The 56,125-nt window shown below is 62.5% G+C and carries 56 protein-coding genes and 2 tRNA genes (1 of these 58 only partly in view); 35 read left to right on the forward strand and 23 right to left on the reverse strand.

The genetic code is table 11. The features are described 5' to 3' along the window. The 4 genes from fumC to B0G77_RS11520 form a co-directional block, all read right to left on the reverse strand. Positions 1-291, reverse strand: partial view of a class II fumarate hydratase gene (gene fumC / locus B0G77_RS11505; protein WP_133662243.1) — the start only. 1,110 nt of this gene lie to the left of the window's left edge; only the first 291 of its 1,401 coding nucleotides appear in the window; it begins with the start codon at positions 289-291; its stop codon lies beyond the left edge, outside the window. 83 nt (positions 292-374) lie between these two features. After that, positions 375-2,048: a phospholipase D family protein gene (locus tag B0G77_RS11510; RefSeq protein ID WP_243750973.1), complete on the reverse strand. Its 1,674-nt coding sequence runs from the start codon at positions 2,046-2,048 to the stop codon at positions 375-377. Positions 2,049-2,405: 357 nt separating this feature from the next. Further along, positions 2,406-3,809, reverse strand: a complete 1,404-nt coding sequence (locus B0G77_RS11515; protein ID WP_133662244.1) for an MATE family efflux transporter — start codon at positions 3,807-3,809, stop codon at positions 2,406-2,408. Positions 3,810-3,934: 125 nt separating this feature from the next. Further along, positions 3,935-4,153 (reverse strand): RNA-binding S4 domain-containing protein, encoded by a 219-nt coding sequence (locus tag B0G77_RS11520; protein WP_133662245.1) that lies wholly within the window; start codon positions 4,151-4,153, stop codon positions 3,935-3,937. Between the two features lie 174 nt (positions 4,154-4,327). On the opposite strand from B0G77_RS11520, the gene B0G77_RS11525 reads away from it, so the two are divergent. Next, entirely contained in the window at positions 4,328-6,472 is a 2,145-nt protein-coding gene (locus B0G77_RS11525) for an ATP-dependent helicase (protein ID WP_133662246.1), read from the forward strand. Positions 6,473-6,551: 79 nt separating this feature from the next. On the opposite strand, the gene B0G77_RS11530 is transcribed toward B0G77_RS11525, so the two are convergent. From B0G77_RS11530 to B0G77_RS11550, 5 genes are all read right to left on the reverse strand, one after another. Continuing rightward, a complete protein-coding gene (locus B0G77_RS11530) occupies positions 6,552-7,310 on the reverse strand; it encodes a DUF4088 family protein (protein ID WP_133662247.1) in 759 nt (252 codons plus the stop codon). 336 nt (positions 7,311-7,646) lie between these two features. Next, a complete protein-coding gene (locus tag B0G77_RS11535) occupies positions 7,647-7,970 on the reverse strand; it encodes an AzlD domain-containing protein (protein ID WP_133662248.1) in 324 nt (107 codons plus the stop codon). After that, positions 7,967-8,638: an AzlC family ABC transporter permease gene (locus B0G77_RS11540; RefSeq protein ID WP_133664109.1), complete on the reverse strand. Its 672-nt coding sequence runs from the start codon at positions 8,636-8,638 to the stop codon at positions 7,967-7,969. The genes B0G77_RS11535 and B0G77_RS11540 overlap by 4 nt, the downstream gene beginning before the upstream one ends. A gap of 227 nt (positions 8,639-8,865) precedes the next feature. Continuing rightward, positions 8,866-9,699 carry an AraC family transcriptional regulator gene (locus B0G77_RS11545; RefSeq protein WP_133662249.1) on the reverse strand — a complete coding sequence of 278 codons (834 nt, stop codon included), beginning with the start codon at positions 9,697-9,699 and terminating at the stop codon, positions 8,866-8,868. Between the two features lie 61 nt (positions 9,700-9,760). Then, a complete protein-coding gene (locus B0G77_RS11550; RefSeq protein WP_133664110.1) occupies positions 9,761-10,228 on the reverse strand; it encodes a CreA family protein in 468 nt (155 codons plus the stop codon). A 211-nt stretch (positions 10,229-10,439) separates the two neighbouring features. Here B0G77_RS11550 and B0G77_RS11555 point away from each other — a divergent pair, with 211 nt between their 5' ends. Genes B0G77_RS11555 through B0G77_RS11565 form a run of 3 tightly spaced genes read left to right on the forward strand, consistent with a single transcriptional unit; the run spans position 10,440 to position 13,169 of the window. Beyond that, positions 10,440-11,183 (forward strand): (Fe-S)-binding protein, encoded by a 744-nt coding sequence (locus B0G77_RS11555; RefSeq protein ID WP_133662250.1) that lies wholly within the window; start codon positions 10,440-10,442, stop codon positions 11,181-11,183. After that, entirely contained in the window at positions 11,180-12,571 is a 1,392-nt protein-coding gene (locus B0G77_RS11560; protein WP_133662251.1) for a lactate utilization protein B, read from the forward strand. The genes B0G77_RS11555 and B0G77_RS11560 overlap by 4 nt, the downstream gene beginning before the upstream one ends. Further along, positions 12,558-13,169, forward strand: a complete 612-nt coding sequence (locus B0G77_RS11565; protein WP_133662252.1) for an LUD domain-containing protein — start codon at positions 12,558-12,560, stop codon at positions 13,167-13,169. The genes B0G77_RS11560 and B0G77_RS11565 overlap by 14 nt, the downstream gene beginning before the upstream one ends. Before the next feature lie 132 nt (positions 13,170-13,301). Here the strand turns inward: B0G77_RS11565 and B0G77_RS11570 are convergent. The 3 genes from B0G77_RS11570 to fdxA form a co-directional block, all read right to left on the reverse strand. Next, a tRNA-Asn gene (locus B0G77_RS11570) sits at positions 13,302-13,377 on the reverse strand. Positions 13,378-13,450: 73 nt separating this feature from the next. Then, positions 13,451-13,526, reverse strand: a tRNA-Asn gene (locus tag B0G77_RS11575). A 109-nt stretch (positions 13,527-13,635) separates the two neighbouring features. Next, a complete protein-coding gene (gene fdxA, locus B0G77_RS11580; protein ID WP_133662253.1) occupies positions 13,636-13,959 on the reverse strand; it encodes a ferredoxin FdxA in 324 nt (107 codons plus the stop codon). 314 nt (positions 13,960-14,273) lie between these two features. On the opposite strand from fdxA, the gene pncB reads away from it, so the two are divergent. From pncB to rmuC, 5 genes are all read left to right on the forward strand, one after another. After that, complete coding sequence (pncB, locus tag B0G77_RS11585; RefSeq protein ID WP_133662254.1) at positions 14,274-15,470, forward strand: nicotinate phosphoribosyltransferase; 1,197 nt, start codon at positions 14,274-14,276, stop codon at positions 15,468-15,470. Between the two features lie 112 nt (positions 15,471-15,582). Further along, positions 15,583-16,245, forward strand: a complete 663-nt coding sequence (locus tag B0G77_RS11590; RefSeq protein ID WP_133662255.1) for a lactate utilization protein C — start codon at positions 15,583-15,585, stop codon at positions 16,243-16,245. A 70-nt stretch (positions 16,246-16,315) separates the two neighbouring features. Next, positions 16,316-17,743 carry a sodium:proton antiporter gene (locus B0G77_RS11595; protein ID WP_133662256.1) on the forward strand — a complete coding sequence of 476 codons (1,428 nt, stop codon included), beginning with the start codon at positions 16,316-16,318 and terminating at the stop codon, positions 17,741-17,743. Between the two features lie 64 nt (positions 17,744-17,807). After that, the gene (locus B0G77_RS11600; RefSeq protein ID WP_133662257.1) at positions 17,808-18,797 is read left to right on the forward strand and encodes a D-glycerate dehydrogenase; all 990 of its coding nucleotides are present in this window, start codon (positions 17,808-17,810) and stop codon (positions 18,795-18,797) included. Further along, positions 18,794-20,278, forward strand: coding sequence for a DNA recombination protein RmuC (gene rmuC, locus B0G77_RS11605; RefSeq protein WP_133662258.1), 1,485 nt, complete (start codon positions 18,794-18,796; stop codon positions 20,276-20,278). Before B0G77_RS11600 ends, rmuC begins: the two co-directional genes overlap by 4 nt. Positions 20,279-20,405: 127 nt before the next feature. Here rmuC and B0G77_RS11610 read toward each other — a convergent pair whose 3' ends face one another. The 6 genes from B0G77_RS11610 to B0G77_RS11635 form a co-directional block, all read right to left on the reverse strand. Continuing rightward, positions 20,406-20,897, reverse strand: coding sequence for a GNAT family N-acetyltransferase (locus tag B0G77_RS11610; protein ID WP_133662259.1), 492 nt, complete (start codon positions 20,895-20,897; stop codon positions 20,406-20,408). Continuing rightward, positions 20,897-21,172, reverse strand: coding sequence for a hypothetical protein (locus B0G77_RS11615; RefSeq protein WP_133662260.1), 276 nt, complete (start codon positions 21,170-21,172; stop codon positions 20,897-20,899). Before B0G77_RS11615 ends, B0G77_RS11610 begins: the two co-directional genes overlap by 1 nt. A gap of 43 nt (positions 21,173-21,215) precedes the next feature. Next, complete coding sequence (glp, locus tag B0G77_RS11620) at positions 21,216-22,511, reverse strand: gephyrin-like molybdotransferase Glp (RefSeq protein ID WP_133662261.1); 1,296 nt, start codon at positions 22,509-22,511, stop codon at positions 21,216-21,218. An 81-nt stretch (positions 22,512-22,592) separates the two neighbouring features. Beyond that, positions 22,593-23,207, reverse strand: a complete 615-nt coding sequence (gene mobA / locus B0G77_RS11625; protein ID WP_133662262.1) for a molybdenum cofactor guanylyltransferase MobA — start codon at positions 23,205-23,207, stop codon at positions 22,593-22,595. 13 nt (positions 23,208-23,220) lie between these two features. Further along, positions 23,221-24,330 carry a GTP 3',8-cyclase MoaA gene (gene moaA, locus B0G77_RS11630; protein WP_133662263.1) on the reverse strand — a complete coding sequence of 370 codons (1,110 nt, stop codon included), beginning with the start codon at positions 24,328-24,330 and terminating at the stop codon, positions 23,221-23,223. A gap of 244 nt (positions 24,331-24,574) precedes the next feature. After that, positions 24,575-27,769: an Rne/Rng family ribonuclease gene (locus B0G77_RS11635; protein WP_133662264.1), complete on the reverse strand. Its 3,195-nt coding sequence runs from the start codon at positions 27,767-27,769 to the stop codon at positions 24,575-24,577. A 737-nt stretch (positions 27,770-28,506) separates the two neighbouring features. On the opposite strand from B0G77_RS11635, the gene B0G77_RS11640 reads away from it, so the two are divergent. Genes B0G77_RS11640 through B0G77_RS11655 form a run of 4 tightly spaced genes read left to right on the forward strand, consistent with a single transcriptional unit; the run spans position 28,507 to position 31,611 of the window. After that, positions 28,507-29,547, forward strand: coding sequence for an RluA family pseudouridine synthase (locus B0G77_RS11640; protein ID WP_133664111.1), 1,041 nt, complete (start codon positions 28,507-28,509; stop codon positions 29,545-29,547). Then, positions 29,528-30,187, forward strand: coding sequence for an HAD-IA family hydrolase (locus B0G77_RS11645; protein WP_133662265.1), 660 nt, complete (start codon positions 29,528-29,530; stop codon positions 30,185-30,187). The genes B0G77_RS11640 and B0G77_RS11645 overlap by 20 nt, the downstream gene beginning before the upstream one ends. An 8-nt stretch (positions 30,188-30,195) precedes the next feature. After that, positions 30,196-30,588: a Rieske 2Fe-2S domain-containing protein gene (locus tag B0G77_RS11650; RefSeq protein WP_133662266.1), complete on the forward strand. Its 393-nt coding sequence runs from the start codon at positions 30,196-30,198 to the stop codon at positions 30,586-30,588. An 18-nt stretch (positions 30,589-30,606) separates the two neighbouring features. Next, entirely contained in the window at positions 30,607-31,611 is a 1,005-nt protein-coding gene (locus B0G77_RS11655; RefSeq protein ID WP_133662267.1) for a S49 family peptidase, read from the forward strand. A gap of 107 nt (positions 31,612-31,718) precedes the next feature. Here the strand turns inward: B0G77_RS11655 and B0G77_RS11660 are convergent, their stop codons facing one another. Both B0G77_RS11660 and B0G77_RS11665 read right to left on the reverse strand, forming a co-directional pair. Further along, positions 31,719-32,441 (reverse strand): SAM-dependent methyltransferase, encoded by a 723-nt coding sequence (locus B0G77_RS11660; RefSeq protein WP_133662268.1) that lies wholly within the window; start codon positions 32,439-32,441, stop codon positions 31,719-31,721. Then, complete coding sequence (locus tag B0G77_RS11665) at positions 32,438-33,055, reverse strand: Maf-like protein (protein ID WP_133662269.1); 618 nt, start codon at positions 33,053-33,055, stop codon at positions 32,438-32,440. The genes B0G77_RS11660 and B0G77_RS11665 overlap by 4 nt, the downstream gene beginning before the upstream one ends. 205 nt (positions 33,056-33,260) lie before the next feature. Here B0G77_RS11665 and B0G77_RS11670 point away from each other — a divergent pair, with 205 nt between their 5' ends. From B0G77_RS11670 to nagZ, 22 genes are all read left to right on the forward strand, one after another. Beyond that, on the forward strand, positions 33,261-33,914 hold the full coding sequence (locus B0G77_RS11670; protein ID WP_133662270.1) for a DUF177 domain-containing protein: 654 nt from the start codon (positions 33,261-33,263) through the stop codon (positions 33,912-33,914). A 99-nt stretch (positions 33,915-34,013) separates the two neighbouring features. Further along, the gene (rpmF, locus tag B0G77_RS11675; RefSeq protein WP_076785234.1) at positions 34,014-34,193 is read left to right on the forward strand and encodes a 50S ribosomal protein L32; all 180 of its coding nucleotides are present in this window, start codon (positions 34,014-34,016) and stop codon (positions 34,191-34,193) included. Positions 34,194-34,317: 124 nt separating this feature from the next. Continuing rightward, the gene (plsX, locus tag B0G77_RS11680; protein ID WP_133662271.1) at positions 34,318-35,436 is read left to right on the forward strand and encodes a phosphate acyltransferase PlsX; all 1,119 of its coding nucleotides are present in this window, start codon (positions 34,318-34,320) and stop codon (positions 35,434-35,436) included. Further along, positions 35,436-36,425: a beta-ketoacyl-ACP synthase III gene (locus B0G77_RS11685; protein ID WP_133662272.1), complete on the forward strand. Its 990-nt coding sequence runs from the start codon at positions 35,436-35,438 to the stop codon at positions 36,423-36,425. Before plsX ends, B0G77_RS11685 begins: the two co-directional genes overlap by 1 nt. A 98-nt stretch (positions 36,426-36,523) precedes the next feature. Then, positions 36,524-37,456, forward strand: coding sequence for an ACP S-malonyltransferase (gene fabD / locus B0G77_RS11690; protein ID WP_133662273.1), 933 nt, complete (start codon positions 36,524-36,526; stop codon positions 37,454-37,456). A 60-nt stretch (positions 37,457-37,516) separates the two neighbouring features. Continuing rightward, the gene (fabG, locus tag B0G77_RS11695; RefSeq protein ID WP_133662274.1) at positions 37,517-38,266 is read left to right on the forward strand and encodes a 3-oxoacyl-ACP reductase FabG; all 750 of its coding nucleotides are present in this window, start codon (positions 37,517-37,519) and stop codon (positions 38,264-38,266) included. A 151-nt stretch (positions 38,267-38,417) separates the two neighbouring features. Beyond that, on the forward strand, positions 38,418-38,657 hold the full coding sequence (acpP, locus tag B0G77_RS11700; protein WP_004197638.1) for an acyl carrier protein: 240 nt from the start codon (positions 38,418-38,420) through the stop codon (positions 38,655-38,657). A 228-nt stretch (positions 38,658-38,885) separates the two neighbouring features. Beyond that, positions 38,886-40,124, forward strand: a complete 1,239-nt coding sequence (gene fabF, locus B0G77_RS11705) for a beta-ketoacyl-ACP synthase II (RefSeq protein WP_133662275.1) — start codon at positions 38,886-38,888, stop codon at positions 40,122-40,124. A 142-nt stretch (positions 40,125-40,266) separates the two neighbouring features. Next, positions 40,267-40,614 carry a protein YgfX gene (locus tag B0G77_RS11710; RefSeq protein ID WP_347814157.1) on the forward strand — a complete coding sequence of 116 codons (348 nt, stop codon included), beginning with the start codon at positions 40,267-40,269 and terminating at the stop codon, positions 40,612-40,614. A 94-nt stretch (positions 40,615-40,708) separates the two neighbouring features. Continuing rightward, positions 40,709-41,308, forward strand: a complete 600-nt coding sequence (gene rpoE, locus B0G77_RS11715; protein WP_085480911.1) for an RNA polymerase sigma factor RpoE — start codon at positions 40,709-40,711, stop codon at positions 41,306-41,308. 84 nt (positions 41,309-41,392) lie between these two features. Continuing rightward, positions 41,393-42,025, forward strand: a complete 633-nt coding sequence (locus B0G77_RS11720; protein WP_133664113.1) for a sigma-E factor negative regulatory protein — start codon at positions 41,393-41,395, stop codon at positions 42,023-42,025. 4 nt (positions 42,026-42,029) lie between these two features. Continuing rightward, on the forward strand, positions 42,030-43,073 hold the full coding sequence (locus tag B0G77_RS11725; protein ID WP_133662276.1) for a MucB/RseB C-terminal domain-containing protein: 1,044 nt from the start codon (positions 42,030-42,032) through the stop codon (positions 43,071-43,073). 22 nt (positions 43,074-43,095) lie between these two features. Next, positions 43,096-44,625 (forward strand): DegQ family serine endoprotease, encoded by a 1,530-nt coding sequence (locus B0G77_RS11730; RefSeq protein WP_133662277.1) that lies wholly within the window; start codon positions 43,096-43,098, stop codon positions 44,623-44,625. Next, on the forward strand, positions 44,622-44,894 hold the full coding sequence (locus B0G77_RS11735; RefSeq protein WP_133662278.1) for a glutaredoxin family protein: 273 nt from the start codon (positions 44,622-44,624) through the stop codon (positions 44,892-44,894). The genes B0G77_RS11730 and B0G77_RS11735 overlap by 4 nt, the downstream gene beginning before the upstream one ends. A gap of 172 nt (positions 44,895-45,066) precedes the next feature. Beyond that, a complete protein-coding gene (gene lepA, locus B0G77_RS11740; protein WP_133662279.1) occupies positions 45,067-46,860 on the forward strand; it encodes a translation elongation factor 4 in 1,794 nt (597 codons plus the stop codon). 17 nt (positions 46,861-46,877) lie between these two features. After that, positions 46,878-47,771 carry a signal peptidase I gene (gene lepB, locus B0G77_RS11745; RefSeq protein ID WP_133662280.1) on the forward strand — a complete coding sequence of 298 codons (894 nt, stop codon included), beginning with the start codon at positions 46,878-46,880 and terminating at the stop codon, positions 47,769-47,771. A gap of 166 nt (positions 47,772-47,937) precedes the next feature. Further along, entirely contained in the window at positions 47,938-49,185 is a 1,248-nt protein-coding gene (rnc, locus tag B0G77_RS11750; protein ID WP_133662281.1) for a ribonuclease III, read from the forward strand. A 60-nt stretch (positions 49,186-49,245) separates the two neighbouring features. Next, a complete protein-coding gene (era, locus tag B0G77_RS11755) occupies positions 49,246-50,145 on the forward strand; it encodes a GTPase Era (RefSeq protein WP_133662282.1) in 900 nt (299 codons plus the stop codon). Further along, on the forward strand, positions 50,132-51,019 hold the full coding sequence (gene recO, locus B0G77_RS11760; RefSeq protein WP_133662283.1) for a DNA repair protein RecO: 888 nt from the start codon (positions 50,132-50,134) through the stop codon (positions 51,017-51,019). Before era ends, recO begins: the two co-directional genes overlap by 14 nt. Continuing rightward, positions 51,016-51,780 carry a pyridoxine 5'-phosphate synthase gene (pdxJ, locus tag B0G77_RS11765; RefSeq protein ID WP_133662284.1) on the forward strand — a complete coding sequence of 255 codons (765 nt, stop codon included), beginning with the start codon at positions 51,016-51,018 and terminating at the stop codon, positions 51,778-51,780. Before recO ends, pdxJ begins: the two co-directional genes overlap by 4 nt. A 22-nt stretch (positions 51,781-51,802) precedes the next feature. After that, positions 51,803-52,222: a holo-ACP synthase gene (gene acpS, locus B0G77_RS11770; RefSeq protein WP_133662285.1), complete on the forward strand. Its 420-nt coding sequence runs from the start codon at positions 51,803-51,805 to the stop codon at positions 52,220-52,222. 58 nt (positions 52,223-52,280) lie between these two features. Beyond that, positions 52,281-53,309: a beta-N-acetylhexosaminidase gene (gene nagZ, locus B0G77_RS11775; RefSeq protein WP_133662286.1), complete on the forward strand. Its 1,029-nt coding sequence runs from the start codon at positions 52,281-52,283 to the stop codon at positions 53,307-53,309. A 75-nt stretch (positions 53,310-53,384) separates the two neighbouring features. Here nagZ and B0G77_RS11780 read toward each other — a convergent pair whose 3' ends face one another. From B0G77_RS11780 to efp, 3 genes are all read right to left on the reverse strand, one after another. Next, positions 53,385-54,767: a sigma-54 dependent transcriptional regulator gene (locus B0G77_RS11780; protein WP_133662287.1), complete on the reverse strand. Its 1,383-nt coding sequence runs from the start codon at positions 54,765-54,767 to the stop codon at positions 53,385-53,387. 234 nt (positions 54,768-55,001) lie between these two features. Further along, entirely contained in the window at positions 55,002-55,214 is a 213-nt protein-coding gene (locus B0G77_RS11785) for a CsbD family protein (RefSeq protein ID WP_133662288.1), read from the reverse strand. 268 nt (positions 55,215-55,482) lie between these two features. Then, positions 55,483-56,040 carry an elongation factor P gene (gene efp / locus B0G77_RS11790; protein ID WP_133662289.1) on the reverse strand — a complete coding sequence of 186 codons (558 nt, stop codon included), beginning with the start codon at positions 56,038-56,040 and terminating at the stop codon, positions 55,483-55,485. Positions 56,041-56,125: the final 85 nt, after the last annotated feature.

Consider the following 56,125-nt stretch of genomic DNA (forward strand, 5'->3'; position numbering starts at 1 on the left):
GGTTTGCCAGACCGCGAGCGGAAATTCATCGGGATGCTTGCCGTTCATGATCTCGTCGGCGGCTTCGATGATCGCGCGCGCCTTCGATTCGTCGAGCACGCCGAGGCCGAGGTTCACTTCGGCGGCCGCGCGCTTGATGGTGGCAAGCGCGGTGATCAGCTCCGGCGACTGCTTTTCCGTCGAGATCCTGAAGTTCTGCAGCGAGCGCTGAGTTTGCGCGCCCCACAGATGGGCGTTCGGTACGGCAATTTCGCCGAACGTGTCACGCTCCATTCGTACGTCTTCGGTCATGGCTAAACTCCACTTGGGAAGGTTCTGTCGCACGTCGTGCCGGGTTGGTGTCGGATGGGTGCCGGGTCGGGCCGCGGCGCATGTCAAAGCTGGCTGTCGAGTGGCAACAGCAAGAATAGACCCGTCAGCGCGTTCCGGTAGAAACCCGCCTCCGGATCCAGGTTCCAGGTACGCAACTGGCCGTTTTGATCGGCGGTCCACACGAGTTGCGACGGCGGGGCACCGGTGGCTCGCAGCTCCGCCAGCTGTTCCGGCGTCGCGAGCGTGACGTGATAGCTCACCGTCGGCAACATCGCGCGATCGAAGAGGGTGGCAACCGCATCGGCGAGCGGTGAGCTGTGGATCACGAGCGTCTGTTCGGTGTTCAGGTTGGCCGAGCGTGGGTCGAGATTCATCGAGCCGATCACGAGCGTGCTGCGGTCGATCACATAGGCCTTCGCATGCAGGCTCGCACGCGAGCTCGAACCCACGAAGTTGACCCGCGCACGGCCTTCTTCCGGCTGCGGCCTGAATTCGTACAGATCGACACCGTTGCGCAGTAGCGGCACGCGGTAGGGGCTATAGCCTGCCTGTACCACGACGGCGTCGGTCGCGGCAAGCGAGTTGGTCAGGATCGCCACCCGCACACCGCGGTGCGTGATCTGCGCGATTGCCTTTACGCCGGCGTCGTGTGGCACGAAGTAAGGCGAGACGATCAGGATCTCCTTCTGCGCCGAGTTAGCGAGTTCGATCAGCCGCTGCAGCGGCGGGCTCCTGTAGTCGGGCGACGGCTGCGTGATCTTTTCCGGCGCGTCGACTTCGAATTCAGCGCGCGCCCACGTGAGGCCGAGTTCGTTCTTCGCGATCTGCGTGGCAAGCGGCGTTGCGTTCAACGGCTTCGCATTGTATGGGTCGGCGTTCGTGTGCCAGTGCTGTCGCAGTTCTTCACGCGTCTCGTCCAGTTCCTTCGGTTCGAATGTCTGCTTGTTTAGCGCACGTAGCGGATACGACGCGCTGCTGTTCCAGTACGCGTCGAAGCTTGCCGACACCTCCGCGGTTATCGGACCCGCGGCGAGGACATCGATGTCGCGAAACTGCAATCTCTCGCTCGCACTGAAATATTCGTCGCCCAGATTGCGGCCGCCGACGATCGACAACTGGTTGTCCACGATCATCGCCTTGTTATGCATCCGTCGCGTAAACTGGCCGATCTTCGTAAAGAGGTTCGTCGTCCGCTCGAACATGCTTTCGTGCGCCGAGCCAAACGGGTTGAACACACGGATCTCGATGTTGTCGTGCGTGTTCAGTGCGGCCATGATCTCGTCGATGTCCTTGAAGTTCAGGTCGTCGACCAGCATGCGTACCCGCACGCCGCGATCGGCCGCATAGAGCGCGGCGCCGAGAAGGAGCTTGCCGGTCGTGTCCTCGTTGGCGATGTAGTACTGCAAGTCGAGGGTTTTCGTCGCTGCGCGGGCGAGCGCGACGCGCATCTGCAGCGCGTCGGTGCCGCTGGACAGCACCCGGAAACCCGATTCGCCCGGATGCAAGCGTTCGAGCGGTGCGAGCGCCGTGCCGAGCGCGGTGGGCGCCGAAGCGGGCAGCGCCTGGGTGATGTCGCTATGGTAGTCCGTCGCAGGGGGGCGAGTCGCACAGGCGCTGACGAGTGCGACGACGACACCCACGAGTACAGTCCCGATGCCTGCCCGCCACGTCGTGTGTCCTGCGCGCAGACGGAGCGCCAGGGCCATGCCGTTCTTGCGGTTGTTGTAGGCCGGCACCTTTTTCTCTCCCTTTGAATCAACCGCGGATGGCTGCGTGCCGCAGCGCCGGGGTCGTCATGGATATTGCTTACGCGGTCCATGAAAACATTCTAAGGGGAATCCGGCGTGCGAGCCGGTCCGTGCCCTGGCTCTTTACCAGGTCCGGTGCGGGCGCAGCCGTCATTTCAGACTGCGTGGAAAAGCGACGGCGGTGTGTTGCGACCTGGCACCGCTCGCGCCGAAGTGCGGCATAGGGTGCAAGGTCGGCGACAGGAAGATTACCGGTCTGAGCATTCGCGCAGCCATCGGGGCGATGGCTGCGCGGTTCCGGCAAACCTCAGCTTTCAACTGCCTGTTCAGTCGTTTTTTCAGCGTTTACGGGGTAAATCCCGGGTCGGCCGCCGGCACCTGCCGCAAGCTCAGGCGGTGAAAGCGCAGCGTCATGAGCAGCGCGACGCTGGCGAGACCTGCCGCAAGTCCCCACCAGAGGCCGCGGGCTCCCAGCCCGAAATGGAACGCGAGCGTATAGCCGGTCGGAAAACCGATGCCCCAGTAGCCCAGTGCGGCCACCATCATCGGTACGCGCGTGTCCTTCAGGCCGCGCAGGCAGCCCGACCCGACTGTCTGCATTCCGTCGACGATCTGGAAGATTGCCGCGACACCGAGCAGGGAGGTCGCGAGCTTGACGGTCGCTGCGTTCGCCGGGTTATCCAGATGCAGGTAGAGACCCACGATCGCATGCGGCGCCAGAACCAGCACCATCCCCGACATCGTCATGAACCCGACGCCCAGCGCGAGCGCCACGAAACCGGCGTGGCGCGCGGCGAGGGGCTGCCCGGCCCCGACCCAGAATCCGACCCGCACGTTCGCCGCCTGGCCGATGGCGAGCGGCACCATAAACGCAACCGAAGCCACGTTCAACGCGATCTGATGCGCGGCGAGTTGCGCTTCGCCAAGCAGTCCGACCATCAGGCCGGTCGCGAGAAAGAGCGTCGACTCGACGCCGTAAGTGATCGCCACCGGCCAGCCGATACCGAACAGTTCGCCCATCAGCGGCACATTGGGCCGTGTGGCGGTCACGAAATGCCTGAAGCGCGGCCGCAGATGCAGCAGCGCCATCAGCACGATCGCCGTCATCCAGACGGTGATTGTGGTCGCCGCCGCCGAGCCGAGAAAGCCGAGCCGCGGCAGGCCGTAAGCGCCGTGGATCAGACCGTAGTTCAGGAACGCATTGACGCCGACGCCGCCAATCGACACCCACAGCAAGCGCTTCGCGGCCCCGATGGCGGGCAGGAACGAGCGCATCAGGCCGATGCCGATCAGGCTGCCCGGCGCACCCCAGCGCAGCACCGCGGTGTACTCGCCGACGTTATGGGCGAGCACGGTCGGCTCGCCGAATGCATTCAGGAGCGGCGTGGCGAAGGACAGTAACGCGAAGCCCGGCACCGACAGCAGGATCGAAAGCACGAGGCCGGTCCAGTAGATATGGGGCACGCGGTCTTCGGCCTGTGCACCGCGGGCGTGCGCAACGCTCACGCTGACGGATGTCAGCACGCCCTGCAGCAGCGTCACGACGACGAAAAACAGATTCGCGCCTAGGCCGCCGGCGGCCAGTGCGTCCGGGCCGAGTGAGCCGAGCAGGATGGTGTCGGTGACGCCCATTGCCATCTGCGACAGCTGGGCGATGGCGAGCGGTGCAGCGAGGCGGGCGGTATCGGCTGCGTGGCGGGTGAGCGTGGGAGGCCGGGCGGCGACGCGGGAAAAACCAGACTGGGTCATGAACGAGGGGCGCGGAATGTCGTCCGCATCGCTTTCTGCCAAAACAGAGAGCTTATTGCCTGCGCGTGCCTGTGTCGATCATCAGGCACATTTTTGGTGCGATTTCTTTCGGAATCCCTGCGCCGCTACGCTTCGTGGACCGCGATTCGCGTGTCGCCAAGCAGCACGACCTGACCTGCGCGGATCTTGCAGGTCTTGCGTAGCTCGACCTGGCCGTCGACCGTCACCGCGCCCGAGGCAACGATCAGCTTCGCTGAGCCGCCGCTGTCGGCGAGTCCGGTGATCTTCAGAAGATTGTGCAGTTCGACGTAGTCGCCGGTCAGCATGAAATCGAGGTTAGGCATGGTGCGCACCGGCAAAAGGCATCGTGGGAAGGGTTCGCATCATAAGCCAGAAGAGTCGTACGCGCAGCCCGCGTGCCAGCTTCGTTGCGCATCGGCCGCAAAAAGGGCGCTTGTCGCGGTGGGTTGTATGGATATACAGTATGCCTCGCCGCCCATTTTGCCTTTTCGACCATCGTGCCTCCTGTCGCCGATTCCCCGTCTTTCGATGCCGCCGTCGACGTTCACGCCTACCTGGCAAAGCTCAACGACGCGCAGCGCGCGGCCGTCGAATATGGCGCGGACGATGCGGCACGTATCGCTGGTGCGCTGCTCGTCATCGCCGGAGCCGGTTCGGGCAAGACGAATACGCTTGCACATCGCGTGGCGCATCTCGTGGTGAAAGGCGCCGACCCGCGCCGCATCCTGCTTCTGACTTTTTCTCGCCGCGCCGCGCAGGAAATGACCCGGCGCGTCACGCGCATCGCGGGTGCGGCGCTCGGCGCGCGCGCTGCGATCGCGCAGGGGCTGACGTGGTCGGGCACGTTTCACAGTGTCGGTGCGCGTCTGTTGCGCGAATACGCGGATCTGATCGGGCTGTCGCCCGCCTTCACGATCAACGACCGCGAAGACTCCGCCGACCTGATGAACCTCGTCCGCCACGAACTGGGGCTGTCGGCGAAAGAGCGGCGGTTTCCGGCGAAGAACACCTGCTTCTCGATCTATTCGCGCGTCGTCAACACCGGCCGGTCGCTCACGGATGTGCTGGAGAGCGCGTTTCCGTGGTGCCGCGAATGGGAAGCAGACCTGCGCGCGCTGTTCGCCGCGTACGTCGTGGCCAAGCAGACGCAAAGCGTGCTCGACTACGACGATCTGCTGCTCTACTGGTCGCACATGGCAGCGGAGCCGTCGATTGCCGCGGACCTGTCGGGGCGCTTCGATCACGTGCTCGTCGACGAGTATCAGGACACCAACCGCCTGCAGGCGTCGATCCTGCTCGCGCTGAAGCCCGATGGGCGCGGCCTGACGGTGGTCGGTGACGACGCCCAGTCGATCTATTCGTTTCGCGGCGCGACGGTGCGCAACATCCTCGATTTCCCGGCGCATTTCGATCCGCCCGCGAAGCAGATCACGCTCGAACGCAATTACCGTTCGACACAGCCGATTCTCGCCGCTTCGAACGCGGTCATCGATCTTGCGGCCGAGCGCTTCACCAAGAATCTGTGGACCGATCGCGCGTCAGCGCAGCGCCCGCGCCTCGTGACGGTCGCGGATGAGGCCGATCAGGCGCGCTACGTCGTAGAAAAGGTGCTTGAAGCGCGTGAAGAAGGCATGAAGCTGAAAGCGCAGGCGGTGCTGTTCCGGGCAGCACATCACAGTGCCGCGCTCGAGATCGAACTGACCCGCCGGAATATCCCGTTCGTCAAGTTCGGCGGGCTCAAGTTTCTCGACTCAGTCCATGTGAAGGACGTGCTCGCCGTGTTGCGCTGGGCGGAGAATCCGCGTGACCGCGTCGCGGGTTTTCGCGTCGTACAGCTTCTGCCCGGCATCGGCCCGGCAACGGCGACGCGCGTGCTCGATCAGGTTGCCGGGCAAGTCAGCGCAGGCGCCAGTACCTGCGCGGAACACGCGCCCGCGGCGCTGGCGTCGTTCGCGCCGCCGACGCGTGCTGCTGAACACTGGCAACCGTTCGTTGCGCTGATGTCCCGCCTGTGCGGCCGCCAGTCGGCGTGGCCAGCCGAATTCGAACTGATCCGCCGCTGGTATGAGCCGCACCTGGAGCGCAATCACGAGGACGCCGCGATCCGCCACGGCGATGTGCTGCAGATGGAGAGCATTGCGGGCACGTATGCGTCGCGCGAGCGGTTTCTGACCGAGCTGACACTCGACCCTCCCGACGCCACCAGCGATGAATCCGGCGTGCCGCTAATCGATGAAGACTATCTGATCCTGTCGACCATCCATTCGGCGAAGGGTCAGGAGTGGCGCAATGTGTTTGTGTTGAACGGTGTCGACGGCTGCATTCCGTCCGATCTCGGCACCGGTAGCGATGAAGAACTGGATGAGGAGCGCCGCCTGTTGTACGTCGCGATGACGCGGGCCAAGGAAGATCTGCATATCGTCGTGCCGCAGCGATTCTATGTCCATAACCAGACGCAACTGGGCGACCGTCACGTGTGGGCGTCGCGTACGCGCTTCATTCCGGCGCATCTGATGCCACTTTTCGACGCGCACGCATGGCCGCCGGTACCGTTGGCCGCCGTGCCGACAGCCGCAGGTCTTGCCGCGGCCGCGCAGGCCAAAATCGAGATTGCGGCGAAGCTGAGGAAGATGTGGGATTGACCGCTTGCCGGACGGGCGCCGCCGTCGCGGTCGCCCGTTCATGTTTGCTTTTACCGCGTCTTTACCGCGTTTTTGCCTGTTAGCGCGATTGCCGTTGCTGCGTTCGCGGCAGCGGCGTAAAGAAATTGCGTAGCCACGCGGCGAGCCGCGTAAACACGTCGTAGGGTTCTTCGACGAAGAGCTCCGGCTTAAGAAGGCGCAGATACTCCATGACCTGCTGCGCTTCCTGTTTCTGGAACGAGCCGTGCGAGAGGCCGAGCCGCAACAGACCGCGCAGTTCGCCGAGCTTTTCACGTGCAGTGCTGCCGACGCTCGTCTCGCAGCCGACCTTCGCCTCGTACACCCGCTGACGGAGTGATTCCGCGAGCCGCCACGCCGGCGTCTGCATCTGCTCCTCCAGCACCTGGATGTCCTGCGCCGCTGACTTGATCTGCGCTGCAAGCGGGTCGATCAGCGACGCTTCACCTTGCGCTTCGTTGACGATCGCCGTTGCCCAGTCGCGGCATTGCTTCGCAAGCTCTTCCGGCGTCCATTCGGAGCGGGCCGCGAAACCGAAGCCGAATTCGGTGGCCTGCCGCATCAGGATCGCGACGACGTCGGGGAATTCCTTGTCGAGCGTGCGCTTGGCCCATGCATACTGGCCGCCCTGCAACATACGCTGCACGGCGTGTTCCGTTAGCGGGACCATGTTGTCCAGCAGCTTGGCGCGCAGAAAATCCTCGAACGACGGCGTCGCAAATTGCGGATCGAGCTTCAGCGAGACGCGCAGGAAAGCATCGAAATCCTTACGCAGCGACGCGACGGTTTCGTCCTTCAGTGCAAGGGTGATCTGGCCCATATCTTCTTCCCGATTGGTCGTACCGCGCTGCGTCCTCCAGGCGTTGCCGGCTGCGACCTGCCCCGTGAGAGGCGACGCCGGACGCATCGCGCGTTGGTCCCTGCTTCCCGGCACGACCGGCGGAAATGCCGGTCCGACAAGCGGACTTCGACTGTTTATCGGCGGGGGAGGGAGAAACTTGAGCCGCGTGTAAGGTTCTGTGCGCGGATGTAATGTGCAGCGGGCTCAGACGGGCCAGTCGACAAAAAAGGCGCGCAGCGGGCGAGACGGGCAGGGCGAGTGCGCCAGCCGCCGCCGTGTCTCCGGCAGGCGGCTGAATGCGCCGACGTGTGCCCGTTACTTGAGCACGACGCCTTGCCACAGGAAGAACGTGGCGAGGCCGACCGCGATGGTCAGCAGGGGCCGCCGCGTCAACGCACTGACGACGACGGCGGCCAGCGCGCCGACCAGTTGCGGGTTGCGCCAGGTCAGTTCGGCGCCGTTGCCATGTGGCGACACGGCCATCGGCACGATGATCGCGGTCAGCACCGTAACCGGGACGAACCCAAGCGCCGTGCGCACGAGGGGCGGAAATACCAGCCGCTCGCCGACGATGAAGACAGTCGTGCGGATCAGCAAGGTGATCACGGCCATGCCGAGAATGATCAGGACGTAGTTCATCGCGTCGCCTCCACGGCATGCTGGCGCGGCGCACGCGGCCGCGACAGCGCAACGCCGACCGCGACAGCGACGAGCACCGCGCCGAGCAGTCCGAGCTTGTATGGCCAGTCCTGCCAGAAGAACGCGAGCGCGCCCGCCGTTGCCGCCGCCGCGATATAGCGAAACGCGACGAGCTGGGGCACGACAATGGCGATGAAGGTTGCGACCATCGCGAAATCGAGGCCGAGCGACTGCAAGCCGGGAAAGGCCGCGCCGAACAGCAGTCCGGCGAGCGTCCAGATCTGCCAGTTCACGTACATCGACACACCTGAGCCGAGGAAATGGTACGGCCCGATCGAGCCGGGAGGTTTGCGGCGATAGTGCGCCCACGCGACGGCGAATACCTCATCCGTCAGCATGCTGCCGAGCACGAGACGCCAGCGCAGCGGCAGATGCGCGACATAGGGTGCAAGCGTCGCGCTATAGAGCACGTGACGCAGGTTGACGACGAAGGTGGTTGCCCACAGCACAATGAAGCTCGCGTTCCCCGCGAGGAGTCCGACGGCGATGAATTGCGCCGAGCCGGCGAACACGGCAAGCGACATCAACTGGCCGTGCCAGAGATGGAGCGGCCCGGAGGTGACGAGCGTGCCGAAGATCACGCCGAAGGGCGCGGCGCCGATCATCATCGGGATGGTGTCGCGGGCTCCAGCGACGAATTCATGGAAATGGCTGGGCTGGGTCAATCTCTCTTCTCCTTTGAACAAGGAGCGTAGCCATCTACAGCCATCGGGGCTTGTACGTTCTTGCGGTTCCCTTTTGTCCAGTGTGGGCGGGACTCCGGCCCGGCCCGAATCAACCTTGACGCAGCCCCACGATCCAGCGCTGGTCAACCCCGGCCAGCCCCGGCTCAGCCTTAGGCCGATGCCGCTTGCCAGCGCCCTGGCGGCACGCCGAACATACGGCGGAAATGCCGCGTGAAATGGCTCTGATCGGTGAAGCCGCTAGCTGCTGCGACCTCCGTGACCGATGCGCCGGCCCGCAAAGGCCCGAGTGCGCGCTGCAAACGGATCTGGTTGCGCCATGCGTGTGGCGGCAGGCCGGTCGCCTGTGTGAAAAGGCGTGCCGCATGGAACGGCGACAAGCCGACCGTGCTGGCCAGATCGGCAAGCTGGAGGGGCGCCGCGAGGTCGCTGGTCAGTTGCGCCTGCATCGTCGCCACGCGGGGATCGTGCGCGGCAACCCGCGGCGTTTCGGGCCGCGTGCGGCCGTAGCGGACGAGCAGCGTCGACAGCGCATCGAGCATGGCGGTTTCGGCGGCAAGCGGGTCGTCGCCGGCTTCGAGCAGACGGTGCGCCTGCCGCAGCCGTTGCGCGAGATCCGCGTCGCGGATGACCTCGGGATCGAACCAGGGCAACGGTTGTGGCCTGCCGGCAAGGTCGTTTGCCAGCTCGTGAATGAAATCGACCGGCGCATACATCACGCGATACCGCCAGCCCGCATCGACTGCACGCGAGCCAGTGTGCAACTCGCCCGGATTGATGATCGGCACGCTGCCCGCCTCGGCAACATAGTTGGCGCCGCGATACCGGTAGGTTTCCGCGCCCGCTTCGATGACGGGAATCGCGTACGCGTCGTGCCAGTGCGGCGTGAACTCGTGATCGTGGTATTCGGCAGTGAGCATGTCCGCGCCGGGCAAAAGCGGCGTGCGCCAGTAGCGGGCGGAATCGCGGAAACGGGTGGACGTCATGATGAAAATCCGGCTGAATCCAGCAGTCTAACGCGGGCAGAGGACGGATGAGCGGTCCATGTTATTTCAGCGGAATGGGTGTGCCGGCCGGCACCGGCACAGCGCTGACGCTGTTTTTCGGGCTGCCGGTCGCGACCCGGTCGCTGTAGGTCAGATACACAAGCGTATTGCGCTTCGAATCGGCAACGCGCACGACGTGCAGCGTTTTGAAAATGAGCGACATGCGTTCTGAGAACACGTCTGACTGTTGTTTCACCGGTCTGTTGAAGTGGATTGCGCCGACCTGCCGGCAGGCGATCGCCGCTTCCGTCGGATCTTCTGCAATACCGAGCGTGCCCTTGATGCCGCCCGTGCGCGCCCGCGAGACATAGCAGGTGATACCGGCCACGTCCGGATCGTCGTAGGCCTCGACAACCACGCGGTCCGAGCCGGTCAGATGGAAATTGGTGTTGACGCTGCCGATCTCCTCGCTGTGTGCCAGCGGCGCGAGCAACAACATCGGAGCGGTCACAATGGCCAGAGCGGCCATCAGCGACGCGCTGAACGGATTGCGTTTCATCGTCGTTCCACAGAAAAAAGCGTCATCCTATACCGTCGGCGAGTCGCGTAGCGCGGTTTGACAGTCGTAACCGCCCCTTTTATATTTCATGGTCTGACCAACTTTACCAATGAAGCCAGGTGTAAGGATGCACGCGTAGCAGTTAGCGCGATGTCGCTTCACCCGCTCATTCATCATTCCAATGAAGGTTGCGCTTTTCATTCCCTGCTTTATCGATGCCTTCTATCCCGAAGTCGGCATCGCGACGCTCGAACTGCTCGAACATTTCAGTATCGACGTCGACTATCCACAGGAGCAGACCTGCTGCGGCCAGCCGATGGCCAACAGCGGTGCCCATGCCGAGGCCGCCGGTGCGGAAGGCGTGTTCGCGCGAAACTTCGCGGGCTACGACTACATCGTGGGACCGTCGGCGAGCTGCATCAATCACGTGCGCGACCATCTGACGGCGATCGAGCAGGCCGCCGCAGTGACCAAAGTGCGCGCGAGCGCCTTCGAGCTGGTCGAATTCCTTCACGATGTGGTGGGCGCGCGCGAGTTTCCGTGGGCAGAGTTTCCGCATCGGGTCGGCTTGCACAACAGTTGCAGCGCCTTGCGGCATCTTGGCGAAGCTTCGGTCTCGGAGATTGCCGGGACGCCGTTCTCGAAGCCGCGCACGTTGCTGGAGGGTGTGAAGGGCATCGAATTGGTCAGTCCCACGCGACCGGATGAGTGCTGCGGCTTCGGCGGTACGTTTTCGGTGACTGAAGAGCCAGTCTCGGTGCGCATGGGGCAGGACAAGGTGCGCGATCATCTGAACGCGGGTGCGCAATACATCGTGTCGGCCGACATGTCGTGTCTGATGCATCAGCAAGGCTGCGCCGAACGGATGAAAGCCGATGCGCGCTTCATCCATATCGCCCAGGTGCTGAACGGAGCGCGCGAATGAAGCGGATCGATCACGCGAAAGCAGCCGGCGCTTTCATCGCCAAAACGGAGCACGTCGCGTTTCACGACCGGCGTTTGTGGGACCTTCGCCAGAAGCGTGATCAGCAGGCGCACGGCATTCCCGAGTGGGAAACGATGCGCGAGCTGGCTTCCGGCATCAAGGAGCACACGCTGTCGCATCTCGCCGACTATCTCGAACAGTTCGCGAGCGCGGCGGAAGCGAACGGCGTGGTCGTTCATTGGGCGGCGTCGGCGCAAGAGCATAACGAAATCGTCTACCGGATCATGTCTGAACGCGGCATGACGACGCTCGTGAAAAGCAAATCGATGCTCACCGACGAATGCGCGATGCGCGACTATCTCGAGCCGCGCGGTATCACGGTGATGGAGACGGATCTCGGCGAGCGCATCCAGCAGCTCGATCATCAGGATCCGAGCCACATAGTGGTGCCGGCGGTTCACAAGCTGCGCGACGACGTGGCTGAACTGTTCGGGCGCACGATCGGCACCGATCCGAAGAACAGCGATATTCACTATCTCGCCGAAAGCCAGCGGATGAACACGCGCCCGTACTTTGTGCGCGAGCATACGGCGGGGATGACCGGCTGCAATTTCGCGGTCGCGGAGACCGGAACGGTGGTCGTCTGCACAAACGAGGGCAACGCGGATCTTTCGGCGAATGTGCCGCCGCTGCACATTGCGTCGATCGGGATCGAAAAGCTGATTCCGCGGATTTCCGACCTTGGCCTCTTCATACGGATGCTGTCGCGCAGCGCGCTGGGCTCACCCATCACGCAGTACACCTCGCACTTTCGCGCGCCGCGTCCGGGCACCTCGATGCACTTCATTCTCGTCGACCATGGCCGTAGCGAGCGGCTCGCGATGGAAGACTTCTGGTATTCGCTCAAATGCATCCGTTGCGGCGCGTGCATGAACACCTGCCCGGTGTATCGCCGCAGCGGCGGGTTGTCGTACGGCGGAACGTATTCGGGGCCGATTGGCGCCATCATCAATCCGACCTTCGATCTCAAGCGCTACAGCGCGTTGCCGTTCGCGTCGACGCTCAATGGCAGTTGCACCAACGTGTGTCCGGTGAAGATCAATATCCACGAACAGATCTACAAGTGGCGCGAAGTGATCGCTGTGCGTCACGAGGTGCCCTTCATCAAGAAAGAGGTGCTGAAAATGGCAGGGAGGCTGCTCGCGAGCCCGACGCTTTATCGCGCGACGGTCGCGTCGCTGGGCGGCGCGCTGCGCCGGCTGCCGAATTTCGTGCTGTACAACCCGCTTAATATCTGGGGGCGGCAGCGCGAACTGCCGGATGCGCCGAAGATGACTTTTCACGAGTGGTACAGGAAGAATCGCGGAGGTCGTCATGGCAACGCGTGATGCTTTTCTGGCGAAGGTGCGAGCGGCGCAGCCCGCGGCGCGCACGCTTCCCGACGTGCCGCTGTTCGCCACACCCGTGGGCGAGCCGCGCGCGCGTTTTGCCGCAGCCCTCCAGGCGATGGGTGGAACCTGTGTCGAGGCGGCATCGGCCGCGGACGTGCGCGCACTGCTCGACGCACGTTTCGGCGCGGATGCGGTTATTTGCAGCGCGACGCCGGAAGTGCAGGGTACGCGTGCGTTGCAGGCAGAGACGCCGCCCGCGTCTTTGCAGGATGTCGATGTGGGTGTCGTGCGTGGGCGCTTTGGTGTGGCCGAAACCGGCTCGGTATGGTTCAGCGAGAAGGAGTATGTCGTCAATGCGCTCGGTTATCTCGTGCGGCATCTTGTCGTGCTGCTCGATCCGGCGCGGATCGTCGATGGTTTGCAGGACGTCTATCGCCAGGCGGATTTTCGCGAAGCCCGTTATGCGGTGCTCGTGACCGGGCCGTCGGCGACGGCGGATATCGAAGGGGTGCTGATTCGCGGCGCGCAGGGCGTGCGCTCGCTGACGGTGGTGTGGCTACCGGGCGGTGGGCCGGATCGCTGGCAAGGCTGCTAGTCGCCAGGAACAGGTGAGCGGCGCAACAACGAGGCGCAAAAAAGCGAGGTGCAAAAAAGCGAGGTGCAAAAACCAGGTACAAAAACGAGGTGCAAAAACAAAAGGCCCGCAAAAATGCGGGCCTTCAAATCTTGGCTCCCCGACCTGGGCTCGAACCAGGGACCTACGGATTAACAGTCCGGCGCTCTACCGACTGAGCTATCGGGGAACAGCAGTGCAACAGTATTATTGCGCGTCTCTTACATAAAAAAGCCCGTTATGGCTAACGGGCCTTCGAATTTTGGCTCCCCGACCTGGGCTCGAACCAGGGACCTACGGATTAACAGTCCGGCGCTCTACCAACTGAGCTATCGGGGAACAACAGCAGAGAAGCGAAATTGTATGAGGTGCTTTAGGGTCTGTCAATACCCTTTGGCCATCCTGGCGGCGCCGATATCACACTGGCCGGGAGGCAGACCCGCGCCGCTCAACGCGCGAGCAATTCCAGCTTGTCCTTCACGTCCTTGAATTCGTCGGCTTCCGGGAGCGGCGCTTTCGTCTTTGTGATGCTCGGCCAGCCCTTGGCGAGATCGGCGTTTAGCGCGATGAAGTCCTGCTGGTCGCCCGGCACGTCTTCTTCAGCGTAAATGGCGTTCACCGGACATTCGGCGACGCACACTGCGCAGTCGATGCATTCATCGGGGTCGATCGCGAGGAAGTTGGGACCTTCGCGAAAGCAGTCCACCGGGCACACATCGACGCAATCGGTATAGCGGCACTTGATGCAGCTTTCGGTCACAACGTGAGTCATTCAGGCAGCTCCTGCATGCGGTATTGGGGGTGGCGAAACGCCAAAAGGGATATTGTAACGTAACGTCAAGTAGCGCATGCGCCAGCGGACCGTCGAGTTTATATCGTTTCGTGATTAGTTTATGGGGCTGGCGGATGCCGGCGGTGCCGCCGTGCCCTGGATTCCATCGTTAGCGGTGTGGCCATGCCGTGCCGTACCGTACAGCAACGCGCATTCGGGTAACATGCATAAGGTGGGCATGCCGGGGGCGTGCCAGAGGCGAACGGGCCACATGACTGGCTTTCTCCGATTATTTGCGGTTCGGCTTGCACAACATGATTATTAATTCGCTGCTCGATACTGATCTGTACAAGTTCACGATGATGCAAGTGGTTCTGCATCATTTCCCCGCCGCGAATGTGGAATACCGTTTCCGCTGCAGGACGCCGAACGTGGACCTCGTCCCGTATATCGACGAAATCCGTGACGAAGTGCGGCAACTCTGCCATTTGCGCTTCAGTGAAGATGAGCTCGATTACCTGCGCCGCATGCGCTTCATCAAGGGCGATTTCATCGAGTTTCTGGCACTCTTCCATCTGAACGAGAAGTACATTTCGATCAAGCCGTCGGAAAAGAGCAACGGCGAAATTGACATCGAGATCAAGGGGCCGTGGCTACACACGATCCTCTTCGAGATCCCAATGCTCGCGATCGTCAACGAGGTGTACTTCCGCAATACTCAGCAAACGCCGGACTACAGCGAAGGCCGCGAGCGTCTGCGCGACAAGATCAAGCTGCTTGGCGCGCGCCCGGAATTCTCCGACTGCAAGATCGCCGACTACGGCACCCGGCGCCGCTTCTCCAAGCAATGGCACGAAGAGGTGATCCTCACGCTGAAAGATGGCCTCGGTGAGCAGTTTGCCGGCACGAGCAACGTCTTCTACGCAATGAAGCACAGCCTGACCCCGCTAGGCACGATGGCGCACGAGTACCTTCAGGCGTGCCAGGCGCTCGGGCCGAGGCTTCGCGACTCGCAGACCTTCGGCTTCGAAATGTGGGCGAAGGAATATCGCGGCGATCTCGGCATCGCGTTGTCGGACGTGTATGGGATGCAGGCATTCCTGCGCGACTTCGATATGTATTTCTGCAAGCTCTTCGACGGCGCGCGTCACGATTCCGGCGACCCGTTCGACTGGGGCGAGCGGCTCCTGCGGCATTACGAGGCGAACCGCTGCGATCCGCGCACGAAGATCCTCGTATTCTCCGATGCGCTCGATATCCCGAAGGTCCTGCAACTGTATGAACGCTTCCGCGGCCGCTGCAAGCTGGCGTTTGGCGTCGGCACGAACCTGACCAACGATCTCGGCTACAACCCGCTGCAGATCGTGATCAAGATGGTTCGCTGCAATGGTCAGCCGGTCGCGAAACTGTCTGACTCCCCGGGCAAGAACATGTGCGACGACAAGGCCTATCTGGCCTATCTGCGGCAGGTGTTCGGCATCGAGACGCCAGAAGAGGAAGCTTCGAAGTAGGGCGCGCCGGACGACTGTTGCTGGCCGTTTGGCCAGATGTTCGCATGTAATGCGGCCGGTATAATCCTGTCGATACTGTAACGGTTTTTGGTCATCGACACGAGGATTGCACATGGACACATCGGTTGCCCGCCGCAACATCCTGGCGCGCATACGCGCAGCCCAGGGCCGCCCGGCTGAGCCAGCAGTATCCGAGCGCGATGCCGCTGCCGACTACCTCGCGCGTCACCCCGAAGGGCCGCGTCCGCCGATGCCGGACGATCTCGTCGCACGCTTTATCGAAGAAGCCCGCAAGTTGTCGACGACTGTCGACGAAGTGGACGCGCCAGTCGATGTCCCAGGGGCCGTGTATCGCTATCTGACGGCGCACGGCCTGCCGGTGCACGCGATCGCGTGGCAGACACTGCGAGATTTTGCGTGGGCCGAAGCGGGGATGACAGTCGAATTCCGCAAGCCGGAAGATCTCGATCGTGTCGGCATCACGGGCTGCTTCTGCGCGACCGCGGAAACTGGCACGCTGGTGCTGCTGTCCGGGGCGGAAACGTACGCATCGGCCGGTTTGCTGCCGGAAACGCATGTGGCCATCGTGCCGGCGTCGCGCATCGTCGCGGGTCACGAAGATGCGTTCGGTTTGATACGCGCCGAGCGGGGCGAACTGCCGCGTGCCGTCAATTTCGTATCGGGGCCGTCGCGCACTGGCGATATAGAACAGACCATCGTGCTGGGCGCACACGGGCCCTATCGGGTTCACGCTATCGTCGTGCGTGGCGCCTGAGCGCGCGCCGCGCGCGGTACGTTGCCAAGCTGTTTGCACCTGCCCGTTCCTCCCATAACAGGACTTGAATATGAAACGACACGCCGCGTGGTACGCGGGCATGGCCGCCATTGCCATGCTGGTGGCTTGCCCGCAACTGGCTGCCGCCGCCACGCCCGACGGCGCGACACTCTCCGCGCTCTGGGGCGTGCCGTTCGTCGGTATCCTGCTGTCGATCGCGGTGTTTCCGCTCGTCGCGCCGACCTTCTGGCATCACCACTTCGGCAAGATCGCCGGCGCGTGGGGGCTTGCGTTTCTGTTGCCCTTCGCTTTCGCGTTCGGCGTCGATGTCGCATTCGGCACATTCGTGCATGCGCTGCTCGACGAGTACATACCATTTATCGTGCTGCTGACCGCGCTCTATACCGTGGCGGGCGGCATCTGCCTGCGGGGCAACCTGCACGGCACGCCGCGTCTCAACACTGGCATTCTCGCGCTCGGTACGGTGCTCGCCAGCGTCATGGGCACAACGGGCGCCGCGATGCTACTCATCCGGCCGCTGCTGCGCGCGAACGATAACCGCAAGCACGTCGTGCACGTGGTGGTTTTCTTCATCTTTCTGGTCGCGAACGCGGGCGGGTCGCTGTCGCCGCTAGGGGATCCGCCGTTGTTTCTCGGCTTCCTGAATGGCGTAAGTTTTTTCTGGACCACGACACACCTTGCTCTGCCAATGCTGTTCGTCTGCGTTGTGCTGCTTGTACTGTTTTACACCCTCGATGCGTACTATTTTCATCGTCGCGAGGAGGTCCGTCAGCCGTTTCTCGATCCAACGCCTGACACGCATGCGCTGGAGCTGGATGGGAAGATCAATCTCGTGCTGCTCGCGGCCGTGGTTGCACTCGTGCTGATGAGTGGTATCTGGAAACCGGGCATCGAATTCAACGTGTTCGGTACCCACGTCGCGCTACAGAACGAGGTGCGTGATGCCGCGCTGGTCGTCATCACGCTGGTGTCGCTGGCTGCGACGCCACGCTCCGCGCGCGAGGGCAACGCGTTTAACTGGGCGCCCATGGAAGAAGTCGCGAAACTGTTCGGCGGTATCTTCGTGACGATTGCGCCCGTCATCATCATCCTGCGCGCGGGCGAGGCGGGCGCCTTTGCTGGCATCGTCCATCTGGTCACCGACGCTACTGGCAAGCCGGATGACGTGATGTACTTCTGGGCGACCGGGCTGCTATCGTCGTTTCTCGACAACGCGCCGACCTACCTCGTGTTCTTCAATCTCGCCGGCGGCGACGCACAGACGCTGATGACGCAAGGCGCGTCGACGCTCGCGGCAGTATCGGCAGGGGCGGTGTTCATGGGCGCGAACAGTTACATCGGCAACGCGCCGAATTTCATGGTGAAGTCGATCGCAGAATCTCGCGGTGTGCGCATGCCGAGCTTTTTCGGCTTCATCGGCTGGGCGCTGGTAGTTTTGATGCCCGTGTTTCTCGTAAGCACGTGGCTGTTCTTTTGACGCTGTAGTGATGTGATGACGCCGGCCTGCAACGCAAGCCCGGCCCGAAATTCGGAGAATCGCAATGCAGAAGATCCTCGTGGCGCGTCCGATCTTTCCGGACGTGATCGATCGGCTCAAGCAGTATTTCGATGTCGACTGGAACAATGGAGACGTTCTCGGCACGGACGAGCTTGCGCGCCGTCTCGCGGACAAGGACGGCGCGCTCACGGCCGGCGATCCGGTCGGCGCGGCGGCGCTGGCGGCGGCGCCGCGTCTGCGGGTGGTGGCCAATATGGCAGTCGGCTACAACAATTTCGACATGGCTGCTTTCAACGCAGCCAACGTGCTCGGCACGAATACGCCGGATGTCCTCAACGAATCGACGGCCGATTTCGGCTGGGCGCTGATGATGGCGACGGCGCGCCGGATCGCCGAATCGGAACACTGGTTGCGAGCCGGGCATTGGCAGAAGTGGAGCTACGACGGTTTTCTGGGCGGCGATGTGTATGGTTCGACGCTCGGCGTGATCGGCATGGGACGGATCGGCCAGGCGCTGGCGCGGCGTGCGCGCGGTTTCAACATGCAGGTGATCTATCACAACCGGTCGCGCGTTGCGCCGGAGATCGAAGCTGAGCTGAAGGCCCGGTACGTGTCGAAGGAAGAACTGCTGCGCCGGGCGGATCATGTCGTGCTCGTACTGCCATACACGAAGGAAAGCCATCACACGATCGGCGCCGCCGATCTGGCGTTGATGAAGCCGACCGCCACGCTGACCAACATCGCACGCGGCGGCATCGTCGACGATGCGGCGCTGGTGGAAGCGTTACGCGCGAGACGCATTGCCGCTGCTGGTCTTGACGTTTTCGAGGGCGAGCCGAACCTGAATCCTGGTCTGCTGACGGTGCCGAACGTCGTCCTCACGCCGCATATCGCGAGCGCGACCGAAGCAACGCGTCGCGCGATGGCCGACCTTGCGGCGGACAATCTGATTGCCGGGCTTGGGGAAGGCCCGCAGGCCGGGCAGCCGTCGAATCCGATCAATCCTGAGGTGCTGGGGAAAGCGCGTTCATGACCGAAATTTTGCTGGCGGCCGTTCTCATACTGGCGATCGCGCTTGTCGTTGCGTTGCTCGTGCTCATGCGCGGCCGCAACGACGCGAATCAGGAAGTGCGGTTTGCCGAGCTTGGTAAGCGTGTGACTGACGCGTCGGACGCCCAGGCTCGTGCATATGAAAGACTCGAACGGGAGTTGCGCAACGAGATCACTGAGACGGCGCGCGTATCGCGCCTGGAACTGGGCGGTGGTTTTTCGCAGTTCCAGCAGGCGCTCGCTGCGCAACTCACCAGCATCGCGACTGTGCAGAACAGCCAGATAGACGGCTTCGCGCAGCAGCTCGTCAAGCTGACGGAGTCGAACGCGCAGCAGCTCGAAGCAGTGCGGCAGAGTCTGCAGCAACAGTCGCAACAGGCCCGCGAGGAGCAGGGCGCCACGCTCAAGCGTTTCGGCGACACGTTGACGCTTCAACTCGTGCAACTGACCGAAGCCAACGACCGCCGTTTCGCCGAGGTGCGCGCGACAATCGAGCAACGACTCAAGGACATCGAGGCGAACAACGCGACGAAGCTCGAGGAGATGCGCCGCACCGTCGACGAAAAGCTGCACGCAACGCTCGAACAACGGCTCGGTGAATCGTTCAAGCAGGTGTCGGACCGGCTTGAGCAGGTCCATCGCGGGCTTGGCGAAATGCAGACGCTCGCGGCTGGCGTCGGCGATCTGAAGAAGGTGCTAACCAACGTCAAGACACGCGGCACATGGGGCGAAGTGCAGCTCGAAGCGCTGCTCGAACAGTTGCTCACAGCCGACCAGTACGCGAAGAACGTCGCGACGATCCCGAAGAGCAACGACCGCGTCGAATTCGCGATCAAGCTGCCGGGTCGTCAGGACTCCGGTGACGGCGTGGCGGTCCCGGTGTGGCTGCCGATCGATGCCAAATTTCCGCGCGAGGACTACGAGCGTCTGATCGAGGCGCAGGAGCGGGTCGATCCGGTAGCGGTAGAAGAAGCGTCGCGCGCACTGGAAGCTCGCATTCGAGCCGAAGCGCGCACGATCGCCGAGAAATACGTATCGCCGCCGCACACGACCGATTTCGCGCTGCTGTTTCTGCCGACCGAAGGTCTCTACGCCGAGATCCTGCGCCGGCCTGGACTCACGGATCTGCTGCAGCGCGATTACCGGGTGACGATTGCCGGCCCGACTACGCTCACTGCGTTGCTGAACAGTCTGCAGATGGGCTTCCGGACGCTGGCCATCGAAAAGCGTTCTAGCGAGGTGTGGCAGGTGCTCGGTGCGGTAAAGACGGAGTTCGGCAAGTTCGGCGATGTGCTCGCAAAGACGAAGTCGCAGCTCGAAACCGTCACACGGTCGATCGAGCAGGCGGAGGTGCGCACGCGCGCGATGAACCGCAAGTTGCGCGACGTGGAAGCGTTGCCCGGTGAACAGGCGATCGGTTTGCTCGGTGACACATTATCGGGTGCGGACGCAGACGAACCCTGAGTCGTGTTTTCTCGCGCGCCGTCTGACGTGGGCAGTGCCCGACGTTCTGGACTTTCGCGCCAGGTCGGTAATTGCGGTTTCGCGCGACCGCCTCATTGAGCGGTTTCGCGAAACCGGAGGCCTTCGTTCAGCTGGCGTTATCCGGCGCCGCCAGTCGTTCCAGCGCCTCATCCGTCACGCGAACGATGCGCCAGTCCGGCAGCACGGTCGCGCCCAACTTCTCGTAGAAATCGATGGCGGGCTGGTTCCAGTCGAGCACGGACCATTCGAAGCGTCCGCACTGGCGCTCGACCGCCAGCGCCGCCAGGCGCCGCAGCATGCACGTGCCGAGGCCGCTGCCGCGCTGCGTCGGCTGCACGTACAGGTCTTCGAGATAAAGTCCACGCCGGCCGAGGAAGGTCGAATAATTGTGGAAAAAGAGCGCGTACCCAACAATGCGTCCATCCGCTTCAGCTACGAGCGCCTCCGATGAACTCCGCGCGCCAAATAACGCGTCGTGCACGGCGTCTTCGGTCGCGACAAAGAGGTGCGTGAGTTTTTCGAACTCGGCCAGTTCGTGCATCAGCGCGAAGATCGCGCCGACATCGGCGGGTGTAGCAGAGCGAATATTGGCGGCCATTACGCTTCTTCCGGGGCGTCGGTGAGATGGATCTCGATGCCGCCGAAGCGCGACGCTACCCAGTTGTACGCGTGACACGCGATCCACAGCAGGATGAAGCCGAGAATCGCATTCAGCAGGAGCGCGCTGAACACGGTGCTCAGTTCGACCGAGCGATACCGGATGAACGCGACCAGTACGCCGAGCAGGACGATCGGCACGCTGAAGGTCAGGTAGACCAGAATGAGCGCTTTGGCGGTCTGTCCCGGGGCAATGAACGAGATCTGTTTTTTCATTGAATCAAACCCGCTACGTGATGGTTTCGTGGAAAAAAGTCGGTCAGATGAGGCCGTCGAACAACATGATATCGACGGTGTCGCCCGCATCGATGTCGGCTTGTTCGTGCGCGAGCACGATAAAACAGTTCGCCTCGCTCATCGAGCTGAGTACGCCCGAGCCCTGCGAGCCGGTCGGCGTGACCTGCCACTGGCCGCGCTCGTTACGTGAGGCGGTGCCGCGCTGAAATTCGGCGCGTCCGGCACGTTTGCGGATGGCCTGCGCGCTGGTCGCCGTGATCACGGGCGGAGCTTGCACTGACGCGCCCGACATCACGAGCAGCACCGCGCGCACGATCTGGTAGAACGTGACCATCACCGCGACCGGATTACCCGGCAGGCCGAAAAAGAGCGCGGGCTGGCCGACGCCGGGGCGCTCTCCAGACCACACGCGGCCGAATGCAAGCGGGCGTCCAGGGCGCATCGCCAGGCTCCAGAACGCGACGTCGCCGAATGTCCGGAGCAACTGCTTCGTGAAGTCCGCCTCGCCGACCGATACCCCGCCGGAAGTCAGTATGACGTCGGCGCTGGCGGCTGCGCTGCGCAGCGCGGCTTCGAGCGCTGCAGGTTCGTCCCGAACCACACCGAGATCGAGCGCGTCGAGATTCATCCGGCGCAGCATCGCGAAAAGGGTGTGGCGATTGCTGTCGTACACGCAGCCTGGATCAAGCGGCTCGCCGAGCGATCGTAGTTCGTCGCCGGTCGAGAAGAACGCGACCCGCAACCGGCGTCGTACCGCGACTTCGCCAATGCCAAGCGATGCCAGCAAGCCGAGATCCGATGGGCGCAGGATGCGTCCCGCAAGCAGTGCCGGCTGGCCCTGGGTGAGGTCTTCACCGGCGCGGCGACGGTTCGCGCCGCGCTTCAATGTGTCCCCCGGGAACCGGATCGTGTCGCCGTCGCGCGTCACGAGTTCCTGCGGTACGACCGTGTCGCATCCATTGGGCATCAGTGCGCCCGTCATAACCCGCACGCATTCGCCGGCAGAGACGGCGCGCCCGAACGGATGCCCTGCCAGCGCCTTGCCCGCCACGCACAGTTCGACGCTCCTTTGCTGGGCGACAAGCGATGTGCCATCGAACGCATAACCGTCCATCGCTGAGTTGTCGTGGGCGGGAACGTTAGTCGGTGACACGACGTCGTCCGCCAGTACGCGATCGAGCGCATCGTGAAGCGGCACGCGTTCGACCGCCGCAACCGGGCTCGCCCACTGGCGCACGATCGCCTGGGCCGCGGATACAGGCAGCGCCTCTGGGTCGTACTGGACGACACAACTGGAAGAGTCTTTAAGCGTGGTCATGAATGGGGCAGCGTCGCGACCGGATCTGAATCCGGCGTTTCGTCGGTGATGCGTGCGACGGGAGGCAGGTTTCAGACTGCCTCACGCACGTTCCAGGTCGGCGAGTTCTTGCAAAGTGTTCGCATTGTAAAACGCGCTCCCATCGACGAAGGCGACTTCGGCCGTCGTGTGGCGCGCGTACCACGCGCGAACCTTGCGCTCGCCGGCTTCCATAAAGGCCGACAGGTCGTCCGCCAGCGACGTGCGAACAAGAGCGAATACTGGATGCATCGAGATTTCGCCATGGGGATCGCGCGTGGTGACGGTGGCGATGTCGGCGTGATCTGTTTGGAGCGCCTCAGCGAGGCGCATGGCGAGGTCCGGCGGCAGATTCGGTGTATCGCACGGCGCGCTTAGTACGAATCCGGTCTTTGCGGCGCGCAGTCCGGCAAGCAGGCCTGCCAGCGGTCCGGGGAAGTCAGGGAGCGTGTCGGCGATCACTATTGCGCCAAACGGCGCGCCAAGCTCGGCGTAGTGATCCGCGTGGCGGTTGGCGCTGATGAGAAGGGGACCCGTCTGCGGTGCGAGGCGCTTCAACACGTGCAGCGCGAGGGGCTCGCCGCGAAGCATTTGCAGGCCTTTGTCGAGGCCGCCCATGCGCGTGCCGCGCCCACCTGCGAGAACGAGTCCGGTAATGTGGCCGGTTTCAATGGGCATGGCGACGGCGGCCTCAGCCGCCGATGTACGACATTTCGACGCGTCGGCCTTCCGACGAGTCAGGCGTCGCGCTTGCGCTGCCGCGCAACTGCGAATAGCGGTCGGTCCGAGCCTGCCAGATACGGGCAACGGCGGTTCCGATGTCTGCGTCGCTCGCGCCATTGCGTACGAGTGCACGCAGGTCATGTCCTGACGAAGCAAACAGGCACAGATACAACTTGCCTTCGGTCGACAGTCTCGCGCGTGTGCAACTTCCGCAAAAGGCACGGGTGACGCTGGAGATCACGCCTATCTCGCCGCTGCCATCGGTGTAACCCCAGCGCTGCGCGGTTTCGGCTGCGCTGTGCGCTTCGAGCGGCACGAGCGGGAAGCGGGCATTGATTTGCGCGACGACGTCCGCGGAGGGCAGCACTTCGGTCATGTTCCAGCCGTTCGACGTGCCGACGTCCATGTATTCGATAAACCGCAGCACCGCCCCGCTGCCTTTGAAGTGGCGCGCCATGGGCACCATCTCGGCGTCGTTGGTGCCGCGCTTCACGACCATGTTGACCTTGATCGGCGCGAGGCCGACGGCTTGCGCTGCGGCGATGCCTTCCAGCACGTCGTCGACGGCGAAGTCGGCATCGTTCATGCGGCGAAATAGCGTGTCGTCGAGCGCATCGAGACTGACCGTCACACGTGTCAGACCTGCGTCCTTCAGGCTGCGCGCCTTCCGGGCGAGCAGCGAGCCATTGGTGGTGAGCGTAAGGTCGAGTGGTCGGCCTTCGGGCGTCTTCAACACGGCAAGCTGTTCAATCAGGAATTCGAGGTTCTTGCGCAGCAGGGGTTCGCCGCCCGTCAGACGGATTTTCTCGACCCCATGCGCGACGAACACGCGCGCGAGGCGTTCGATTTCTTCGAAGGTCAGCAAGGCGCTGTGCGGCAGGAACGGGTAGTCCTTGTCGAACACGGCCCGCGGCATGCAATAGACGCAGCGAAAATTGCAGCGATCGGTCACCGAAATGCGCAGGTCGCGTAGCGGCCGCGCGAGCGTGTCGGTCAACTGGCCGCGCGGCTCGTGCGCGGGTCCGGAAATATCCGGAACCGCGCTGACATCGGCGACAGGGATGATGCGTCGGGACATGATCACTTTTATATGGTCTAGACCTTCATTCTAGCGGAAACGGCTGCTCTTTCCGGCTGAGGCCAGGACAGCGTGGGGGTATGGCGATTCGCGGTCCCGGCAGTCAGCACGTTATTTCCCGGCGACTGTCGATCAGGGGTTCGCCTATGTTGTAAGTTCTGATGCCGACCGCGAGCGCGCGAGGCTTCCGACAAACAAAAAACCCGCCAGTGAGGGCGGGTTTTTTGCATTGCTACGGTTCAGCTTACTCCGAGTGCTTTGCCGTTTCGACCTGTTGCATTGGCGTGGCGTCTGCCGGCGGCAGCGGTTTGCGCTCACGCGGCACGCGGACTGGTTTCGCAGTTTGCGCAGCGGCTTCCTGAGCAGCGCGAAGCTTGCCAGCGTCGGTATTGACCCAGACGAGGCCGGCCTTTTCCAGCACCGGTTGCAACGACTCAGCCGACAGGCCGTTCGCGCGCGGCGCCTGGGGCGCAGCGGCAGGCGCCGGGGCGGCAGGTGCCTCGACTGCGGCGACCGGCTGCGGTTCGGCGTGGACTTCGGCTTGCGGTGCGGGCACCGCTGCGGGTGCTTCGACGACTGTTGCCGGAGCCGGAGCCACCGCTTCGCTGACCGGTGCCGGAGTCGGAACCGGTTCGGGCTGGATGTAAGCTGCCGACTCAGCTTGAGCAACCGGCTCAGCCGGCGTCACCGTTTCGCTGATGACGGTCCTTACCTCGCTTGCCTCGGCGACCGACGCAATTTCCACCGGACCCTGCGCTTCCGGAGATGCAACCGGTGTCTCGACTGCAGGAGCCAGCGGCGCTGCCGAAGCTTCAGCAACCGGTACGACCGGTTCCGACGTCACAGCCTTTTCGACCGCAATGGCGGGTGTTTCGGTAGCAGCATGCAATTCGGTCTCGACGACCGTTCGCGTCGCGACCGCGGCCACGACGGTTTCCACCGGCGCTGCTTCCTTCGCTGCGACCTGTTCCACACGCTGTTGCGGCGTATAAGCCAGTGCATCTTCTACTGCGCTGACGGCAGGGCCTTCTGCTTCGGTCCCATCGACGGCCCGGCTCACATTCGCGCCATCTTCCTCGCGCTCGCGACGACCACCGCGACGGCCACGGCGACGGCGACGACGCTCTTCACCTTCACGTGCGACCGCTTCCTGATCGACCGGCGCGCCATCTTCGGCGCCACCTGCCTGAACCGGCAACGTGACGTCTTCTGCCAACGCCTCGTTCTGGTTCAGCGCTTCCGCGGCTTCCGGCTGCGGCTTGTTGCGGCGTTCGCCACGCTCGCCACGTTCGCGGCGCTCACCACGCTCCAGGCGTTCGCCGCGTGGCGAACCTTCGCTGGCTTCGACGCGTTCGCCACGATCCTGACCGCGCTCGGCGCGAGCGTCACGACCTTCGCGCGCCTCGCGTGGCTCACGACCCTCACGCGGTTCGCGACCTTCACGGGCATTGCGCGGTTCGCGTGCCTCGCGTGGCTCACGACCCTCGCGGCTTTCGCGCGCTTCACGCTGCGACGGCTGACCCTGACGGCCGCCGACAGCGGCTTCGTCACGGCCGGCCGCATCGCGACCGCCCGCACCTCCGCGGCGGTTGCGATTGCGATCGCCCCCGCGTTCACCGGTACGCTCGCCGCGCTCCGTGCGCTCGCCACGTACCGGACGGGCGGTCTTTTCGACCGGTGCCGGTGCTGGAGCAGGCGTTGCGGGTTGCATGCCGAAGAGGTTCTTCAGCCAGCCGATGAAACCACCGGTGCCCGGCGTTATCGCGACAGGGGCTGGGGTAGCGGGGGCGGTCGGACGAACCGGTGCGCTCGGCGCCGGCTTTTCAGGCGTAATGCCCTTGACTGCCGCTTCCTGCTTCGGCTTCACTTCCTCGGTGCGCTTGCTGTAGCCGGTTTCCGACTCCAGTTCGCGGGCTGCTTCCTCGGCCATCTTCCACGACGCGCGCGGATCGTCGAGGCGTGCATCGTCGTGACGCAGGCGCTCGAGCTTGTAATGCGGCGTGTCGAGGTGCTTGTTCGGGATCAACACGACGTTGACCTTGAACCGCGATTCGATCTTGTTGATTTCCGCGCGCTTCTCGTTCAGCAGGAAGGCGGTTACCTCGACCGGCACCTGGCAATGGATCGCCGCGGTGTTTTCCTTCATCGCTTCTTCCTGAATGATCCGCAGAACCTGCAGCGCGGACGATTCGGTGTCGCGGATGTGGCCCGTGCCGTTGCAGCGCGGACACGTCACGTGGCTGCCTTCCGACAGGGCCGGACGCAGACGCTGGCGCGACAGTTCCATCAGGCCGAAGCGCGAGATCTTGCCCATCTGGACGCGCGCACGATCGTGCTTCAGTGCGTCTTTCAGGCGTTGCTCGACTTCGCGCTGGCTCTTGGCCGATTCCATGTCGATGAAGTCGATCACGATCAGGCCGCCCAGATCGCGCAGACGCAACTGGCGGGCAACTTCGTCAGCGGCTTCGAGGTTCGTGCGCGCGGCGGTTTCCTCGATGTCGGCGCCCTTGGTGGCGCGTGCCGAGTTCACGTCGATCGCGACGAGTGCTTCGGTGTGGTCGATCACGATCGCGCCGCCCGACGGCAGCGGCACCGTGCGCGAATACGCCGTTTCGATCTGGTGTTCGATCTGGAAGCGCGAGAAAAGCGGCACATCGTCGTGATACCGCTTCACCTTGCTGACATTGTCCGGCATTACGATATCCATGAAGGCGCGTGCCTGGTCATGGATTTCGGTGGTGTCGATCAGGATTTCGCCGATATCCGGCTGGAAGTAGTCGCGAATCGCGCGGATGACGAGGCTCGATTCGAGGTAGATCAGCATCGGCTGGCCAGGCGAGCCGCTTTGCGACGCGGCTTCGATCGCGCGCCACAGTTGCATCAGGTAGTTCAGGTCCCACTGCAGTTCTTCGGCGCTGCGGCCGATGCCAGCCGTGCGCGCGATGATGCTCATGCCTTCCGGCAGTTGCAGTTGCGCCATGGTTTCGCGTAGTTCCTGGCGGTCGTCGCCTTCGATCCGGCGTGACACACCGCCGCCACGCGGATTGTTCGGCATCAGCACCAGATAGCGGCCGGCGAGCGAGATAAACGTGGTGAGGGCGGCGCCCTTGTTGCCGCGCTCTTCCTTTTCGACCTGAACGATCAGTTCCTGGCCTTCGCGCAGCGCGTCCTGGATACGCGCGGAGCGCATGTCGACGCCGTCACGGAAGTACTGGCGGGCGACTTCCTTGAACGGGAGAAAACCGTGGCGGTCTTCGCCGTAGTTGACGAAACAGGCTTCGAGGGAGGGCTCGATGCGGGTGATGACGCCCTTGTAGATATTGCCTTTGCGCTGTTCGCGCCCGGCGGTTTCGATGTCGATATCGATGAGTTTTTGCCCATCGACGATGGCGACGCGCAGTTCTTCCTGCTGCGTCGCATTGAACAGCATGCGTTTCATTGAACGGCTCCAGAGCGGCTCTGCCTGCCCTCGTCCTGGTTGTCAGCCCGGACGGCGAGGGTAGCGGCATGCCGCGCCTTATTGTGTTTTCACAAGCACGCTGGAGCGGGAACGATGGTCGGAGAATTGCCAGAAAGCGCACCCCGGTCCGGTAACCGGACACGGAACCGCTGGGCACATGCGAATACGGCTTCAAATAACGGCACGACACGCCGCGGGTCCTGGCAGCACGACCTGCATCGCCTTCATATGCTCCTTGCCACTGCGCCAACCGGGCGCAAAAGCGACAGGGCGAAGGCTGCGGCGATGCCGCAGCGGGAAGCTTGCACAGAACGCTCGACTTCCCACTCGGGTGTCTCACCTTATTTCGACGTCGCCATGCTTTGCACTTTCTGCAAAGCGCACTCGGGCGCACGCCGTATTTTCGCAACCGGGAGCCCCGTGCGGGGCCATCAGACCGCCCGCTAACAACGCTCACCGGATAAATTCTTTTTTACCAAAGTTCCGTTACCGTCGGAGCCGACCGTGACCGAACGCGCCTGTGGGCGCCGTCCCTGCCGGGTGTGAGTTCCGTGCGTGCAACTCGTTGCATCTGATTTTTAGGGCGAGCAACCAGCCCCCGGCACAAGTAAAATAGCTCTTTATCGCTTGCACCTGCGCAATCCGCCCGCAATTCGGTTTAATGCGCCGGTCGTATGCGCCGGCCGCCGCAGACTGCTGGGCAAATTATATTCATAATGAAAGAGTTAGGCAAAACATCCCAGAAATCGGTCGCAAGTGACCAGGTCTCGATGATCGAGATCGACGACGGCGCGGCCGGGCAGCGCATCGATAACTTCCTGCTGCGCGTCTGCAAAGGCGTGCCGAAGAGTCATATTTACCGGATCCTGCGTAGCGGCGAAGTGCGCGTAAATAAGGGCCGGGTCGATGCGCAATACCGGCTCGGACTCGGGGATCTGGTCCGCGTACCGCCCATCCGGATCGCACAGGGTCCTGAGGCCACTGCCCATACGCTGGTCCCCGCGGCCCACTTCAATATCCTGTTCGAAGACGACCACCTGCTGGTGATCGACAAGCCGGCTGGGGTCGCGGTGCACGGTGGCAGCGGCGTCGCGTTTGGCGTGATCGAGCAGATGCGTGAGGCGCGTCCACAGGCGAAGTTTCTGGAACTGGTCCACCGGCTCGACCGGGAGACTTCCGGCGTGCTGATGCTCGCGAAAAAGAGGGCGGCGCTCGTTGGCCTGCACGAACAGATTCGCGAGAACCGCATGGACAAGCGGTACTATGCGTGCGTCCATGGCGAATGGGCGAGCGACTGGGGGCGTCGCCGGGCGGTGAAGGAGCCGCTTCACAAGTATCTGACCCCGGATGGCGAGCGGCGCGTGCGCGTGCAACCGGACGGACTGCCGTCGCATACGGTGTTCAATCTGGTGGACCGCTGGCCCGACTATGCGCTCCTCGAGGCCGAACTCAAGACCGGGCGCACACATCAGATTCGGGTTCACCTGGCGCATCTGGGTCTGCCGATCGTCGGCGATGCCAAATACGGCGATTTCGGCCTGAACAAGGCGCTGGCGCGCTCGAATGCCCACCCTGGCCTGAAGCGGATGTTCCTGCATGCTTACCGGCTCAGGCTCACGCATCCCGCCACAGGCGAGACGCTGCAATTCGAGGCGCCCCTTCCGGCCGACTGCCGGCGCTTCGTCAATCAACTCTCTGAACAACGTAACCAGCAACCTCAAAGCGAGACGGACACGCATGGCTCGACAGCAGTTTGACCTGATCGTCTTCGACTGGGACGGTACCCTGATGGATTCGACTGCGCATATCACGCGCAGCATCCAGGCAGCGTGCCGCGACCTCGGTCTCCCGGTGCCTGCCGACGAGGCCGCCAGCTACGTTATCGGACTCGGCCTGCGCGACGCGCTGCAGATCGCCGCACCGACGCTCGATCCGGCCAATTATCCGCATCTTGCCGAGCGTTACCGGTTCCACTATCTGGTCAAGGATCAACACACGGAACTGTTCGACGGCGCCCGCGAGATGTTGCAGGAACTGCGCGATACCGGTTACCTGCTGGGCGTGGCGACCGGCAAGAGCCGCGTCGGACTGAACCGGGCGCTTGACCAGAGCAGGCTGACCAGCCTTTTCGACGGTACCCGCTGCGCTGACGAAACCTTCTCCAAGCCGCATCCGGCGATGTTGCACGAGCTGACGCGCGAACTGGGGCAGGATCCCGCGCGAACCGTGATGATCGGCGATACGACGCACGATCTGCAAATGGCGATCAACGCGGGCGTAGCTGGCATCGGTGTGGGTTATGGGGCACATCCGGTCGCTTCCCTGACCGCGCTCACGCCGAAGTTCGTCGCGGACAGCATCGGTTCGCTGTCGGCGTGGCTGCGCGAACACGGGTGAGCACGGCCATGAGCACCGCCGTGATGGAACCGGTCCGTGTTTGCGCGTCGGATGAACTGGTCGACGGCGGCGCGGGCGTGCGGTGCGCGGCGACTTATGGTGGCGGCGAAGCGGTGGTGTTCTTCGTGCGCTACGACGGTCGGGCATACGGCTATCTGAACCGCTGCGCGCACGTGCCGATGGAACTCGACTGGTCCGAAGGCCAGTTCTTCGAATCCTCGGGTTTATACTTGATGTGCGCTACGCACGGCGCGATTTATGCGCCGGATACCGGCAAGTGTGTCGGCGGTCCATGCCGTGGCGGCAGGCTGCGTCCCGTTGAAGTTGACGAGCGGGACACGGCCGAAGGCCGCGCGGTGTTCTGGCTGCCGGACAACGATCTGCGCCCGGTCACCTCTTGATCTTTCCCTCTGCGACGCATGGCCGACAATCAAACTCCTGATCCTATCGAATCGTCCGGCCCGGATCGCCGTCGCGCGTCCGAGCCCGAGCCGGGCTGGGAGCGCGCGGCGCTCGAGCGCATCGCGCTCGCCGCAATCACCGAACAGCGCGCCGCGCGCCGCTGGAAGATATTTTTCCGTTTCGTATTTCTTGCCGTGCTGTTGGTGATCGTCTGGGGTGTGTTCGACATCTCGGGCGAGCGGGTCTCGACGACCGGCCGTCATACGGCGCTCATCACGCTGAATGGTGAGATTTCGTCCGATACCGACGCGAACGCCGAGGATATCAACACGGCGCTCGACAACGCCTTCGACGACGACGGCACAGCCGGCGTGATCCTGCGCATCAACAGCCCGGGGGGCAGCCCGGTGCAAGCGGGCATCATCAATCGCGAGATTCGCCGTTTGCGCGCCAAATATCCGTCGATTCCCCTGTACGTCGTGGTCGACGACATGTGTGCATCCGGCGGGTATTACGTCGCTGCGGCGGCCGACAAGATCTACGTCGACAAGGCGAGCATTGTCGGCTCGATTGGCGTGCTGATGGACGGTTTTGGCTTCACGGGCCTGATGGACAAGCTGGGGATCCAGCGCCGGCTGCACACCTCGGGCGAGAACAAGGGTTTTTTCGATCCGTTCTCGCCCGAGACGCCGAAGATGGACGAGCATGCGCAGCAGATGCTCGATCAGATCCACTCGCAGTTCATCGACGCCGTGCGTCAGGGTCGCGGCAAGCGGCTGCATGAGACGCCGGATGTCTTTTCTGGACTCTTCTGGACTGGCGAGCAGAGCGTCGAGCTAGGGCTCGCGGACGGCCTCGGCGACACCGATTACGTCGCGCGCGAGGTGATCAAGGCGCCGGATATCGTCGACTACACGGTGAAGGAGAGCATTACCGACCGTGTCGCGCGCAAGTTCGGCACAGCGGTCGGCGCTGCGGGCGTGCATGCGATTGTGATGGGCGGGAAGCTGAGTCTGCGCTGAAGTCAGTCCACCGCTACCGTGCCGTGTAAACGCAGGGGGAAATCTGGCGGGAGGGAGGGGCGGGGCCTCAGGGTGCTCGCGCATTTGGCCGATCTGCCGGTAACCGCTTATCGAACAGCGAGCAGCAGAAAAATCGCGGGTCGCTTGTGCAGATCGATCTCGGGTGCTTTTTTCCAGTCTGCAACCGTTCGGCTCGCGATCGTCTCTGAAGCAAGTGTGAGGTCGACGGCAACGCAGACGAGCGTCGATGGCGCGCAGGTCGTGAGGAGTGTGTCCAGCAAGGCCCGGTTCCGGTACGGCGTTTCGATGAATATCTGCGTTTGTTTAGCTTTGCGCGATTGCTGTTCAAGATCACGTAGACGCTTCGCCCGCTCGGTGGCGTCCACCGGCAGGTAGCCGTGGAACGCGAAGCTCTGGCCGTTCAGGCCGGATGCCATCAGCGCCAGCAGAATCGAACTGGGTCCGACAAATGGCACGACCTTGACGCCGCGCTCATGCGCACGGCGCACGAGCAGGGCGCCGGGATCGGCCACTGCCGGGCAGCCGGCTTCGGACACAAGTCCTGCGTCGGTGCCCGTAAGGATCGGTGCCAGAAGCGTGTCGATCTCGCTCGCGGGCGTATTCACGTTCAACTCGCGAATTTCAATTTCCTGAATCGGTCGCTCGGTGCCGACTTTCTTGAGAAACGCGCGCGTCGTCTTCGCGTTTTCTCCGATGTAATAGTCAAGCTCGGCCGCCTTCACGCGTACTGGGGCGGGCAGAACGGAGGCGAGTGCGTTTTCGTCGCCTTCGCCGAGCGTATTGGGGATCAGGTAAAGAACGCCGCTCATCGTGCACCAAAAAGAGGGTAACCGGCCGCAAGCAGCATGCGGGTCAGGGCAATCAGTGGAAGCCCGACGAGCGCCGTCGGGTCATCGGATTCGATGGCTTCAAGGAGCGCGATGCCGAGTCCCTCGGATTTTGCGCTGCCTGCGACGTCGTAGGGTGTTTCGGCGCGCAGATAGGCGTCGAGGTCGGCGTCCGGCAGATCTCGGAAGCGCACGCCGGTGATGACGTCCTCCGTCTGCGCAGCGGCCGTGCCGCTGTCGAACAGGCACAGGGCACTATGAAACCGGACTTCGCGACCGCGCATTGCCCGTAGCTGGGCGAGCGCGTTCTCGTGGGTGCCTGGCTTGCCTATCTGCAGGCCGTCGTAGGTCGCGACCTGGTCCGATCCGATGACTAGCACGCGCGCGTCGCCAGCGAGATTTGCCGCGACCGCGCGCGCCTTTGCCTCGGCGAGGCGCAGCGCGGTGGCTTCCGGCGTTTCGCCGGCCAGCGGCGCTTCATCGACGGCGGGTACGACGACGTCGAACGGTATACACAGACGTTCGAGCAATTCTCGGCGATACCGCGAACTCGATGCCAGAATAAGGCGCGGCGGGCAATTGGAGTAATCCGGCATATTCAACTAGCTAAACTAACGGATGGAGAAGTGGCCCGCGCACAGGTCGGCGCACGCAGGGCTTAAGTGTTTGACTTGAAAAGACAAAACGGATATCATCTTGGGCTTTTCCATCGGAATGCTACTCGCGCACGGGCAATGGGTGCGCTGCGGTGCATGCCGGTTCTTTCCGGCTGAAAGCCTTGCCGACGACGCGGGAGCGCACATGACTGAACATCCTGGCAACCCTGCTGGACCGGCCGCCGGCCCCGTCGACCCGCGTGATCTCGATCTTTTCGAATTCGCGCGCAGTGGGCGCCAGGCCGCAGGCGTCATGCGTGTCTCGCAACTGCCGCGCATGTTAAACGAAGTCCCTATTGACGCGCCAGACCGCGACACCACGTTTACGTGGCAAGCCGAAGGGGCGACGCAGCCGGAATTGCAGTACAACGGCACCGAGGGCCGGCAGCCTTATCTGCGGGTCGCGATTCACGGTGCGGCATGGCTTGTCTGTCAGCGGTGCCTGACGCCGTACGACCAGGCGTTCAATGTGGATGCCACGTACCGGATCGTCAATACCGAGGCGGAAGCGGAAGAATTTCCGCTCGACGACGATGAAGTCGAGGTGATCGTGGGCTCGCGCCAGTTCGATCTCGTCGACTTGATCGAAGAGGAGTTGCTGCTTTCGCTTCCGCTGGTGCCGAAGCACGATGTTTGCCCCGAGGTTCACGAAAGTCTCGTCTCGGGTGTGAGCGGTGCGGAAGGTGCGGGCGAGCAAGCCGCTCAGGATGAAGCTGGAGCGGATGATGAATCCGCGCGGCCGAATCCGTTTGCGGCGCTCGAGGCGCTCAAGCGGAGTGGCCCCGGCGGCAAGCACTAAACAGTTGCATGGGAGCGCGATACGGTGTCCTGGCCATTTGGCCAATGGCGATTGCCGGGTCGGGCTGTGTTAGAATTCGGAAAATTTTTAGGAGTTATCATGGCAGTCCAACAAAACAAGAAGTCTCCGTCGAAGCGCGGCATGCACCGTTCGCACGATTTCCTCGGTGCAGCACCGCTGGCTGTTGAGCCGAGCACGGGTGAAGTGCATCTGCGTCACCACATTAGCCCGAACGGCTACTATCGCGGCAAGAAAGTCGTCAAGACGAAGAACGACTAATCGTTCCATCGCGTTGCGCCCTGTGGCGTGTCGCGTGACGATCGGCTCGCTTGACATTTTCCCGGCTCGACAAAAAGGCGGCATTCAACTGCCGCTTTTTTGTGCCTGAAATTCGTCGCACTCCATGACTGTAAAGCTCACGATAGATTGCATGGGAGGCGACCACGGTCCGTCCGTGACCGTTCCCGCTGCTGTCAACTTCGTCCGTTCGCATCCCGACGCGCAGTTGATGCTCGTTGGCATTGAAACCGCGATTCGTGCGCAGTTGAAGAAGTTGAAGGCGCAGGACAGCGTTGCGCTGACGGTCGTGCCGGCAACGGAGATCGTCGCCATGGACGATCCGGTGGAAGTCGCCTTACGCAAGAAGAAAGACTCGTCGATGCGCGTCGCGCTAAACCGGGTCAAGCAAGGCGAGGCGCAGGCCTGCATCTCCGCCGGTAACACCGGCGCGCTGATGGCGGTCTCACGTTACGTACTGAAAACGCTCACAGGCATCGAACGTCCGGCGATTGCGTTCGCTTTACCGAATCCAGCTGGCTACACGATGATGCTCGATCTGGGCGCCAACGTCGACTGCGAACCGCAGCATCTATTGCAGTTCGCGGAGATGGGGCATGCACTGGTGTCCGCGCTCGAAGGCAAGGATCGTCCGACCATCGGCCTCCTGAATATCGGCGAGGAAGTGATCAAGGGCAACGACACGATCAAGCGCGCAGGCGAACTGTTGCGGGCGAGCACGCTCAACTTCCGTGGTAACGTCGAAGGCGACGATATCTATAAAGGTACCGTCGATGTGATCGTCTGCGACGGCTTTGTCGGTAACGTCGCCCTGAAGACGTCGGAAGGACTCGCCCAGATGCTTTCCGATATCATCAAGGAAGAGTTCGGCCGTTCGTGGCTGACGAAGTTGATGGCCCTTCTGGCTCTGCCTGTATTGATGCGTTTCAAGAAACGCGTCGACCATCGGCAATACAATGGCGCCGCGCTCCTCGGGTTGCGCGGCCTCGTGATCAAGAGCCACGGTTCGGCGGACGCCTACGCGTTTGAGTGGGCGATCAAACGCGGGTATGATGCCGTCAAAAACGGCGTGCTGGAACGCCTTGCGCGCGCGATGGAAGAGAATGCGGGTCCTCTCGAACAGGCAGTGCGTGGGGTGGCTCCTGAAACAGGCGGCGCGGGTCACGCAAGCCCGGTCGCTGGTCAGCCAGCCGAGCCCTACGCTGCGTTACCCTCGAAGGCATAATGGCTCAATCGACTATTTACTCCCGTGTGCTGGGCACCGGCAGCTATCTGCCGCCCGGCCGTGTCACCAATCAGGAACTGGCTGAACGCCTCGCCAGCCAGGGCGTCGAGACGAGCGACGAATGGATCGTTGCCCGCACGGGTATCCATGCGCGCCATTTCGCTGAACCGGATGTTACGACAAGCGATCTTGCGCTGGTCGCTGCGCAACGTGCGATCGAAGCCGCTGACATCGATCCGCAATCCATCGACCTCATCATCGTCGCCACGTCCACGCCGGATTTCGTGTTTCCGAGCACGGCGTGTCTGCTGCAGAACAAGCTCGGCATCAAGAACAACGGCGCGGCGTTCGACGTGCAGGCTGTGTGTTCTGGTTTCGCGTACGCGGTCGCGACTGCCGACAGCTTTATTCGCAGTGGCCAGCATCGTACGGCACTTGTGATCGGCGCAGAGACGTTCTCACGCATTCTCGATTTCAACGATCGCACCACCTGCGTACTGTTTGGCGACGGCGCGGGCGCGGTGATTCTGTCGGCCTCGGATCAACCGGGCGTGCTTGCAAGCGCGTTGCATGCCGATGGCAGTCATTCGAATATTCTGTGCACGCCGGGCAACGTGAGCGGCGGTGTGGTCGATGGCAGCGCTTTTCTTCACATGGACGGTCAGGCAGTGTTCAAGCTCGCCGTCAATGTGCTCGAGAAAGTGGCCATCGAAGCGCTCGCCAAAGCGAATCTCGCGCCAGAACAGATCGACTGGCTGATTCCCCATCAGGCCAATATCCGCATCATGCAGAGCACGTGCCGCAAGCTGGGTCTTCCGCAGGAGCGAATGGTCGTGACGGTTGGCGAGCACGGCAACACGTCGGCGGCCTCAATTCCGCTCGCGCTCGACGTCGCCGTCCGGGATGGACGTATCAAACGCGGCCAGAACATACTGATCGAAGGCGTCGGCGGCGGCTTCACGTGGGGCGCGTCGGTTATCCGCTATTGAGCGAAGCGGCTCGGGCCGGCGACGCACAGTCGCCGGTAGTAGCCCCTCGTAGCGCGGTCGCGCCACCCACATCTGAATTCACCGAACTTGAGGGCGATATGAAATTTGCGTTCGTTTTTCCTGGTCAGGGCTCGCAGTCGGTCGGTATGCTGAATGCATTCGCCGATCACGCCATCGTGCGCGAGACGGTTCAGGAAGCATCCGACGCGCTCGGTCAGGATCTCGGCAAGCTGATCGCCGAAGGCCCGGCTGAAGACCTGAATCTCACCACGAACACCCAGCCAGTCATGTTGACCGCAGCTTACGCGATCTTTCGTGCGTGGCGGGCGGCGGGCGGCCCGGCGCCCGCGATCATGGCGGGCCACAGCCTTGGCGAATATACCGCGCTCGTAGCAGCTGGCGCGCTGGCATTCCGTGATGCCGTGCCGCTCGTGCGCTTCCGCGCGCAGGCCATGCAGACGGCAGTTCCTGTGGGCGAGGGTGGCATGGCCGCGATCCTCGGTCTCGACGATGATACGGTGCGTGCCGTGTGTGCGGAAGCGGCGTCGGCGGGTGTCGTGGAAGCGGTCAATTTCAATGCGCCCGCGCAGGTGGTGATTGCCGGCCACAAGGCTGCGGTCGAAAAAGCCTGCGAAGTGGCCAAGGCAAAGGGCGCAAAGCGCGCGTTGCCGCTGCCGGTCTCGGCGCCGTTCCATTCGTCGCTTCTGAAGCCCGCCTCGGACCAGTTGCGGGCATATCTTGTCAGTGTCGAAGTGCAGATGCCGAAGATTCCGGTGATCAACAATGTTGATGTGGCGATGGTTGCTGATCCAGCTGCCATCAAGGATGCGCTTGTGCGTCAGGCGGCAGGTGCCGTGCGCTGGGTCGAGTGCGTGCAGGCCATGGCAGGGCAGGGCGTCACACACGTCGTTGAATGCGGCCCGGGTAAGGTGCTGGCGGGTTTGACGAAGCGGATCGACAGCAATCTCGTCGGCGCATCGATCGTCGACCCGGCATCGCTTGACGAAGCGCTCAAGCTTGTAGCAGGGTAATCCACGCGGCAGGCGCTCAATGAATCCAGCCCGTTGTGCGCGGGCAATCCGGAAAACAAGATGCAAAAGACTCTCGACAAACAGATTGCGATCGTGACGGGCGCTTCCCGAGGAATTGGCCGCGCGATTGCGCTTGAACTTGCGCGTCAGGGCGCCATCGTGATCGGCACCGCGACGAGCGAATCGGGCGCGGACGCGATCACCGAAGCGTTCAGGACGGCGGGCGTGAACGGCCGCGGCGCCGTACTGAACGTGAACGATGCTGCCGCCCTGGAAGCGCTGATCGACGGCGTGGTCAAGGAATTCGGCGCGCTAAACGTGCTCGTGAACAACGCTGGCATCACGCAGGATCAGCTCGCGATGCGCATGAAGGACGAAGACTGGGATGCGGTGATCGACACCAATCTCAAATCAGTGTTCCGCCTGTCGCGTGCGGTGCTGCGCCCGATGATGAAAGCGCGTGGTGGCCGTATCATCAACATCACTTCGGTGGTCGGTTCGGCAGGCAATCCGGGGCAGGTGAACTACGCGGCGGCGAAGGCCGGCGTGGCTGGCATGACCCGCGCGCTGGCACGCGAGATTGGTAGCCGTGGCATTACAGTGAACTGTGTGGCGCCGGGGTTCATCGATACCGATATGACGAAAGGCCTGCCGGAAGAGCAGCAGACTGCGCTGAAGTCGCAGATTCCGCTGGGACGTCTGGGTAGTCCCGACGACATCGCTCACGCCGTCGCATTCCTTGCTTCGCCGCAAGCCGGTTACATCACCGGCACGACGCTGCACGTGAACGGCGGCATGTATATGTCATAAAGAATTTCGTTTTACCATCCGCGCCTTGATGCGTTTGCCAAAGCGCTTCGCGAATAGCCGATCGGCAACCGTGCGCGCCGCTTTTTTACAGAGTCAAACCTGATAAAATGCGCGCACCTGTATTTTTGAACTTTTTTCCCTTGGAGGGGTAATGGACAATATCGAACAGCGCGTCAAGAAGATCGTCGCAGAACAACTGGGTGTTGCCGAAGCGGAGATCAAGAACGAAGCATCGTTCGTGAACGATCTCGGCGCTGACTCGCTCGACACCGTCGAACTCGTGATGGCCCTCGAAGACGAATTCGGCATGGAAATTCCGGATGAAGAAGCTGAGAAGATCACGACCGTCCAGCAAGCGATCGATTACGCTCGCGCGAACGTCAAGGCCTAAGGTCATTCGCGCCTGCATTTCGGTGTTGGCGGCGTATGACGCCCTGTTCCGTCAGTCGACGCAAGCAGCAGGGCTGCCGTCATTGCGGGCGCCAGTGCCGGCGCAATCGTCAGCGCATGTGCGAGCGTTTTCAGCACATTCGCCAGGCTAACAGCCACAGGGCTCACAGGACTGATTCCTGTGGTCGCTGTGGCTTTTGCTTTTGTCATCTATGAAAAAGGGGTTACCGTGAGCCGCCGTCGTGTTGTTGTTACAGGCCTGGGGCTGATTTCGCCTGTTGGCAATAATGTTGCCGACGGCTGGACCAATCTGGTCGCCGGCAAGTCAGGTATTGCCGACATCACGAAGTTCGACGCATCGAACTTCTCGACTCGCTTTGCTGGCGAGGTGAAGGGCTTCAATATCGAGGACTACATCCCCGGCAAGGAAGCGCGCCATATGGATACGTTTATCCATTACGGCGTTGCTGCCGGCATCCAGGCGATGCAGGACAGCGGTCTGGAAATCACTGAAGAAAACGCCGAACGCGTCGGTGTCGTGGTGGGTTCTGGTATCGGCGGTCTGCCGATGATCGAAGTCACCCAGACCGAGTTGCTGAATCGCGGCCCGCGCCGGATTTCGCCGTTCTTCGTGCCGGCGTCGATCATCAATATGATTTCCGGCCATCTGTCGATCAAGTTCGGCTTCAAGGGTCCGAACCTCGCGATCGTTACCGCATGTACCACTGGCCTGCACTGTATCGGCGAAGCTTCGCGTCTGATCGAATACGGCGACGCCGATGTGATGATTGCAGGCGGCGCGGAATCGACTGTGTCTCCGCTCGGTATCGGCGGCTTTGCGGCGGCGCGCGCGCTGTCGCAACGCAATGACGATCCGGCGACGGCAAGCCGTCCGTGGGACAAGGATCGCGACGGTTTCGTGCTGGGCGAGGGTGCTGGCGTCATGGTGCTCGAAGAGTACGAGCACGCGAAGGCGCGCGGAGCGAAGATCTATGCGGAAGTGTCCGGCTATGGGATGAGCGGGGACGCCTACCACATGACCGCGCCCCTCGAAGACGGCGATGGCGCGCGACGCTGCATGCTGGCCGCCATGAAGAACGCGGGCGTAAATTCAGACCAGGTGAACTACCTGAATGCGCACGGCACTTCGACTCCGCTCGGCGACCTGGCCGAGACGACCGGGATCAAGCGCGCGTTCGGCGACCACGCGAAGAACATCGTTGTGAATTCGACCAAGTCCATGACCGGGCACCTGCTGGGTGGCGCGGGCGGGCTTGAATCGGTGTTCACCGTGCTGGCCGTGCATCACCAGATCTCGCCGCCCACCATCAATATCTTCAACCAGGATCCGGAATGCGATCTCGACTACTGCGCGAACACCGCGCGGGAGATGAAGATCGACGTCGCGCTGAAGAATTCTTTTGGGTTCGGCGGCACGAACGGCACGCTGGTCTTCAAGCGCGCCTGACCGGTTGACGCATCAAATCAGGACCGCCGATCCGTCCTGGCCGGATGGGGCGGCATCGCCAGATGGAACGCCGCCGCGCATAGCGCTGCGGCGTTCCCTGGTCATTCGTGTTCTCACGGCCGCTCTCATCCTGATTGCCACGGTGGCAGCCTATTCATGTCTCGCTTCTCGACTTGGCGGCTGGCACGCACTTCCTTTGGCACTCGCCGTTCTTGCACTTCTCGTCTCAGGCGCTACCGCACACGCCTCTGCCCAGCCGCGAGCGCTGAGAATCGGGCCAGATGGCCTGTCGGTCTGGAGCCGCGGGGGCGAAGCGCTTGCTCACGGTCCGATCGTGGGCTATTCCCAGTGGGGCGGCTGGCTTCTCATTCTTGCTGTCGCTAACGACAGTGGGCGGCTCAGGCGGCTGATCATTTCGGCCGACGCGTTGCCTGACGACGCATTCCGCAAACTGGCGGTGCTTGGCCGTCGCGGCTCGTCCGTCCTGTAAAGACTGTAACCACTGCTATCGCAGTAACGTGACGCAATGACGGGGACGCTACAATGGTGCCCCGCCATTCACCCCAAGTTAACGGATTTATCAGGTGAGCGAAAAAGAAATTGATCAGGTGCTGGTCGAACGCGTGCAGAAGGGTGACAAGGCCGCGTTCGAGCTTCTGGTCGCCAAATACCACCGGAAGATCCTCCGGCTGATATCGCGCCTCGTGAGGGACCCAGCTGAGGTCGAGGACGTGGCCCAGGATGCATTCATCAAGGCGTATCGGGCTTTACCCCAATTCCGCGGTGAATCCGCGTTTTATACGTGGTTGTACCGGATTGCGGTCAACACGGCAAAGAACTACCTTGCGACCCAGGGCCGTCGCGCACCCACTTCGACCGAAGCGGATGCTGAAGAAGCTGAAACTTTCTCGGATGCCGACCAACTAAGGGATATCAACACGCCTGAGTCGATGTTGATGAGCAAGCAGATCGCTGAGACGGTCAATGCTGCTATGGCGGTTTTACCGGAAGAGCTGCGTACCGCCATTACTCTTCGTGAAATTGAGGGTTTGAGTTACGAGGAAATCGCTGAGATGATGGGATGCCCGATCGGCACTGTCAGATCACGGATTTTTCGTGCTCGCGAAGCCATTGCGGCAAAATTGCGTCCGTTGCTTGACACACCCGAAGGCAAGCGCTGGTAGGTCTCCGGCCGGCCGGGCGGGGCATGGATGCAATATCTGGGTTAGGTGGTGTCACTACGGAATGTTTGTAAGATGGGGAGCATCATGGGGTCGGTCTCGATGCAATCGCAAGCAAGCTCGCGAGGCGAGCGTCTGTCCGCTTTTGTCGACGGTGAGCTGTCCGGCGAAGAGCATCTGAACAAGTTTATTGCGGATCTCGATCACGAGGATCGCGCAACCTGGTCGCACTATCACCTGATCGGCGATACGTTGCGCTCCGACGATCTGGCGGTGAGTCCCTCAGCCAGCAATGCCTTCCTCGCCGGTTTCGCAGCCCGTTTCGAGGCTGAAGCGCACGTGCTCGCGCCCGCTGCGATGCCGGTCGCGCAACGTTTGCTGTCGCTTCGTCGCCGTGTTTTGCCGGCGTTTGCCGTCGCGGCTGCCGCGGCCACACTGACATGGATCGTCGTGCCGCAATTGCAGGGCGTCGGCGGTACGGGCCTGGGTGGCGCGCCGGTCGCGTCGGTTTCGTCGCATGGGGATGCGGTGCAGCGCATCGCAATGGCTTCGGTGCCGGTCGCAACCGCGCAGCCTGCCATTCAGGACGCCAACATCATTCGTGACGCCAGTCTCGACCAGTATCTGGAAGCCCATCAGCAATTTGCCCAACAGCCAGTCGTGCCGGGCTCGATGCCGCTGATCCGTGCCGCTGCTGCTGTGACCACGCAAGGCCAATAGACTGATGCAGAACCTGCGGTTGAATAAAACGATTAACTGGGGGCGGCTGCCGGCATTTCTGTTCTGCGCAGCCATATTGTTATCCGCCACGCCGCGCGCTTTTGCGCAATCCGGGGATCCTGTCGCCGCCCGCCGCACGGCGGCCGAATGGCTCAACCGGATCCACGAGGCCGCCCAGCAGCTAAATTACGAAGGCGCGTTCGTCTATCAGCGTGGCGCGTTCGTCCAGACTTCACATATTGCCCATTACGCCACCCGCAATGACGGCGAGTTCGAGCAGCTCGAGAGTCTCGACGGCAAGCCGCGCAAGATGCTGCGTCACAACGACGAGCTCTATACCTTCGTACCGGAACGGCGTCTGTGCGTCGTAGAAAAGCGCCAGAACAAGGACTCGTTCCCCGCGTTGCTGGCAGGAACGGGTGAGCAGGTGTTGTCGGTCTATGAGCCGAAGCTGCTGGGAACCGATCGCGTTGCGGGCATCGACAGCCAGGTTGTCGAGCTCGATCCCAAGGACGGATGGCGCTTCGCCTATAAGCTGTGGGCAGACGCGAAAACGGGCCTCCTGTTGCGCGCGCAGACACTGGATCCGAACGGGCAGGTGCTCGAACAGCTTTCGTTCTCGCAGATCCGCATTGGCGTGCCGGTCGACAAGGCGCCGATCGTAAGCGGGATTCGCAATACGGCGGGCTGGACGGTGGTGCGGCCGCCGGTTGAGTCTGTCGACATGGAAGCGCAGGGTTGGCAATTCCCGCTAACCGTGCCAGGCTTCCGCAAGATTCGCGAGTTGCGTCGTCCGATGGCGGCCCGCGATGCCGGCGACCCGCCCATTCCGGTCGACCAGGCTGTGTTTTCTGATGGGCTCGCAGCCGTATCGATTTTTATCGAACCCGCCGAGAAGAACACACGCAAGGAAGGTTCGGGCAGTAGCGGCGCGACGCACGTGCTCGTGAAACGCCACGGAGATTTCTGGATTACTTTGCTAGGGGAAGTGCCCCAGGCAACGTTGCAGCAATTTGCGTCTGCCATAGAATATAAAGCTTCCAGGTAATCCATCGGCTTACGACCACGATATGACGAACTTCTCGGTGCGCAGATTTTTTGCAGCCACGATGGTGGCGGTTTGTTTGCCGCTCTTGCCGCACACGGCGTCGGCGACCTCTGCAAGCAACCTTCCCGATTTCACCGATCTCGTCGACAAGGTCGGCCCCGCAGTTGTGAATATTCGCACCACGGCTCACGTGTCGAATTCTACGCGCGGCTTGCCACCCGGCATGGACGACGGCGATATGTCGGAGTTTTTTCGACGATTCTTCGGCATTCCCATGCCCCAGTCTCCGCAACAACCAGGTACGCCGCCTCGTGGCGGTGGCGGTGGTGGCGGTGGCGGTGGTGGTGGGGGCGGCAGTCAGGATGCGCCTGACAGCGGCGGCGACTCCGAACAGAACAGCGGCGTAGGCTCTGGCTTCATCCTGTCTGCCGATGGCTACGTGATGACGAACGCACACGTGATCGACGACGCCGATACCATTTACGTCACGCTCACGGACAAACGCGAGTTCAAGGCGAAGCTCATCGGTGTCGACGATCGCACCGATGTCGCCGTCGTGAAGATCAACGCATCGAATCTGCCGGTCGTGACGATCGGGGATTCGAACAAGGTTCGCGTGGGTGAATGGGTAGTGGCCATCGGCTCGCCGTTCGGCCTGGAAAACACCGTGACGGCGGGTATCGTCAGCGCCAAGGGGCGTGATACTGGCGACTATCTGCCCTTCATCCAGACTGACGTAGCCGTGAATCCGGGCAACTCGGGTGGGCCGCTCATCAATATGCAGGGCGAGGTGATCGGTATCAATTCGCAGATCTACAGCCGTACGGGCGGTTTCATGGGCATTTCCTTCGCGATTCCGATCGACGAAGCCATGCGCGTGGCCGATCAACTCAAGTCGACGGGCAAGGTCGTGCGAGGGAGAATTGCCGTGGCGATAGGCGAGGTGACGAAGGACGTCGCAGACTCACTTGGTTTGCCGAAGGCGCAGGGGGCGCTCGTCAGCAGTGTCGAGCCGGGCGGTCCGGCCGACAAGGCAGGCGTACAGCCGGGCGACATCATCCTCAAGTTCAACAGCCACTCGGTCGATACGGCGACGGATCTCCCGCGCATGGTTGGCGATACAAAGCCGGGCACGAAGGCAACGATCACCGTCTGGCGTAAGGGCCAGACGCGCGACCTGCCGGTCACGATCGCCGAGATGCAGCCTGAAAAGACCGCGAGTGTCGACGAGAAGAAGCCGGTGCCGCCGAAACCTCGCGCGACGAACTCGCTTGGCGTTGCGGTCAGCGATATTCCTGCTGACGAACTGAAGTCGCTGAAGCTACGTGGCGGCGTGCAGGTCGACGCGGTCGAAGGGCCAGCCGCGCGGGTTGGGCTGCAGAAGGGCGACGTGATCCTGCGCGTCGGCGACACGGATATCACGAGCGCGAAGCAGTTCGACGAGATTACATCGCATGTCGATCCGCAGAAAATGGTGGCGCTGCTCGTGCGTCGCGGCGACAACACGCAGTTTGTGCCGATCCGTCCGCGCGTCGCGCCGGCCCAGAAGTGACGATGACGGCGCCGCTGACGCTATACGGGCGCACGTGGTGCCATTTGTGCGATGACATGCGCGCTGCGCTCGAGCCTTTGCTGGCCGAATTCGGCGCGCAGGTCGAGGTGGTCGATATCGATGCCGATCCGGCGCTGGAAGCGCGCTACAACGAGTTCGTACCGGTTTTGGTCTGTGACGGCATCGAGCTTTGCCACTATCGCCTTGACGACGACAGCGTCCGGGCCGCGCTCGTTGCGCGCGCCAGGTGTGCCGCGCCTGCCCCTTAGCACGCAGCAAAGGGCGACATCAACCCGCATGAACGTTGGCCGACCGGCAGGGCATCCCGGCAAAAAACGCCGGGCGGAGGCCTTTTCGGCTAAAATAGCCCGGTTTTTCACCTACTTACAAGGCGTGCTCCGCAATCGTCCGAGCGCGCCTTTTTCGCTTGATCGGTACTGAATGGATCATATTCGTAACTTCTCGATCATTGCGCACATCGACCATGGCAAGTCGACGCTCGCCGATCGCATCATCCAGCTTTGCGGTGGTTTGTCCGACCGCGAGATGGAGTCGCAGGTGCTCGACTCGATGGATCTCGAGCGCGAGCGCGGCATCACCATCAAGGCGCAGACGGCTGCGTTGTCCTATCGGGCGCGCGATGGGAAGATCTACAACCTCAACATGATCGACACGCCGGGGCACGTTGACTTTTCATATGAAGTCAGCCGTTCCCTGTCGGCGTGCGAAGGTGCGCTGCTGGTGGTCGACGCCAGCCAGGGCGTCGAAGCACAGACTGTCGCGAACTGCTACACGGCGATCGAACTCGGCGTCGAGGTCGTGCCGGTACTGAACAAGATCGATCTGCCAGCGGCCAACCCGGAAAGCGCGATCGAGGAAATCGAAGACGTCATTGGCATCGATGCAACCGACGCTACTCGTTGTAGCGCGAAGACCGGCCTCGGCGTCGAGGACGTCCTGGAGGCGTTGATCGCCAAGGTGCCGTCGCCGAAGGGCGACACCGAAGCGCCGCTGCAGGCGCTCATCATCGACTCGTGGTTCGATAACTACGTTGGCGTCGTGATGCTTGTGCGCATAGTCAACGGCACGCTGAGGCCGAAGGACCGGATCCGCATGATGGCGACCGGCGCTCAATACCCGGTCGAGCACATCGGCGTGTTCACGCCGAAGTCGAAGAATCTCGAGGTGCTGTCTGCGGGGCAGGTGGGCTTTATCATCGCGGGCATCAAGGAGCTGGCGGCGGCAAAGGTGGGCGACACGGTGACTCTGGTGAACCGTCCCGCAGCCGAACCGCTATCTGGTTTCAAGGAAGTCAAGCCGCAGGTGTTCGCCGGGCTGTATCCGGTCGAAGCGAACCAGTACGACGCACTGCGCGAGTCGCTTGAAAAGTTGAAGCTGAATGACGCGTCGCTGCAGTACGAGCCGGAGGTGTCGCAGGCACTGGGTTTCGGCTTCCGCTGTGGCTTCCTGGGTCTCCTGCACATGGAGATCGTACAGGAGCGGCTCGAACGTGAATTCGACATGGATCTCATCACTACCGCGCCGACGGTGGTGTACGAGGTCCTCCAGCGTGACGGCACGACTATCATGGTCGAAAACCCCGCCAAGATGCCCGATCCGTCGAGGATTGAGGAAGTGCGCGAGCCGATCGTCACCGTGAACCTCTACATGCCGCAGGAATACGTCGGCTCAGTGATTACACTGTGTGAGCAGAAGCGCGGCAGCCAGATCAACATGCAGTACCACGGGCGGCAGGTTCAGCTCACGTACGAAATCCCGATGGGCGAGATCGTGCTCGACTTCTTCGACCGGTTGAAGTCGACATCGCGCGGCTATGCTTCGATGGACTACGAGTTCAAGGAATACCGTGCGGCGGATGTCGTCAAGGTCGACATGCTGATCAACGGCGACAAGGTCGACGCGCTGTCGGTGATCGTCCATCGTTCACAGAGCCAGTATCGCGGCCGCGAAGTCGCCGCGAAAATGCGCGAGCTCATTCCGCGGCAGATGTACGACGTGGCCATTCAGGCGACGATCGGCGCGAATATCATCGCACGCGAGAACATCAAGGCGTTGCGCAAGAACGTGCTGGCGAAGTGTTACGGCGGCGACATCACGCGTAAAAAGAAGCTGCTGGAAAAACAAAAAGCGGGCAAAAAGCGAATGAAGCAAGTCGGGTCCGTCGAGATCCCGCAAGAGGCTTTCCTCGCGATCCTGCGTGTCGAAGACAAATAAGAGAACAACGGAACCCCATGAATTTTGCACTGATTCTTTTTGTGCTCGTCATCGTAACGGGCATCGCCTGGGTCGCGGACAAACTGGTTTTCATCCCGCAACGGCGCCGCGCCGCGGAAGCTGCGGTCGCCGAATTCGACCGTCAGCAGGCACGGGTCGGCGAGCGTTTCGCCGATGAAAACGCGGCGCAAACGCGCGCCCGTCTGCGGGACGAAAAATTGCGCCAGCCCTGGTGGCTCGAATACTCGGCCAGCTTTTTCCCGGTGATTCTGGTGGTGTTCGTCGTGCGCTCGTTCGTTGTCGAGCCGTTCAAGATTCCGTCGGGGTCGATGGTGCCGACACTTCTGGTCGGTGATTTCATTCTCGTGAACAAATTCGACTACGGCATCCGTCTGCCGATTTCGAATACGAAGATCACGCAGGGTCGTCCGGTCGCGCGTGGTGATGTCGTCGTGTTCCGCTATCCGAAAGACGAGTCGGTCGACTACATCAAGCGCGTGATCGGTCTGCCCGGCGACGTCGTTGCCTATCAGGACAAGAAGCTCACGATCAACGGCAAGCCCGTGCCGGAGACTCCGCTGCCGGATTACTTCGACGAAGAACGGATCGGCTACGCGAAGCAGTTCGAAGAGGACCTCGGCGACCGCAAGAACGCGATCCTGAACAATCCTGCGGTGCCGCCTTTCATCGTCGGTGCCGAAGACTTTCCGTATCGCGACAACTGCACATACAACGCGCAGGGCGTCATCTGCACGGTGCCACCCGGCAACTACTTCATGATGGGCGACAACCGCGACAACAGTGCCGACAGCCGGTACTGGGGCTTTGCTCCGGACCAGAATATTGTCGGTCGTGCGTTCTTTATCTGGATGAACTTCAGCAACCTGAGACGCATCGGTTCATTCAACTGATCGCGTCAACACAACTCGCACGCCGCGCACGCCGCGCGGTCGCACACACATCGCGCGGCGTGTTAGCGCGCCACATTAAGAACGCGCGGTAACGCCGCTTCACTACGCTTTTTCGTCGGGCGCCCCGCGTTTTCGCCGGGGCAAGCGCCCGCGTTATACTCTGCACATGCCCCAATCTCCGTTGGAAAGCCGTTTGCGCTACGAATTTCGCAATGCGGAATTATTGCGCCAGGCTTTAACTCACCGCAGTCACAGTGCCACGCATAACGAACGGCTCGAGTTTCTCGGCGACTCCGTTCTGAACTGCGCGGTGGCTGCGCTATTGTTCCAACGTTTCGGGAAGCTGGACGAAGGCGATCTGTCGCGGGTCCGGGCCAATCTGGTCAAGCAGCAATCGCTTTATGAGATTGCTCAGGCCCTGAATATCTCGGAAGGTCTGCGGCTCGGCGAGGGTGAACTGCGAAGCGGAGGTTTCCGGCGTCCGTCGATCCTCGCGGACACACTGGAGGCCGTTCTGGGTGCGGTCTTCCTCGATGGCGGTTTCGAGGCCGCGCAGACCGTCATCAAGCGGCTCTACGTGCCGATCCTCGATCACATCGATCCGCGCACGCTAGGCAAGGATTCGAAGACATTGCTGCAGGAATATCTGCAGGGTCACAAGATCGCGTTGCCCACGTATACGGTGGTGGCGACGCATGGTGCGGCGCACAATCAACAGTTCGAGGTCGAATGTACGGTGCCCAAACTCGACGTGAAAGTGTCGGGTTCGGGTGCAAGCCGCCGCGCGGCCGAACAGGCTGCAGCCAAGAAGGCGCTGGAAGAAGTGGTCGCGGCCGCGCCGGCACCGGTCGCCAAGCCGAAGCGGTCGAAGGCTGCACGGGCAGCGAAGCATGCCGAGCCGGAGATCGTTCCCGGCGTGGCCGGCGTGCAGACGGCGCTGGACCTGCGCGCGCCAGACCACCGCAAAGCCGATCGGACCGCGCGTAGCGAGCAGAAGCACAGCAGCGCACCTGACGTAGCGGTCGCAGAACGTCCCGCCTCGGGGCCGGTGGCGACGTCCGTGCCCTTGCCTGTGCCGCTCGCCGTGATCCGCGCGGCGCACGTCGAATATAGCGAGCACGGCCAGATTCCTGTAGATAAGGAAAAGGCGGCGGAAAAAGTAGGCGAAAAGGCAGTCGATAAGTCCGAGAAACTGGACAAATCCGCCGAGAAGTCCGAACCCGCCCTTGCCGCCGAAAAAGCCGCTGAGAATCCGGCCGAAAAGCCAGCTGATAAAGCCGATACCATCGTCCGCACGAGCGATAAACCCATGCCCCGCGCCCGTGAGTCCATAGCCGGCACGCGTGACGATACCGAACTCGAACCTGGCGTTGCCGGCGGGGTGCAAACGCGCGCCGCCGATGCCGGCCATTGATGCCTTTTGACCCGCCGCGCTTTGGGGCGCGTGTCCACTCGAACCTGCCGTAGCCCGAATATGAACGCTTCCACTCCCACTGGTTTTCGCTGCGGCATGGTCGCGATTGTCGGCCGCCCAAATGTCGGCAAGTCGACGCTGATGAACGCTCTGGTTGGCCAGAAAGTCAGTATCACGTCGCGCAAGGCGCAGACGACGCGCCATCGCATCACCGGCATCCATACGTTCGAAGACGCGCAGTACATTTTCGTAGACACGCCCGGTTTCCAGACCAAGCACAGTGGCGCGCTGAACCGCTCGCTGAATCGTGCAGTCACCTCGACGCTGACATCCGTCGACGCGATCCTGTTCGTGATCGAAGCCGGCCGCTTTGGCCCCGACGACCAGAGGGTGCTCGACCTGATTCCGCCGTCGGTGCCGACGCTGCTGATTGCAAACAAGCTCGACCGTGTGTCCGACAAGGACGGCCTGTACCCGTTTATGCAGGAGCTGAGCGCGCTGCGCGAGTTCAACGAAATCGTGCCGCTGTCGGCGAAAAACCCGGACGACATCAAGCGTCTGATGGCGACCGTCAAGCCCTATCTGCCGGAAGGCGATCCGATCTATGGGGAAGACGACCTCACCGATCGCAGTGAGCGCTTCCTCGCCGCCGAAATCCTGCGCGAAAAGGTATTCCGCTGGACCGGCGACGAATTGCCCTATACGAGCACTGTGCTGATCGACAAGTTCGAGACGGAAGGGCGCCTGCGCCGTATCTTCGCGACCATTCTCGTCGAACGCGACACGCACAAGGCAATGATCATCGGCCAGAAGGGCGCCAAGCTGAAGCAGATCAGCACGGAAGCACGCCTCGACATGGAAAAGCTGTTCGACGGCCCCGTGTATCTGGAAACCTTTATCAAGGTGAAGAGTGGCTGGGCCGACAACGAAGCCGGACTTCGCGCCTATGGGTACGAATGACGCCTGGGTGAGGTTGCAACCCGGCGCCGACGCCGACGCCGAACCCGACGACGGCGAACCGGCTGCGCCGGCGCCGGCTCGGGCCAGAAAATCCTCTTCATCCAGCAGCGGCGAGACGCGTAAGACGGCAGCGCGCCGTCCCGCGCGTACGCCTGCTTCCGACTACCGGATCGCCGAGCAGCCCGCCTTCGTGCTCCATAGTTATCCCTATCGCGAGACGAGTTTGATCATCGACGTGCTGTCGCGCGATTACGGCCGACTCGCGCTCGTCGCGAAGGGTGCCAAGCGCCCGCACTCCGCATTGCGAGGCGTGCTGCAGACGTTCCAGCCGCTTTCGCTGTCGTGGTCCGGCAAATCCGAAGTGCGTACGCTGACGGGTGCCGAGTGGGTCGGTGGCATGCTGCCGCTCGCCGGCGACGCGCTGTTGTGTGGCTTCTACGTCAACGAACTGCTGGTCAAGTTCTGCGCGCGGGAAGATCCGCATCCTCAACTGTTCCATCACTACGTCGTCACGCTGACGCATCTTGCTCACGATGAACCGCCCGTCCAGGTGCTGCGTTCTTTCGAGCGTGTGCTGTTGCGCGAGACCGGTTACGCGATGGCGCTCGACCGCACTGTTTCGCGGCGGGCGGTCGTGCCCGAGGGGCGCTACGTGTTCGATCCCGAGCGCGGCGTGCGCGAAGCGTCCGACGATCTGCCTGCGCAATGGCCGGTCCTCACGGGACAGACGTTGCTCGATATGGAGCAGGACGATTACCATCGAAGCCAGACGGTCGCGCAGAGCAAGACGCTGATGCGCTTCCTCCTGAACACTTACCTTGGCGGCACGCCGCTCGCGACGCGCCAGATCCTGATTGACCTTCAGAACCTATGAGCTTCTTCCTGACGTCGCCGAATGTGATCGATCTGGGCGTGAACATCGATCACGTCGCCACGCTGCGCAACGCGCGCGGCACCTCGTACCCAGACCCGATCCGCGCGGCGCTGGCCGCTGAGGAAGCCGGCGCCGACGCGATCACGCTGCATCTGCGCGAAGATCGCCGCCATATCGTCGACGCCGACGTGCGCACGCTGCGCCCGCTTCTGAAAACGCGCATGAACCTCGAATGCGCGGTGACGCAGGAGATGCTGGATATCGCCTGCGAAGTGCGTCCGCATGACGTTTGCCTTGTGCCGGAAAAGCGTCAGGAGCTGACGACCGAGGGCGGGCTCGACGTGGCCGGCCAGTTCGAAGCCGTGCGTGCCGCGTGCCGGCAGCTCGCCGATGCGGGTTCGCGCGTCTCGCTTTTCATCGACGCCGACGAAACGCAGATCCGTGCAGCGCACGAAGCCGGCGCGCCGGTGATCGAGCTGCACACGGGTCGCTACGCCGAAGCGCACGATCCAGGCGAGCAGCAAAGCGAATACGAGCGCGTGGTGCGTTGCGTAGAACTGGGCGTGTCGCTTGGCATCAAGGTCAACGCGGGTCACGGTCTGCATTACACAAACGTCCAGCAGATCGCGGCAATCGACGGCATCGTCGAACTGAATATCGGGCACGCGATCGTCGCTCATGCGATCTTCGCCGGCTGGGACAACGCGGTGCGCGAGATGAAGGCGATTATGGTCGCCGCGCGTCTTGCCGCGCACGCATAGTGCGGAACGCGGCGAAACCGGCATGACGATCTACGGCATCGGTACCGACATTGTTCAGGTCAGCCGCGTCGCAGCGGTAATGGAGCGCACCGACGGGCGCTTCGCGGAGAAGGTGCTCGGGCCTGACGAACTGCGCGTCTATCACGCGCGCCACGCACGATCGGCGGCGCGCGGTCTCGCTTTTCTCGCCACGCGTTTCTCGGCGAAGGAAGCGTTCTCGAAGGCGATCGGCCTGGGCATGCGCTGGCCGATGACGTGGCGCGCCTTGCAGACGCTCAATGAGGCAAGCGGCAAGCCTATGGTGGTCGCCTCAGGCGAACTGGCCGAATGGCTCGACGCGCGCGGCATCACGGCGCGCGTGACGGTCAGCGATGAGCGCGACTACGCAGTGTCGTTTGTGATCGCCGAAATCGCCGATTCCGTTGCTTCCGCCGCATCGTAGTTCACCTGAATACTTCCGACGCGGTGCACGCCGCGCTTCTCTTCCATTCCCGAATTCGATGAAATACCCTCCCGGACCCGTGATGTTCGATGTGGTCGGCAAGACGCTTACCGATGACGATGTACGCCGCCTCGCTCACCCAATGACGGGCGGCGTCATCCTGTTCGCACGCCATTTTGAGAGCCGTGCGCAGCTTGTGGCGCTCATTGAGGCCATCCGCGCGATACGCGACGATCTGCTGATCGCCGTCGATCACGAAGGCGGCCGCGTGCAGCGTTTCCGCACCGACGGTTTCACCGTTCTGCCCGCGATGGGCAAGCTTGGCGCGCTGTGGGACAAGGACGTGCTGTACGCAACCAAGGTGACGACGGCGGTCGGTTACATCCTCGCGTCGGAACTGCGGGCCTGTGGCATCGACATGAGTTTTACGCCCGTGCTCGACCTGAACTACGGACAATCGCAGGTGATCGGCGATCGCGCGTTTCATCGTGACCCACGCGTCGTCACGCTGCTCGCGAAGAGTCTGAACCACGGCCTTGCGCTTGCCGGGATGGCCAACTGCGGCAAGCATTTTCCGGGACACGGCTTTGCGGTAGCGGATTCGCACGTCGCGATGCCCACCGATGACCGTTCGCTCGAAGTCATCCTTGCCGACGACGTCGCGCCGTATGACTGGCTTGGGATGTCTCTGGCCTCGGTGATCCCGGCGCACGTGATCTACCCGCAGGTCGATGCGAAGCCCGCGGGTTTCTCGCGTGTATGGTTGCAGGAGATCCTTCGCGGCCGGCTGCGTTTTCAGGGCGCGATTTTCAGCGACGACCTGTCGATGGAAGCGGCGCGCCAGGGCGGCACGCTCACCGAAGCCGCGACGGCCGCGCTGCAAGCGGGCTGCGACATGGTGCTGATCTGCAACCAGCCGGAAGAAGCAGAAAAGGTGCTCGACGCGTTGCGGTTCACGCCGTCGAAGGAATCACGCCAGCGGCTGAAGGGCATGCGCGCGCGCGGCAAGGCGCTGAAGTGGAGCAAGCTAATGGCCGAACCGGAATACCTGCAGGCCAGAACGCTGCTGCGCAACGCATTCCCCTGAGTATCTCGAGTCAAACGACGCAGGCCGCAATTTCTGCGGCCTGCGTCGTTTTCAGCACGGCTTGTTCAGACGTCTTCAGTTCAGACGCATGCGTTGCAGCTTGTTATAAAGCGTTTTCGGGCTGATACCGAGCAGCGACGCCGCGCGATGCCGCGTGCCGCCTACCGCGTCGAGTGTCGCGCGAATCAGCATTTCTTCTACATCGGCGAGCGGTGTGCCGACCGTCACCTGCACCCGGCTGCCATTCAGGTCGCGCGTGCCCGGTGTGCCCGGTTCATCGGCGCGCAGTGACTCCAGTACGTCCCCGGACGCCAGATAGGCACGCCGTACGCGCTCCTGCAGTTCGCGCACGTTCCCCGGCCAGTCGTACATGAGGCATTCGCTGATGAAGTTCGGCGCGATCAGCTTCGTTGTGCCCGTCAGGCCACGCGCGTGCGCTTCATGATTGAGATCGTCGACCGTGGCATGCGCGAACAGCGCAGCATCGTCCCCGCGCTCGCGCAAGGGCGCCAGCGTGAGTGCGGCGGCGTCGAGGCGCAACCACAGGTCTTCGTTCAACGAGCCGTCCGCAACCGCTGAGCGCGGCACCTTACGGGTCGACGCGATCAGGCGGAAATCCGTCATCAGCTGGTTTGTGCCGCCGACGCGCATGAAGGTCTGCGAATCGAGCGCGCGCAGCAGGGCTTCCTGCTGCGCGCGCGGCAATTCGGCGATTTCATCGATGAAGAGCGTGCCGCCGCTTGCCGTTTCGAAAATACCGGGTTCGCGCTGCTCTGCACCGGTGAATGCGCCGCGTTCGTGGCCGAACATCTGGCTGTCGAGCGGACGATCGCTTGCCATGTGCGCGGCCGTGCGGCAATCGAAAACGACGAACGGACCTTTGCGGCGGCGGCTCATCTCGTGCAGGGTGCGCGCGGCGATTTCCTTGCCGGTGCCGGTTTCGCCGGAGATCAGCACGGCTGCCTCGGTCGGCGCGAGGTGCTCGATGGTGTCGTACAGGTGTTGGACCACATTGCTGCGGCCGATCATTGCGCCGAACCGGCCGAGCCGGCGCAGCGTGGCGCGTAGCGTCTGGACCTCCTCAGTCAGCTCGTATGGCCGCGGGATCCGCGCAAGCAGGCTGCGCAAACGGGGAATATTGATCGGTTTCAGCAGATAGTCCCAGATGCCGTGCCGCAAGCCCTCGATCGCGCTCTCGACGGTGGCGTTGCCCGTCATCACGATGACAGGCAACGCGCCGCCAGGCGGCTGCGCGGGCAAATGCTGCAGCAGGTCGAGCCCGCTGCCGTCCGGCAGATTGAGGTCGACCAGCACGACGTCGGGAATGAAGCGCGACAGGGCGGCCCGCGCTTCGGCGAGTGTAGTGGCGGTATCGACGGAGAAACCGTCGGCGGCGAGGATCGCGGACAGGCCGGACAGGCTGTTAGGATCGTCTTCGACAATCAGGGCGTGTGGCATGGTGGACGCATGGTTCAATTGATCGGAAAGCGCTGCTGCGGCACCGGTTCACGGCGCGCCGCTGCAGGCGCAACTGCTGTAGCCAGACCGGCAGGCAGGCAAACCGCACCGGCCTTTGTCCCGGAAAAACGCGTAAAAAGAGGCGCAAAACGGCGCAGACGTAACAACCGCTCTGTCGGTTGTCCGCGCGGCATCGCCGCCCGCATGGACTGTCGGTCGCGCCGGGATGTGCGATCAGAACAGATCTTTCCGGTTGGCATCGAAAAAGCGGCGTACTTCGAGTTCGGCTTCATCGCGCGTCTTGCCATAGCGCTCCTGAATCAGTCCGGCGAGCCTGTCGGCGCGGCCTTCGGCTTTCTTCAGCTCGTCGTCGGTGAGTCTGCCCCACGCCGTCTTCGCCTTGCCGATAACCTGCTTCCACTTGCCTTCAGCGATATCGTTGTTCATCCCAGACCTCCTAGTCAAAATTCCTTAGGCATATCTTTCACTTCAGCAGATAACGTGCCATAGGAGAAAACCAAGAGTTATCAACGATTTGCTGGTTGCAAATGGGAATAGACGGCAAGTGCGCCGGAAATTCGGGCGTCGATCCGGTAAAGTTTTCTTCCACCATACACGGTCGTGCAAAAAAGAAAAAGCGCCCGTTAAGGGCGCTTTTTCAGTGGCCGCGCCGGGAAAACCGGGGCGGCTCGCAGGTCCGGTGCTTAAGCGTGGCTTAGGCGCGGCTGCGGTACTCGTGCGTACGGGTGTCGATTTCGATCTTGTCGCCGATGTTGCAGAAGAGCGGCACTTGAAGTTCGAAGCCGGTGTTCAGCTTCGCGGTCTTCAGCACCTTGCCCGACGACGTGTCGCCCTTGACGGCCGGTTCCGTGTAAATGATTTCACGAACCAGCGTGGTCGGCAGTTCAACCGAGATCGCCTTTTCGTTGTAGAAAACGACTTCGCAAGCCATGCCGTCATCGAGGTAGTTCAGCGCGTCGCCCATCATTTCGGCTTCGACTTCGAACTGGTTGTAGTCGGCGTCCATGAATACGTACATCGGGTCGGCGAAGTACGAGTACGTCACTTCCTTGCGGTCGAGCAGGACGACGTCGAACTTGTCGTCGGCCTTGTAGACCGATTCCATGCCTGCGCCCGTCAGCAGGTTCTTGAACTTCATCTTCACGACGGCGGAGTTACGGCCCGATTTGTTGTATTCGGCCTTTTGCACGACCATCGCGTCTGCGCCGATCATCACGACGTTACCGGTGCGGAGTTCCTGTGCGATCTTCATAAAACTGTCCTGTACGAAATGAGTAGCTTCAACTTTTGCTCAACGGCATACGACCCAAGCGGATTCGGTGCCTGCGCGCTTACCT

The organism is Paraburkholderia sp. BL10I2N1 (assembly GCF_004361815.1).
GTDB lineage: Bacteria > Pseudomonadota > Gammaproteobacteria > Burkholderiales > Burkholderiaceae > Paraburkholderia.

What these genes read in the sequence shown, in the direction of transcription:
- fabD (WP_133662273.1), top strand. Translation starts at nt 36,524, where the DNA reads ATGAAATTTGCGTTCGTTTTTCCTGGTCAGGGCTCGCAGTCGGTCGGT.
- moaA (WP_133662263.1), bottom strand. Translation starts at nt 24,330, where the DNA reads ATGTCCCGACGCATCATCCCTGTCGCCGATGTCAGCGCGGTTCCGGAT.
- recO (WP_133662283.1), top strand. Translation starts at nt 50,132, where the DNA reads ATGGGTACGAATGACGCCTGGGTGAGGTTGCAACCCGGCGCCGACGCC.
- rpmF (WP_076785234.1), top strand. Translation starts at nt 34,014, where the DNA reads ATGGCAGTCCAACAAAACAAGAAGTCTCCGTCGAAGCGCGGCATGCAC.
- B0G77_RS11550 (WP_133664110.1), bottom strand. Translation starts at nt 10,228, where the DNA reads ATGGCCGCTCTGGCCATTGTGACCGCTCCGATGTTGTTGCTCGCGCCG.
- B0G77_RS11520 (WP_133662245.1), bottom strand. Translation starts at nt 4,153, where the DNA reads ATGCCTAACCTCGATTTCATGCTGACCGGCGACTACGTCGAACTGCAC.
- B0G77_RS11555 (WP_133662250.1), top strand. Translation starts at nt 10,440, where the DNA reads ATGAAGGTTGCGCTTTTCATTCCCTGCTTTATCGATGCCTTCTATCCC.
- lepA (WP_133662279.1), top strand. Translation starts at nt 45,067, where the DNA reads ATGGATCATATTCGTAACTTCTCGATCATTGCGCACATCGACCATGGC.
- B0G77_RS11645 (WP_133662265.1), top strand. Translation starts at nt 29,528, where the DNA reads ATGGCTCGACAGCAGTTTGACCTGATCGTCTTCGACTGGGACGGTACC.
- B0G77_RS11665 (WP_133662269.1), bottom strand. Translation starts at nt 33,055, where the DNA reads ATGCCGGATTACTCCAATTGCCCGCCGCGCCTTATTCTGGCATCGAGT.
- efp (WP_133662289.1), bottom strand. Translation starts at nt 56,040, where the DNA reads ATGAAGATCGCACAGGAACTCCGCACCGGTAACGTCGTGATGATCGGC.
- B0G77_RS11635 (WP_133662264.1), bottom strand. Translation starts at nt 27,769, where the DNA reads ATGAAACGCATGCTGTTCAATGCGACGCAGCAGGAAGAACTGCGCGTC.
- B0G77_RS11785 (WP_133662288.1), bottom strand. Translation starts at nt 55,214, where the DNA reads ATGAACAACGATATCGCTGAAGGCAAGTGGAAGCAGGTTATCGGCAAG.
- pncB (WP_133662254.1), top strand. Translation starts at nt 14,274, where the DNA reads ATGATTATTAATTCGCTGCTCGATACTGATCTGTACAAGTTCACGATG.
- B0G77_RS11565 (WP_133662252.1), top strand. Translation starts at nt 12,558, where the DNA reads ATGGCAACGCGTGATGCTTTTCTGGCGAAGGTGCGAGCGGCGCAGCCC.
- B0G77_RS11595 (WP_133662256.1), top strand. Translation starts at nt 16,316, where the DNA reads ATGAAACGACACGCCGCGTGGTACGCGGGCATGGCCGCCATTGCCATG.
- fabG (WP_133662274.1), top strand. Translation starts at nt 37,517, where the DNA reads ATGCAAAAGACTCTCGACAAACAGATTGCGATCGTGACGGGCGCTTCC.
- B0G77_RS11720 (WP_133664113.1), top strand. Translation starts at nt 41,393, where the DNA reads ATGGGGTCGGTCTCGATGCAATCGCAAGCAAGCTCGCGAGGCGAGCGT.
- plsX (WP_133662271.1), top strand. Translation starts at nt 34,318, where the DNA reads ATGACTGTAAAGCTCACGATAGATTGCATGGGAGGCGACCACGGTCCG.
- B0G77_RS11560 (WP_133662251.1), top strand. Translation starts at nt 11,180, where the DNA reads ATGAAGCGGATCGATCACGCGAAAGCAGCCGGCGCTTTCATCGCCAAA.
- B0G77_RS11590 (WP_133662255.1), top strand. Translation starts at nt 15,583, where the DNA reads ATGGACACATCGGTTGCCCGCCGCAACATCCTGGCGCGCATACGCGCA.
- B0G77_RS11540 (WP_133664109.1), bottom strand. Translation starts at nt 8,638, where the DNA reads ATGATGATCGGCGCCGCGCCCTTCGGCGTGATCTTCGGCACGCTCGTC.
- glp (WP_133662261.1), bottom strand. Translation starts at nt 22,511, where the DNA reads ATGACCACGCTTAAAGACTCTTCCAGTTGTGTCGTCCAGTACGACCCA.
- B0G77_RS11615 (WP_133662260.1), bottom strand. Translation starts at nt 21,172, where the DNA reads ATGAAAAAACAGATCTCGTTCATTGCCCCGGGACAGACCGCCAAAGCG.
- pdxJ (WP_133662284.1), top strand. Translation starts at nt 51,016, where the DNA reads ATGAGCTTCTTCCTGACGTCGCCGAATGTGATCGATCTGGGCGTGAAC.
- mobA (WP_133662262.1), bottom strand. Translation starts at nt 23,207, where the DNA reads ATGCCCATTGAAACCGGCCACATTACCGGACTCGTTCTCGCAGGTGGG.
- B0G77_RS11650 (WP_133662266.1), top strand. Translation starts at nt 30,196, where the DNA reads ATGAGCACCGCCGTGATGGAACCGGTCCGTGTTTGCGCGTCGGATGAA.
- B0G77_RS11670 (WP_133662270.1), top strand. Translation starts at nt 33,261, where the DNA reads ATGACTGAACATCCTGGCAACCCTGCTGGACCGGCCGCCGGCCCCGTC.
- B0G77_RS11610 (WP_133662259.1), bottom strand. Translation starts at nt 20,897, where the DNA reads ATGGCCGCCAATATTCGCTCTGCTACACCCGCCGATGTCGGCGCGATC.
- nagZ (WP_133662286.1), top strand. Translation starts at nt 52,281, where the DNA reads ATGAAATACCCTCCCGGACCCGTGATGTTCGATGTGGTCGGCAAGACG.
- era (WP_133662282.1), top strand. Translation starts at nt 49,246, where the DNA reads ATGAACGCTTCCACTCCCACTGGTTTTCGCTGCGGCATGGTCGCGATT.
- B0G77_RS11640 (WP_133664111.1), top strand. Translation starts at nt 28,507, where the DNA reads ATGAAAGAGTTAGGCAAAACATCCCAGAAATCGGTCGCAAGTGACCAG.
- B0G77_RS11530 (WP_133662247.1), bottom strand. Translation starts at nt 7,310, where the DNA reads ATGGGCCAGATCACCCTTGCACTGAAGGACGAAACCGTCGCGTCGCTG.
- lepB (WP_133662280.1), top strand. Translation starts at nt 46,878, where the DNA reads ATGAATTTTGCACTGATTCTTTTTGTGCTCGTCATCGTAACGGGCATC.
- B0G77_RS11600 (WP_133662257.1), top strand. Translation starts at nt 17,808, where the DNA reads ATGCAGAAGATCCTCGTGGCGCGTCCGATCTTTCCGGACGTGATCGAT.
- B0G77_RS11535 (WP_133662248.1), bottom strand. Translation starts at nt 7,970, where the DNA reads ATGAACTACGTCCTGATCATTCTCGGCATGGCCGTGATCACCTTGCTG.
- B0G77_RS11655 (WP_133662267.1), top strand. Translation starts at nt 30,607, where the DNA reads ATGGCCGACAATCAAACTCCTGATCCTATCGAATCGTCCGGCCCGGAT.
- B0G77_RS11780 (WP_133662287.1), bottom strand. Translation starts at nt 54,767, where the DNA reads ATGCCACACGCCCTGATTGTCGAAGACGATCCTAACAGCCTGTCCGGC.
- B0G77_RS11730 (WP_133662277.1), top strand. Translation starts at nt 43,096, where the DNA reads ATGACGAACTTCTCGGTGCGCAGATTTTTTGCAGCCACGATGGTGGCG.
- rnc (WP_133662281.1), top strand. Translation starts at nt 47,938, where the DNA reads ATGCCCCAATCTCCGTTGGAAAGCCGTTTGCGCTACGAATTTCGCAAT.
- B0G77_RS11725 (WP_133662276.1), top strand. Translation starts at nt 42,030, where the DNA reads ATGCAGAACCTGCGGTTGAATAAAACGATTAACTGGGGGCGGCTGCCG.
- B0G77_RS11660 (WP_133662268.1), bottom strand. Translation starts at nt 32,441, where the DNA reads ATGAGCGGCGTTCTTTACCTGATCCCCAATACGCTCGGCGAAGGCGAC.
- rmuC (WP_133662258.1), top strand. Translation starts at nt 18,794, where the DNA reads ATGACCGAAATTTTGCTGGCGGCCGTTCTCATACTGGCGATCGCGCTT.
- B0G77_RS11685 (WP_133662272.1), top strand. Translation starts at nt 35,436, where the DNA reads ATGGCTCAATCGACTATTTACTCCCGTGTGCTGGGCACCGGCAGCTAT.
- B0G77_RS11545 (WP_133662249.1), bottom strand. Translation starts at nt 9,699, where the DNA reads ATGACGTCCACCCGTTTCCGCGATTCCGCCCGCTACTGGCGCACGCCG.
- acpP (WP_004197638.1), top strand. Translation starts at nt 38,418, where the DNA reads ATGGACAATATCGAACAGCGCGTCAAGAAGATCGTCGCAGAACAACTG.
- fdxA (WP_133662253.1), bottom strand. Translation starts at nt 13,959, where the DNA reads ATGACTCACGTTGTGACCGAAAGCTGCATCAAGTGCCGCTATACCGAT.
- acpS (WP_133662285.1), top strand. Translation starts at nt 51,803, where the DNA reads ATGACGATCTACGGCATCGGTACCGACATTGTTCAGGTCAGCCGCGTC.
- B0G77_RS11515 (WP_133662244.1), bottom strand. Translation starts at nt 3,809, where the DNA reads ATGACCCAGTCTGGTTTTTCCCGCGTCGCCGCCCGGCCTCCCACGCTC.